The organism is Methylomonas sp. EFPC1 (assembly GCF_016925515.1).
In the GTDB taxonomy this organism is placed as follows: Bacteria; Pseudomonadota; Gammaproteobacteria; order Methylococcales; family Methylomonadaceae; genus Methylomonas; species Methylomonas defluvii.
Map to the genome: position 1 here is coordinate 230,687 of NZ_CP070494.1, position 57,274 is coordinate 287,960.

Annotated in this window: 55 protein-coding genes and 1 pseudogene (2 of these 56 cut by a window edge); 27 read left to right on the plus strand and 29 right to left on the minus strand. The window is 51.5% G+C overall.

From position 1 onward, the window contains the following. The 5 genes and pseudogenes from JWZ98_RS01040 to JWZ98_RS01060 form a co-directional block, all read left to right on the plus strand. Positions 1–523 carry the 3' portion of a GDSL-type esterase/lipase family protein gene (locus tag JWZ98_RS01040; RefSeq protein WP_033156803.1) on the plus strand. The gene continues 86 nt to the left of window position 1, outside the view, so the window shows 523 of its 609 coding nt (coding positions 87–609); its start codon lies off the left edge, out of view; its stop codon occupies positions 521–523. Between the two features lie 71 nt (positions 524–594). Next, positions 595–1,461: an NAD(P)-dependent oxidoreductase gene (locus JWZ98_RS01045; RefSeq protein ID WP_033156802.1), complete on the plus strand. Its 867-nt coding sequence runs from the start codon at positions 595–597 to the stop codon at positions 1,459–1,461. A gap of 16 nt (positions 1,462–1,477) precedes the next feature. Further along, positions 1,478–2,797: a UDP-glucose/GDP-mannose dehydrogenase family protein gene (locus JWZ98_RS01050; RefSeq protein WP_033156801.1), complete on the plus strand. Its 1,320-nt coding sequence runs from the start codon at positions 1,478–1,480 to the stop codon at positions 2,795–2,797. A 1,255-nt stretch (positions 2,798–4,052) separates the two neighbouring features. Then, a pseudogene (locus tag JWZ98_RS01055) lies at positions 4,053–4,589 on the plus strand (transposase). A gap of 85 nt (positions 4,590–4,674) precedes the next feature. Further along, positions 4,675–5,112, plus strand: a complete 438-nt coding sequence (locus JWZ98_RS01060; protein ID WP_225892930.1) for a transposase — start codon at positions 4,675–4,677, stop codon at positions 5,110–5,112. 68 nt (positions 5,113–5,180) lie between these two features. Here JWZ98_RS01060 and JWZ98_RS01065 read toward each other — a convergent pair whose 3' ends face one another. The 3 genes from JWZ98_RS01065 to JWZ98_RS01075 all read right to left on the minus strand — a co-directional run bounded on the left by JWZ98_RS01065 (position 5,181) and on the right by JWZ98_RS01075 (position 8,963). Then, entirely contained in the window at positions 5,181–6,254 is a 1,074-nt protein-coding gene (locus JWZ98_RS01065) for a hypothetical protein (protein WP_205452684.1), read from the minus strand. Positions 6,255–6,796: 542 nt separating this feature from the next. Then, positions 6,797–8,194: an amino acid permease gene (locus JWZ98_RS01070; RefSeq protein ID WP_033156798.1), complete on the minus strand. Its 1,398-nt coding sequence runs from the start codon at positions 8,192–8,194 to the stop codon at positions 6,797–6,799. Positions 8,195–8,207: 13 nt separating this feature from the next. Then, entirely contained in the window at positions 8,208–8,963 is a 756-nt protein-coding gene (locus tag JWZ98_RS01075; RefSeq protein WP_084153291.1) for a pentapeptide repeat-containing protein, read from the minus strand. A 290-nt stretch (positions 8,964–9,253) separates the two neighbouring features. On the opposite strand from JWZ98_RS01075, the gene JWZ98_RS01080 reads away from it, so the two are divergent. From JWZ98_RS01080 to JWZ98_RS01095, 4 genes are read left to right on the plus strand one after another with little or no spacing between them, the layout of a single operon-like run. After that, on the plus strand, positions 9,254–10,693 hold the full coding sequence (locus tag JWZ98_RS01080; protein ID WP_033156797.1) for a UbiA family prenyltransferase: 1,440 nt from the start codon (positions 9,254–9,256) through the stop codon (positions 10,691–10,693). A gap of 3 nt (positions 10,694–10,696) precedes the next feature. Beyond that, entirely contained in the window at positions 10,697–11,062 is a 366-nt protein-coding gene (locus JWZ98_RS01085; protein WP_033156796.1) for a membrane protein, read from the plus strand. A 25-nt stretch (positions 11,063–11,087) separates the two neighbouring features. Then, complete coding sequence (locus JWZ98_RS01090) at positions 11,088–12,731, plus strand: hypothetical protein (RefSeq protein WP_205452686.1); 1,644 nt, start codon at positions 11,088–11,090, stop codon at positions 12,729–12,731. Beyond that, positions 12,728–13,192: a DciA family protein gene (locus tag JWZ98_RS01095; RefSeq protein WP_205452687.1), complete on the plus strand. Its 465-nt coding sequence runs from the start codon at positions 12,728–12,730 to the stop codon at positions 13,190–13,192. Before JWZ98_RS01090 ends, JWZ98_RS01095 begins: the two co-directional genes overlap by 4 nt. A gap of 72 nt (positions 13,193–13,264) precedes the next feature. Here JWZ98_RS01095 and lpxC read toward each other — a convergent pair whose 3' ends face one another. The 21 genes from lpxC to JWZ98_RS01200 form a co-directional block, all read right to left on the minus strand. Continuing rightward, a complete protein-coding gene (lpxC, locus tag JWZ98_RS01100; RefSeq protein ID WP_033156794.1) occupies positions 13,265–14,191 on the minus strand; it encodes a UDP-3-O-acyl-N-acetylglucosamine deacetylase in 927 nt (308 codons plus the stop codon). A gap of 110 nt (positions 14,192–14,301) precedes the next feature. Continuing rightward, positions 14,302–15,462, minus strand: a complete 1,161-nt coding sequence (gene ftsZ / locus JWZ98_RS01105) for a cell division protein FtsZ (protein ID WP_036278068.1) — start codon at positions 15,460–15,462, stop codon at positions 14,302–14,304. A gap of 23 nt (positions 15,463–15,485) precedes the next feature. Continuing rightward, on the minus strand, positions 15,486–16,712 hold the full coding sequence (gene ftsA / locus JWZ98_RS01110) for a cell division protein FtsA (RefSeq protein WP_020483769.1): 1,227 nt from the start codon (positions 16,710–16,712) through the stop codon (positions 15,486–15,488). Positions 16,713–16,732: 20 nt separating this feature from the next. Beyond that, positions 16,733–17,476, minus strand: a complete 744-nt coding sequence (locus JWZ98_RS01115) for a cell division protein FtsQ/DivIB (protein ID WP_205452688.1) — start codon at positions 17,474–17,476, stop codon at positions 16,733–16,735. Then, the gene (locus tag JWZ98_RS01120) at positions 17,463–18,413 is read right to left on the minus strand and encodes a D-alanine--D-alanine ligase (protein ID WP_205452689.1); all 951 of its coding nucleotides are present in this window, start codon (positions 18,411–18,413) and stop codon (positions 17,463–17,465) included. Before JWZ98_RS01120 ends, JWZ98_RS01115 begins: the two co-directional genes overlap by 14 nt. Further along, complete coding sequence (gene murB, locus JWZ98_RS01125) at positions 18,410–19,288, minus strand: UDP-N-acetylmuramate dehydrogenase (RefSeq protein WP_205452690.1); 879 nt, start codon at positions 19,286–19,288, stop codon at positions 18,410–18,412. Before murB ends, JWZ98_RS01120 begins: the two co-directional genes overlap by 4 nt. Then, positions 19,288–20,715, minus strand: a complete 1,428-nt coding sequence (gene murC / locus JWZ98_RS01130) for a UDP-N-acetylmuramate--L-alanine ligase (RefSeq protein WP_205452691.1) — start codon at positions 20,713–20,715, stop codon at positions 19,288–19,290. The genes murB and murC overlap by 1 nt, the downstream gene beginning before the upstream one ends. Further along, positions 20,712–21,776, minus strand: coding sequence for an undecaprenyldiphospho-muramoylpentapeptide beta-N-acetylglucosaminyltransferase (murG, locus tag JWZ98_RS01135; protein WP_205452692.1), 1,065 nt, complete (start codon positions 21,774–21,776; stop codon positions 20,712–20,714). Before murG ends, murC begins: the two co-directional genes overlap by 4 nt. Further along, entirely contained in the window at positions 21,773–22,939 is a 1,167-nt protein-coding gene (gene ftsW / locus JWZ98_RS01140; protein ID WP_205452693.1) for a putative lipid II flippase FtsW, read from the minus strand. The genes murG and ftsW overlap by 4 nt, the downstream gene beginning before the upstream one ends. Beyond that, positions 22,933–24,303 carry a UDP-N-acetylmuramoyl-L-alanine--D-glutamate ligase gene (gene murD / locus JWZ98_RS01145; RefSeq protein WP_205452695.1) on the minus strand — a complete coding sequence of 457 codons (1,371 nt, stop codon included), beginning with the start codon at positions 24,301–24,303 and terminating at the stop codon, positions 22,933–22,935. Before murD ends, ftsW begins: the two co-directional genes overlap by 7 nt. Before the next feature lie 2 nt (positions 24,304–24,305). Then, complete coding sequence (gene mraY / locus JWZ98_RS01150) at positions 24,306–25,388, minus strand: phospho-N-acetylmuramoyl-pentapeptide-transferase (RefSeq protein ID WP_020483761.1); 1,083 nt, start codon at positions 25,386–25,388, stop codon at positions 24,306–24,308. Next, positions 25,388–26,752 (minus strand): UDP-N-acetylmuramoyl-tripeptide--D-alanyl-D-alanine ligase, encoded by a 1,365-nt coding sequence (gene murF, locus JWZ98_RS01155; RefSeq protein ID WP_205452696.1) that lies wholly within the window; start codon positions 26,750–26,752, stop codon positions 25,388–25,390. Before murF ends, mraY begins: the two co-directional genes overlap by 1 nt. Beyond that, on the minus strand, positions 26,749–28,212 hold the full coding sequence (locus JWZ98_RS01160; RefSeq protein WP_205452697.1) for a UDP-N-acetylmuramoyl-L-alanyl-D-glutamate--2,6-diaminopimelate ligase: 1,464 nt from the start codon (positions 28,210–28,212) through the stop codon (positions 26,749–26,751). The genes murF and JWZ98_RS01160 overlap by 4 nt, the downstream gene beginning before the upstream one ends. Continuing rightward, positions 28,209–29,936 carry a penicillin-binding protein 2 gene (locus JWZ98_RS01165; RefSeq protein ID WP_205452699.1) on the minus strand — a complete coding sequence of 576 codons (1,728 nt, stop codon included), beginning with the start codon at positions 29,934–29,936 and terminating at the stop codon, positions 28,209–28,211. The genes JWZ98_RS01160 and JWZ98_RS01165 overlap by 4 nt, the downstream gene beginning before the upstream one ends. Then, complete coding sequence (gene ftsL / locus JWZ98_RS01170) at positions 29,937–30,209, minus strand: cell division protein FtsL (protein WP_020483757.1); 273 nt, start codon at positions 30,207–30,209, stop codon at positions 29,937–29,939. It abuts the gene before it with no gap. Next, positions 30,209–31,138 carry a 16S rRNA (cytosine(1402)-N(4))-methyltransferase RsmH gene (rsmH, locus tag JWZ98_RS01175; protein ID WP_205454366.1) on the minus strand — a complete coding sequence of 310 codons (930 nt, stop codon included), beginning with the start codon at positions 31,136–31,138 and terminating at the stop codon, positions 30,209–30,211. Before rsmH ends, ftsL begins: the two co-directional genes overlap by 1 nt. A gap of 5 nt (positions 31,139–31,143) precedes the next feature. Then, positions 31,144–31,611, minus strand: coding sequence for a division/cell wall cluster transcriptional repressor MraZ (gene mraZ / locus JWZ98_RS01180; RefSeq protein WP_033156987.1), 468 nt, complete (start codon positions 31,609–31,611; stop codon positions 31,144–31,146). Between the two features lie 393 nt (positions 31,612–32,004). Next, on the minus strand, positions 32,005–33,006 hold the full coding sequence (gene gpsA / locus JWZ98_RS01185; RefSeq protein ID WP_205452701.1) for an NAD(P)H-dependent glycerol-3-phosphate dehydrogenase: 1,002 nt from the start codon (positions 33,004–33,006) through the stop codon (positions 32,005–32,007). A 5-nt stretch (positions 33,007–33,011) separates the two neighbouring features. Beyond that, a complete protein-coding gene (secB, locus tag JWZ98_RS01190) occupies positions 33,012–33,485 on the minus strand; it encodes a protein-export chaperone SecB (RefSeq protein ID WP_171697287.1) in 474 nt (157 codons plus the stop codon). A 33-nt stretch (positions 33,486–33,518) separates the two neighbouring features. Next, on the minus strand, positions 33,519–33,809 hold the full coding sequence (locus tag JWZ98_RS01195; RefSeq protein ID WP_319961664.1) for a rhodanese-like domain-containing protein: 291 nt from the start codon (positions 33,807–33,809) through the stop codon (positions 33,519–33,521). Positions 33,810–33,988: 179 nt separating this feature from the next. Continuing rightward, a complete protein-coding gene (locus JWZ98_RS01200; protein WP_033156780.1) occupies positions 33,989–34,300 on the minus strand; it encodes a metalloregulator ArsR/SmtB family transcription factor in 312 nt (103 codons plus the stop codon). A 390-nt stretch (positions 34,301–34,690) separates the two neighbouring features. Between JWZ98_RS01200 and JWZ98_RS01205 the strand changes: the two genes are divergently transcribed. Next, positions 34,691–35,902, plus strand: coding sequence for a peptidoglycan DD-metalloendopeptidase family protein (locus JWZ98_RS01205; protein ID WP_240348166.1), 1,212 nt, complete (start codon positions 34,691–34,693; stop codon positions 35,900–35,902). Positions 35,903–35,939: 37 nt separating this feature from the next. Then, a complete protein-coding gene (locus tag JWZ98_RS01210; protein WP_205452705.1) occupies positions 35,940–37,304 on the plus strand; it encodes a S41 family peptidase in 1,365 nt (454 codons plus the stop codon). Between the two features lie 110 nt (positions 37,305–37,414). On the opposite strand, the gene JWZ98_RS01215 is transcribed toward JWZ98_RS01210, so the two are convergent. Next, positions 37,415–37,870 carry a DUF934 domain-containing protein gene (locus JWZ98_RS01215; RefSeq protein WP_205452707.1) on the minus strand — a complete coding sequence of 152 codons (456 nt, stop codon included), beginning with the start codon at positions 37,868–37,870 and terminating at the stop codon, positions 37,415–37,417. Beyond that, the gene (locus JWZ98_RS01220; protein WP_205452708.1) at positions 37,857–39,509 is read right to left on the minus strand and encodes a nitrite/sulfite reductase; all 1,653 of its coding nucleotides are present in this window, start codon (positions 39,507–39,509) and stop codon (positions 37,857–37,859) included. Before JWZ98_RS01220 ends, JWZ98_RS01215 begins: the two co-directional genes overlap by 14 nt. A gap of 212 nt (positions 39,510–39,721) precedes the next feature. Between JWZ98_RS01220 and nhaD the strand changes: the two genes are divergently transcribed. Further along, complete coding sequence (gene nhaD, locus JWZ98_RS01225) at positions 39,722–41,029, plus strand: sodium:proton antiporter NhaD (RefSeq protein ID WP_225587310.1); 1,308 nt, start codon at positions 39,722–39,724, stop codon at positions 41,027–41,029. On the opposite strand, the gene JWZ98_RS01230 is transcribed toward nhaD, so the two are convergent. After that, positions 41,026–41,235, minus strand: coding sequence for a hypothetical protein (locus JWZ98_RS01230; RefSeq protein WP_205452709.1), 210 nt, complete (start codon positions 41,233–41,235; stop codon positions 41,026–41,028). The two genes, nhaD and JWZ98_RS01230, sit on opposite strands and share 4 nt — an antisense overlap. Positions 41,236–41,363: 128 nt before the next feature. Here JWZ98_RS01230 and JWZ98_RS01235 point away from each other — a divergent pair, with 128 nt between their 5' ends. Then, complete coding sequence (locus JWZ98_RS01235; protein ID WP_240348168.1) at positions 41,364–42,671, plus strand: MFS transporter; 1,308 nt, start codon at positions 41,364–41,366, stop codon at positions 42,669–42,671. A 293-nt stretch (positions 42,672–42,964) separates the two neighbouring features. Next, positions 42,965–43,165, plus strand: coding sequence for a 50S ribosomal protein L31 (gene rpmE / locus JWZ98_RS01240; RefSeq protein ID WP_081607938.1), 201 nt, complete (start codon positions 42,965–42,967; stop codon positions 43,163–43,165). A 71-nt stretch (positions 43,166–43,236) separates the two neighbouring features. Here rpmE and JWZ98_RS01245 read toward each other — a convergent pair whose 3' ends face one another. Continuing rightward, a complete protein-coding gene (locus JWZ98_RS01245) occupies positions 43,237–45,600 on the minus strand; it encodes a penicillin-binding protein 1A (RefSeq protein ID WP_205452711.1) in 2,364 nt (787 codons plus the stop codon). A 210-nt stretch (positions 45,601–45,810) separates the two neighbouring features. Here JWZ98_RS01245 and JWZ98_RS01250 point away from each other — a divergent pair, with 210 nt between their 5' ends. From JWZ98_RS01250 to xerC, 10 genes are all read left to right on the plus strand, one after another. Further along, a complete protein-coding gene (locus JWZ98_RS01250; protein ID WP_020483743.1) occupies positions 45,811–46,872 on the plus strand; it encodes a pilus assembly protein PilM in 1,062 nt (353 codons plus the stop codon). Next, a complete protein-coding gene (locus JWZ98_RS01255) occupies positions 46,872–47,444 on the plus strand; it encodes a PilN domain-containing protein (protein ID WP_205452712.1) in 573 nt (190 codons plus the stop codon). Before JWZ98_RS01250 ends, JWZ98_RS01255 begins: the two co-directional genes overlap by 1 nt. Continuing rightward, a complete protein-coding gene (locus JWZ98_RS01260; RefSeq protein WP_033156771.1) occupies positions 47,441–48,067 on the plus strand; it encodes a type 4a pilus biogenesis protein PilO in 627 nt (208 codons plus the stop codon). Before JWZ98_RS01255 ends, JWZ98_RS01260 begins: the two co-directional genes overlap by 4 nt. After that, positions 48,064–48,621: a pilus assembly protein PilP gene (locus JWZ98_RS01265; RefSeq protein WP_084153287.1), complete on the plus strand. Its 558-nt coding sequence runs from the start codon at positions 48,064–48,066 to the stop codon at positions 48,619–48,621. Before JWZ98_RS01260 ends, JWZ98_RS01265 begins: the two co-directional genes overlap by 4 nt. 2 nt (positions 48,622–48,623) lie before the next feature. Continuing rightward, positions 48,624–50,867 carry a type IV pilus secretin PilQ gene (gene pilQ / locus JWZ98_RS01270; RefSeq protein WP_033156770.1) on the plus strand — a complete coding sequence of 748 codons (2,244 nt, stop codon included), beginning with the start codon at positions 48,624–48,626 and terminating at the stop codon, positions 50,865–50,867. A 141-nt stretch (positions 50,868–51,008) separates the two neighbouring features. Then, positions 51,009–51,134, plus strand: a complete 126-nt coding sequence (locus JWZ98_RS01275; protein ID WP_084153286.1) for a lipoprotein — start codon at positions 51,009–51,011, stop codon at positions 51,132–51,134. Between the two features lie 3 nt (positions 51,135–51,137). Then, positions 51,138–52,388, plus strand: coding sequence for a diaminopimelate decarboxylase (gene lysA, locus JWZ98_RS01280; protein WP_171697296.1), 1,251 nt, complete (start codon positions 51,138–51,140; stop codon positions 52,386–52,388). A 2-nt stretch (positions 52,389–52,390) separates the two neighbouring features. Beyond that, a complete protein-coding gene (dapF, locus tag JWZ98_RS01285; protein WP_346015186.1) occupies positions 52,391–53,221 on the plus strand; it encodes a diaminopimelate epimerase in 831 nt (276 codons plus the stop codon). Then, a complete protein-coding gene (locus tag JWZ98_RS01290) occupies positions 53,218–53,907 on the plus strand; it encodes a DUF484 family protein (protein ID WP_205452714.1) in 690 nt (229 codons plus the stop codon). Before dapF ends, JWZ98_RS01290 begins: the two co-directional genes overlap by 4 nt. A 5-nt stretch (positions 53,908–53,912) precedes the next feature. Beyond that, positions 53,913–54,806, plus strand: a complete 894-nt coding sequence (xerC, locus tag JWZ98_RS01295) for a tyrosine recombinase XerC (protein WP_205452718.1) — start codon at positions 53,913–53,915, stop codon at positions 54,804–54,806. A gap of 44 nt (positions 54,807–54,850) precedes the next feature. Here xerC and JWZ98_RS01300 read toward each other — a convergent pair whose 3' ends face one another. Further along, positions 54,851–56,026, minus strand: a complete 1,176-nt coding sequence (locus JWZ98_RS01300) for an integrase (protein WP_205452720.1) — start codon at positions 56,024–56,026, stop codon at positions 54,851–54,853. 145 nt (positions 56,027–56,171) lie between these two features. Between JWZ98_RS01300 and JWZ98_RS01305 the strand changes: the two genes are divergently transcribed. The 3 genes in view from JWZ98_RS01305 to JWZ98_RS01315 are tightly spaced (at most 6 nt apart) and all read left to right on the plus strand, a layout consistent with a single transcriptional unit that may run on beyond the window. Next, positions 56,172–56,756: a MarR family winged helix-turn-helix transcriptional regulator gene (locus tag JWZ98_RS01305; protein WP_205452721.1), complete on the plus strand. Its 585-nt coding sequence runs from the start codon at positions 56,172–56,174 to the stop codon at positions 56,754–56,756. A 5-nt stretch (positions 56,757–56,761) separates the two neighbouring features. Next, positions 56,762–57,013 (plus strand): accessory factor UbiK family protein, encoded by a 252-nt coding sequence (locus JWZ98_RS01310; RefSeq protein ID WP_033158177.1) that lies wholly within the window; start codon positions 56,762–56,764, stop codon positions 57,011–57,013. Positions 57,014–57,019: 6 nt separating this feature from the next. After that, a protein-coding gene (locus JWZ98_RS01315) for a YifB family Mg chelatase-like AAA ATPase (RefSeq protein WP_205452722.1) crosses the window boundary here: on the plus strand, positions 57,020–57,274 show its 5' end (the start). The gene runs 1,254 nt beyond the window's last position; the window shows 255 of its 1,509 coding nt (coding positions 1–255); it begins with the start codon at positions 57,020–57,022; the stop codon falls past the right edge of the window.

Consider the following 57,274-nt stretch of genomic DNA (forward strand, 5'->3'; position numbering starts at 1 on the left):
TAACGCCGTCATTCTGGCCTTTGGCGATAGCTTGACTTATGGAACCGGTGCTTCGGCCCAGCATGATTACCCCAGCATACTCACGCAACTGACCGGCCGCGAGGTCATTAATGAAGGCGTTCCTGGAGAGATCAGCAGTGCAGGCCGGCAGCGCTTACCGGCATTGCTGGATGAATACAAGCCCGATCTATTAATTTTGATACACGGCGGCAACGATATTCTGCAACAACTCGCCGCCGATCAGACCCGGGACAATCTTAAAGCCATGATAGCCGAAGCCCGGCAACGTAATATTCCGGTCGTAATGTTGGGTGTGCCGGCGTTTGGGATCGTGTTTTTACATAGCGCGAAAATTTATGAAGAGCTGGCTGCATCTGAAGGCGTGCCGAGCGATCTGGATAGTTTGCCTAAGATTCTGGCAAATAACGAGCTTAAGTCGGATACGGTCCATCCTAATGATAGGGGGTATCGGCTTTTGGCGGAAAATGTTGTCGCGTTATTGCAAAAACACGGAGCGTTGTAATCGTCCGCGCGGTCTGTTAGGACCCAACTAAGACGCTATAATGGTCCAGACAATATTACGGGGGATATAACATGCGGGTAGGCTTGATCGGATTGGGGGCAATGGGCCAGGGCATGGCGCGTAATCTTGCCAAGGCCGGCTACTTGACCGCGGTTTACAATCGGACCTTTAGTAAAGCCGAGGCATTGGCGGCGGAATTGCAAATCCAGGCTTGCGAGACTATCGAACAACTGGCCGGTCAAGTCGATGTCGTGTTGATTTGTGTGTCGGCGGATAAAGACGTATTGATGGTGGTGGATGCAGTCGCTAAAACCGTTCGCCCTGGTAGTGTGGTGGTGGATATGTCCACGGTCAGCAGTGAAACAGCGATTGTCGCGGCGCAAAAACTTGCGGAGAAGAATGCCGCATTTCTGGATGCGCCAGTGTCCGGCGGCGTGGAAGGCGCCAACAAAGGCACGTTGGCCATGATGGTCGGCGGCAGCGCGCAAACCTTGGAGCAGGTTCGGCCCGTGTTGGCGGCCATGACCGCACGCATCGAACACCTGGGCGATGTCGGTGCCGGGCAAGCCTGCAAGGCAGTGAACCAGATTATGTGTGCGGGGATTAACCAAGCGGTGACCGAAGCTTTGGCGTTTGCGGAAGCGCAAGGTTTGCCGATGGACAAAGTCATCAAGGTCGTCAGCGGCGGGGCGGCGGGTAACTGGTTTTTACAGCATCGCGGCAAGACCATGACGCAACACCAATTCCCGCCAGGATTTAAACTGGCGCTTCATCATAAAGACTTAAAAATAGCCCAGCATATGGCGCAGCATGCCGGCGTGGGTTGTCCGCTAACCATCGCCACGCTGGCGGATTATGCCAAACTGATGGCCAAGGGTTATGGCGACGAGGATATTTCCGCGTTGTATCGATTAAAACAGAAACGATCTTCCAATTAGTTTACAAGGTGTAACGATGAAAATTACGGTGTTTGGTAGTGGATATGTGGGTTTGGTGACGGGCGCCTGTCTGGCCGAAGTGGGTAATCAAGTGCTGTGCATGGATGTTGACCAGCGCAAAATCGACCAACTCAAACAAGGCATCATTCCGATTTACGAGCCGGGTCTGGACGAGATGGTCAAGGACAACGTTGCCGCAGGACGTTTGAGCTTTACCACCGATGTTAAAGAAGCTGTGGATTTTGGCTTGTTTCAATTCATCGCCGTCGGTACGCCACCGGACGAGGATGGTTCGGCCGACTTGAAATATGTGTTGGCCGTGGCGAAAAGCATCGCCGAACACATGAGCGATTATAAAATCGTCGTCGATAAATCCACCGTACCGGTCGGCACCGCCGACAAGGTTAAACAGGCCATCAAGGACGTATTGGCCGAGCGCAGCCAGGAATTGGAATTTGACGTCGTCTCCAATCCGGAATTTTTGAAAGAAGGCTCGGCACTGGACGATTTCATGAAACCGGACCGCATTATCATCGGTACCGACAACCCCAGAACCGCCGAATTGTTGAAAGCGCTGTACGCGCCGTTCAATCGTAGCCGCGAGCGGGTCATCACCATGGACATTCGTTCCGCCGAATTGACCAAATATGCCGCTAACGCGATGCTGGCCACCAAAATTAGCTTCATGAACGAATTGGCCAATCTGGCGGAAAGACTGGGCGCCGACATCGAGAATGTCCGCCACGGTATTGGTTCCGACAGCCGTATCGGTTATAGCTTTATTTATCCCGGCTGCGGCTATGGTGGTTCCTGCTTCCCGAAAGACGTGAAAGCGCTGGAACGCACCGCCCGCGATTACGGCTATCAAGCCGAATTGCTCAGCGCGGTGGAAAACGTCAACGACCGGCAAAAGCACCGTTTATTCGAGAAAATTTCCACGCATTATCCGAACGGAGTTAAAGGCAAAACCTTTGCGTTGTGGGGCCTGGCGTTTAAACCCAACACCGACGACATGCGCGAAGCACCCAGCCGGGTATTGCTGGAAGCCTTGATTGATGCCGGTGCCACAGTGCGAGCCTACGACCCGGAAGCAATGGAAGAAGCGCACCGTATTTACGGCGATAAAGCCGGATTGGTGTACTGCGCCAAGCAGGCGGATACTCTAAGCGACGTGGATGCGTTGATCATCGTCACCGAATGGAAACAGTTCCGCAGCCCGGATTTCGACGATTTGGGTCGCTTGTTGAAAGACAAGGTGATATTCGATGGGCGGAATATGTATGAGCCGAGGTTGGTTAAACAGTTTGGGTTGCAGTATTACGCGATTGGGCGTTGATTAGTTTGGTATTTGACTCCGTTCGCCCTGAGCTTGTCTAAGGGGTATCGAAGTTGAGGTGTCGCTAGCGCGACGGTTTATTTAATGTCGGTTCGCGGACCGACGACCGCGATACTTTCTTTTGCTTGGCCAAAAGAAAGTATCCAAAGAAAAGGCCACCCGGATGCCGCTTTGATCCTGCGCGCCGAAGCTTTCGCCGGGGGTTGACGAAAGGGGCTTCCTGCCCCTTAGTCAACGTGCGGCATCCCTGCCGCACCCCTTCGGGCTATTCCCGCCGAAAGCTCCTGTGCTCGGCGCGGCATACGGGAGACCCCCGCCCCAAATCGCAGCTTATTGTTTACGAAGTTTTCTCTCGTTTCCACGCGCCGCGTGGGAGTCCAGACTATCCGCGCCAGCGGTAACATCAGTTTTGTAGGGCGCATTAGCGATAGCGTAATGCGCCGAATGATTTAAGGCCGATATACGGCGCAATATGGCTGAGCCTATTGACGCCCTACGAATTGCGCCTTACGGCCTTGCGTTTCACCTAGACTACTTGCATTATGGGATTTTTTATCTTTTTTATCATTCTGATCTCGCCAGTTATATTGGCATTGCTTATACATATATTCCGCGACTTACGCGGAAAGGCTAGAAATATTCGACAGGAATGTTATTCATGCGGAACCCCTGTCTCGATGACGAAATGTCGAGTCATTTGTCACCACAGAGGCGGAAGGTATATTTATTGTGAGCAATGTGCGGATCGTCATGAATTATGGTCTGGCATTGCTATGTCCACCATGGCACTCGGAGTGGCAACGACTCTTATTGTGCTATCTATCTCTGAATTTGACATCAGTCCACAAAAGTCGCTTCTGTTTGCTGGACTAGCTTTAGCGATAGTCGTAATTGTTGTTTTGGTCGCTGCTCGCTACATCTTCAAGAAAACCAAGTAATTAATTCGTCGATTCAAGCACTGAATGACTGTTTTCCGGCTTTCTTCACGTGCATAGGGTGCATGTAGGGCGTCAATAGGCGTAGCCCAGTAGCGTGGGATTTAGTGCCCACGCGGGGTGAAAGCCCAATGGTGGGCAAAATTGCCCACCACACAGGATGGTTTTTCTCCCGTATGCCGCGCCGAGCACCGGAGTTTTTGAGCGGACTAGCCCGAAGGGGTGCGGCAGGGATCACTCGTTCCCACGCGCGGCGTGGGAACGCAGTCTATCCGCGCCAGCGGTAACATGCGACAAAGCAAGCAAACGAGGTCAAACTCATGGGCGGCAGTCGTTACCGTATTCTCCAATCCCAACAGCCGTATTTCTTAACCTGCACTGTACTGAACTGGATACTGTTATTTACCCGACCGGCTACCGTGCAAATCGTTCTGTACGCCTTGTTTTACCGTCAACAACAGCGCAATTGGCTAATATACGGCTACGTCATTCTGGAAAATCATTTGCACCTATTACTACAAGCTGACGATTTACGTGAGCAATTAGCCCACTTCAAGTCATATACGGCGCGTCAGTTGATCAATTATCTGGAATCTATCAATGCCGAACGCTTGTTGCAGCAGTTACGCTGGTTCCGCAAAGCGCACAAAACTGACAGGGAATATCAGTTGTAGGAAGAAGGAAGTCATCCGCAGATGATCGAGAACCCCGAGGTCTTGCGGCAGAAACCGGACTATATCCACCTGAATCCGGTCAAACGCGGTTATGTTGATTTCCCGGAGCATTGGCGTTATTCGAGTGCCCGGAATTATGCAGGGCGGGAAGGGCTGTTGCCGGTTTATCGGGATTGGTTTTAGCTGGCCCGCAGCGCGGCTGGTTTGCATTCCCACGCGGCGCGTGGGAACGAGATAACTGGATACATTATTTTCCCGACTGGCTACCGTGCAAATCGTGCTGGACGCCTTGCTTTACCGTCAACAACAACACAATTGGCGAATATACGGCTACGTCATTCTGGAAAACCATTTGCACCTGCTGGTACAAGCTGACGATTTAACCCATCAATTGGCCCACTTCAAATCTTACACCGCGCGCCAGCTGATCGATTATTTGCAAGCCGTTAATGCCGAGCGCTTATTGAAGCAATTGAACTGGTTCCGCGAAGCGCACAAAACTGACAGGGAATATCAGTTGTGGGAAGAAGGAAGTCATCCGCAGATGATCGATAACCCCGACGTCTTGAGGCAGAAATTGGAGTATATCCACCTGAATCAGGTCAAACGCGATTATGTTGATCTACCGGAGCATTGGCGCTATTCGAGCGCCCGGAATTATGCGGGTCAGGAAGGATTATTGCCGGTTTATCGGGATTGGTTTTAGCTGACCGCAGCGCGGCAGGTTTGCATTCCCACGCGGCGCGTGGGAATGAGATGAGATCGTCGATTCGTTCATGGTTTAACTCCTTGATTGGTATGTAATACATCCATTATGAAATCACGCTTGGAACGGCCTACCACTCTCTGTGGAGGACACGACCAGCCCAGTCCGGTTTTAGCAAATGACCATGGCTGCCGGCCGCCAGCCACACTGCCACCACCTCGATCATGTAAATAGCCGATGCGTTCGCCCAGCAACTCCCCGGTTTGCAGATCGATCACTTTCAGTGAGCTGCCGGCAATCCACATCTTCCGCTCTTCCGGGGTCTCCAGGTCGTCGTAGGTCACGCCATAGCGCGGCGGCGGATCGCCGGCTGGTTCGCGAGTCAGCACTAAGTCGTACCAAGCTCTATCACCGGGTTTGGCCGGCACTAACTGTTCGCGCGGGATGTAGCCAACTTTACGAAGCAGTTCGCTCCATTCCTTGCCTTTAACCTTGTCGTTTCTTTGCCAACTGCCGGTATAGCGGTAACGTTTACCGTCGCCGGGGTCGATAGCCTCGACGTATTTGAACGCGGGCTGCTGCTTGCACCTATTGGTATCGCCAACCCAGCAATCACGCCCGAAACCGCCATCGTTCAAAAACGATTCAATATAGCCATCGAAACTCATATACCGAATAGAGTGGAAAGTTTTATACAGAACCCTGTCGAAATCCCCAAGACTTTCATAAGGACTCTTGGCCGCATTGCTGTACTGGCTAATGTCAGAATTCTCATCGAACTCGAGTTTCATCAAAAACACCCCATCGACATCATCGACGGTACGATAAATCTTCTCACCCGCGCCTTTACACAGTTCGTGATAGCGATCCAAGGCCTTGGTCATGGTGGCGAGCTTGGCGTCCAGCGCTTGTTGTTTCAGGTGGTTTTGATGGAGCTTGTAAGCCACAGGCATCAGAAATATCGCCAACACTAAACCCATGGCTAGATATCTGAGTTTAGGATTATCGATATTGCGCCGGGCGGCGGAAACGCTAAACCACAGCACTACCAGAAAAGTCGCGACAGCGCCTATCGCCACTGCCCAGACGATTAAGCGCAAGGTCCCCGGAGCGATAAACAAATTTAAAAGATCCCAACCCATGTTTTAGTCTCGGCTTTTGGCAAAGCCGTAAGGCGAAAGCAGCAGCGGGCTTTGCACTGTATTCCAGTGAGAATTGTATTTTTCAATTTCATATAACCCCCGGTTATATCCAGGACCGTAGATGTATTGAACGACGTGAAGCGCATTGATCGCGAACGATGCACCTCCTTACGTCAGCAGCATATATCTGATCGTAACTAATTGAATTTCAAATCCCCGGCGGGTTTTCTCCTGTATGCCGCACCGAGCACCGGAGCTTTTGAACGGATTTGCCCGAAGGGGTGCGGCATGGATGCCGCACGTTGCCGAAGGGGCAGGAAGCCCCTTTCGGCGACCCCGTTCAAAAGCGAGGAGCTCAGGGAATAAGCGGCATCCGGGTGGCCTTTTCTTTGGATACTTTCTTTTGGCCACGCAAAAGAAAGTATCGCGGCTGTCGGGCCGAGACCCGACATTAAATTAAACCGTCGTGTTAGCGACACATTAGTAGCCCTTCGACAAATTCAGGGCGAACGGACTAGTTGAAAGCCAGTCAACTTCAAAAGTTAAGAAGACCGAAGCTGACTATGCTTTACCCCATACCCAAAATAAATCAAAAACCCAATCACCAGCCAAACGAATAACCGAATCCACGTATCAATCGGCAAGCCCGCCATCAAACTCAAACACACCAAAATCCCGCCAATCGGCACGTAAGGCACGGCTGGGCATTTGAAGTGGCGTTCCATTTCCGGATGGCTGTTACGTAAAATCCAGACGCCGCCGCAGACCAGTACGAACGCGAACAGGGTGCCGATACTCACTAGCTCGCCAAGCTTCTCGATAGGCATGAAGCCGGCGAGTAAGGAGACTGCGACGCCGACCAGTATGGTCGATAAATGTGGTGTTTGATATTTGGGATGCACCTGCGCGAATAGCGGCGGTAACAATTGATCCTTGGCCATCGAGAAGAAAATCCGGCTCTGCCCCATCAACAGCACCAACATCACCGAAGTCAAACCGGCGATGGCGGCTATTTTAATGATCGGTGACAGCCAGCCCATGCCGACATGATCGACCGCCAGCGCAATGGGTGCCGGGACGTTGAGTTCGGTGTAGGAAATGATGCCGGTCAATACACCTGCCACCAGAATGTATAGCAAGGTGCAGACCGCCAATGAGCCGATGATGCCGATCGGCACGTCGCGTTGCGGGTTGATGGCTTCCTGAGCGGCGGTGGAAACGGCGTCGAAGCCGATATAGGCAAAGAAAATTACCCCGGCCCCGGTCAATACGCCGCCAAACCCGAATGGCATGAAGTTGGACCAATTCTCTCCGGTTTCGATGTGTTGGGAGCCGGCGATGATGAAGACGACGATCACCGAGAGTTTGATCAGTACCATGACGAAATTGAAGATTGCCGATTGGCGGATGCCGATCACCAACAGGCCGGTCAGCAATAAAATAATTGCCACTGCTGGCAGATTGATGAAGCCGGCCGCGGGGTTGGCCAGATAGGCGGTGGTGAGATAGGTGGGTAAATGCACGCCAAAGTTTTCTAGAAAACTGGTGAGGTAGCCGGCCCAGCCTATTGCCACCGTGCTGCTGGCCAGGGCGTATTCCAGGATTAAATCCCAGCCTATGATCCAGGCCATTAATTCGCCCATCGTCGCGTAAGCGTAACTGTAAGCGCTACCGGAAACCGGAATCATCGCCGCCAGTTCGCTGTAACACATGGCCGCCAGGCCGCAGGCGATGCCGGCCAGAATGAACGATACTACGATGGCAGGACCGGCATATTTAGCGGCGGCGATGCCGGTCAACACGAAGATGCCGGCGCCGATCACCGCGCCTATGCCCAGGATGGTCAAGTCTTTGGCCGTCAGTGTTTGCTTTAAGCCGTGCTGAACATCGGTCAAGGCCTCGACGGATTTGCGTTGCAGTAATTGCTTGGGGATTTGCATGAAGTGGTCTCGATTATTTGGAAGAGGTGGGCTTGACGGAATCGGGCAGGTTTTGGGCGCCGTCGAAGCGGGTGCCGGTCGTCACGGCCTCGGTAAAAATCGCGTCGTGCAATTTGGCTTGCGAGAAATTGGCGTTGGTCAGATTGGCACCGGTCAGATTGGCGCCGTCCATTTCGGCGGAATACAGATCGGCGTTTTGTAAGTTGGCGTTATTTAATTTGGCGTGTTTTAACATGGCCCGGCCAAGCTGGGCGTTGCTGAGATTGGCACCGGTCAAATTGGCGCCTTTCAAGCTGGCGCGCATCAAGCCCATGGATTGATTTTTCATGTCCGCCGCCCATTGCACATTGCTGAGATTGGCATGGCTTAAATTGGCGCCGTCCATGATCGCCACCACCCGGCTGCCGCTCATGTCGGCGTTGCTCAGGTCGGCGTGCATCAGGCTGACGCCGAAGATGCTGGTATTGGCTAGATTAGCGGCGCTGAGCTTGATATTGGTCATCACCGTTAAATCCAGCGTCAGGCCTTGCAGATTGCTTTTATTCAGATTGGAGCGTCTTAGATCGGCGCCCCATAAATCGGCATTACGAAAATCCAGATTCGACAAGTCCAGGTCGGTTAGATCCTTACGGCGCAGGTCGGCGGGGTGTTGCTTGTCCGCTTTGGTCAGCATTTGCTCGACTTGGGCGCGGGTGAGATCGGCGGCATGGGCTATGCTTTGACTCGCCAGAAATAGCGCTAGAAATGTTTTGATCGATAAGTTTGTCATTAAAACCTCCGCAATATTGTCATTGTTGATTCGGATAATCCGCTTGGCAGGACCGTATTGTCGTTGATAGTAACAGGGTCACAGACAGACTCAACGAGAAAAATGCTGCCCGGATTGTACTTGGATTTTTCTGAGGATTAAGCGGGACGCGGCCAAGGGTGCTTGTGGGTGGCCGCGCGGCCCCAGTTAAACGTAGCTTGCGGAATTGCTGTTACATTACAATGCCTTCGATGAGCCAGATATTTTCGATTTTTTCAGCGTTGCACCAATCACTCTAAAAGAAACATAACATGACAGAAACTTCGCTAGCCGCGCTTGTCGTTGATTTGGATGGCACGCTGACGCCCACCGACACCTTGGTCGAATCGGTATTACAGGTCTGTAAACGGCAGCCGCACGCTATATTCAAATTACCGTTTTGGTTAGCGAAGGGGCGAGCGGCGTTTAAAGCGCGCGTGGCGCAAGCATCGGCCCTGGATGTCGAGAGTTTGCCTTATCGGACTGATTTGCTGGAGTATTTGCGCGCGGAAAAACGGAAGGGCAGGCAGTTGGTGCTCGCCACCGCAGCACATACCGATATAGCCGATGCGGTTGCCAAACATCTGGATTTGTTCGATAAAGTGTTAGGCAGCGATGAGAACCATAATCTTAAAGGTGTCAACAAGCTGGAGGCCATCCGCGAGGCAGTGGGGCCGAATTTTGTCTATGCGGGTGACAGCAAGGCCGATTTGCCGATTTGGCGAGCCGCACAGGCCGCAATCCTGGTTAATACCTCAAAGCCGGTCGCGAAATTCGTGCGGGAACATACACCGATAGAACAGGAATTTACTGCCAACCTGAACCAAATCCGGTTGTGGTTGCGCGCGCTGCGGGTGCATCAATGGCTGAAAAACCTGTTGATATTCGTGCCGCTGCTAACGGCTTTTTCGTTTGATGATTTGGATAAGTTGGGTACCGTTGTACTGGGCTTCTTCGGGTTTTCCTTGGCCGCGTCCGCCACGTATATGGGTAACGATTTGTGGGACCTGGACAGCGACCGTAATCATCCGCGTAAGAAATTTAGGCCGTTTGCCAGTGCTGAATTGCCCATTTTGAAAGGTCTGGCAGCCGCTTGCGGGCTATTGCTGAGCGGCCTGATGTTAGCGCTCGCCGTGTCGCAGGCCTTTTTGGGCATGTTGCTGTTGTATTTATTCGTCACCACTACGTATACATGGCTATTGAAATCCTATGTATTGATCGATGTAATGGTGCTATCTCTGCTGTATACGCTCAGGATTATTGCCGGTTCCGTGGCCGCGTCGGTAGCGACCAGTTCCTGGCTGTTGGCTTTTTCGGTGTTTATCTTTTTCAGTCTGGCTTTAGTCAAGCGTTGTTCCGAACTGGTTGCTTTGCAACAAAAAGGCCGGGAAACCACGCATGGCCGCGATTACCGGGCGGTGGATCTGGTCGTGCTCTGGCCCTTGGGTGTCAGTTCCGCGTTGTGCGCGGTGGTGGTGTTTGGTTTATTTATTACCTCGGCGGAGACTCAGATACGTTACCTAAATCCGCAGCTGTTATGGTTTGTGGCGATAGGCCTTATTTATTGGTTAGCACGCCTGTGGATTAAAACCGCTCGCGGGGAAATGCACGATGACCCGCTGGTGTTTGCGGTTCGCGACTTCGGTAGCCGGATCACAGTGCTCTTGATGCTGTTCGCCACATTAGCCGCTCATTTTTCACATTGGGAATAAGCCATGCAAATTCTACTGATCGCTATTTTTAGCATCGTCCTGTCTGTTGCCGCGCAGTTTATGCTGAAACTCGGCATGTCCAGTGTGGATGTCAAGCAGGCGATGGCCGGGCCGCTGACACCACGCCTGCCTTGGATCGTATTTACCAACAAATTTGTGTTTGCCGGTTTTACCTTGTACGGCGTGGGTGCGATAGTTTGGTTGAAGGTGTTGGCATCATGGGATGTCAGTAAAGCCTATCCCTTGGTAGGCTTGGGCTTTGCGTTAACCGTGCTGATCGGCATGCTGCTCGGCGAGACGGTCACCGCTTTCCGCGTCTTGGGCATTTTGCTGATTTGCGAGGGCGTTTGGCTCGTGGCCAATTCCTGATTCTGTTCCGAGATAACTAACAAGTATGACTTGGCAACTTAGAGCACTGTTACATCAATTATTCATTCTGTCTGTGATATCGCTACTGGTGATGGTGCATTTTCACTATAGGTCGCCGAGTTTTCCGTTTACGCCTGACAGCGCCAGCTATATCGAACAAGCCAGAAATTTTCTCAATTCAGGCAGCTTGCTGATTACTCCGTATGGCTTGGCGCCGGGAGATCAGGATCAGGTCGAGAATCGTTTGTTTCCCGTGGGTTTTGCTGTCGTTCTGGCGGCCGTTTCCAGTTTCGGTATCGATGCGAAAGATGCCGCGATAGGTTTGGCGCATTTTTCCGCCATTACATTGCCGTGGTTATTATTTTTCAGTTTTCGGCAGAGCCTTGGACCACTTTATGCTTTGCTGCTGGCCGGATTAGCAGCATTATCACCCGGTGTGCTCAAGCATTCGCTGATGGGGCTGACCGATGTATTCGGTTTATGGTTAGCGGTGGTTGTTATAGGGTTGACGCTTAACTCGCGGTCCATCGTCGGCTTTATCTTCGCTGGTTTGCTTGCCGGTATGGCTTACGCAATCAGAAATGCGCATTTAGCGCTGCTGGCTAGTGTTATTTGTTATTTTTGTTATTGCTGGTTAAGCAGTGCCGCTGGGGAACGGCGCGTTGTTTTGCTGCGCGCTGTTGCGGCGATGTTTGGCATGGCCGTGGTCGTAGCGCCGCTGCTGCTCAGAAATATAGTGATGTTTGGGTCGCTGAATCCCTATGTGATGGGGCCAAGCACGATAGGTTTTGTCGAGAATTTACGCACCTATATCGAGGCTTTGCTAAAGGATGCAACGGCTTGTAGCGAATGTGCCCGGTATGTGGCTTGGTCGCTGCCTGGTTTACTGGGATTCGGGGTTTTGATTATCGCCGCTGCCTACGCGGATTATAAATACCGCTGGTCCAATCTACCGACTTTCGGTAAAAAAACCTTGGCTATTTCAACTATTTATCTGGTCATGGGGTCCTGTGTGGTCGTTGCTGCCCGTACCCGCTATCAATGGGGCGAGGTGATTAATCTTCGCCACACCCTGCAATATTCGCCTTTTTTATGGGCTGGAATGTTTGCGCTGTTGGCTGATCATGGCAGGCAGCCCGCTATTATTGCCTGGAAGCAGGCCAAATTGGCGATTTCTGTTTGCTTGGTGTTTTTCCATGCTAGCTATGCGGTCAATTCGGAGAGTTTCCGCAACAGCGATAACGACTACCCGAAATTGGCGCAGGCATTTTCAATTGGAAAAGCCTATTTGTGCGGCAATCAGGCAGATACTTACTTGGTATCGAACTGGGCGCATGTGTTTCGGATAGAGTGCGGCGCACGAGTCCGCCAGATTGAAGCCATTGCCGCAGGGACAAAGGGTGGTGAAATGCGAGCGTTCATGTCCGCAGGTGATGGGTATATGTCAGTGCTCGAAGCTGTCAGTGACATAAAACAGCAAGCCGGCAGCCGACCAATTCGCGTCGGTTTATTTCCGGGCCGATTCGGTGTGGAATCTGAAAATTTGCCTTTGTCAGCCGTTGATGAACGGCAAATAGTGGCAAATGGCTGGCATATTATTAAAAACGATCAACAGGGCCTGATTCTGGAATATCCAAAAGCCGGCTCAGAGCAAATGAATTTGCAATGACTCGTTATCGCAAAAATGTGTTTAAGACCGCGCTGGATTTTGACAACAAGCAGTTGAATCTGTGTATGGCCAAAATTAACGCGCAACAGGCCTTGCTGACCATTGTCAGGACGGCGTTACCGTCTGAGATTGCTCCGCATGCTCAACATTGCGTGGCGTCAGGTGCGCAGATACTCTTGTACTGCGATTCGGCCAGCTGGGCATCGCAAATTCGGTTTTTCAATCGAGCGATTTTAGACAAATTGCATGATGCGGGGCATCCCTATATTGTCCGCTTGCAAGTACGGATTGTGCCGCCGACAGGCGAGCCGATTCGGCCAAAACGCACACCGCGCTTGCCGTCAGCGGAAAATGTCGGTTTGATTGCACAGCAGTTTAAACAGGCGGATGAGCAGGATGTTTTGGCGGCGGCTTTGGCGCGTTTGGGTGCTACGTTGGCGAAACGCTTGCGGGAAGATTAGTAGGTTTTGGCAGGATTGTGGCCGATCAAGTTGACCGGCCACGGCACAGCTTAATGTCTGTGTGATGCGGGATTAGCCTGTCGCGCGTGCTGATGTTTGCGCGGAATGCATAAAGGAAATCGGTGCGTCCTCGGCATTTTCGAAAGTCACCATTTCCCAGGCGTCTTTGTCGTTCATCAGGCTCAGCAGCAACTTGTTGTTCAGCGCGTGGCCGGATTTAAAACCCTGGTATTCGCCAATCAGGCTGTAACCCAACAAATACAAGTCGCCGATGGCGTCGAGAATTTTGTGTTTCACGAATTCGTCGGCATAACGCAGACCGTCTTCGTTCAACACTTTATCGTCGTCCACCACAATGGCGTTATCCAGACTGCCGCCCAGCGCCAGATTGTTCTCGCGTAAAAACTCGATGTCCTTCATAAAGCCGAAAGTACGGGCCCGGCTGACTTCTTTAACGAAGGTCGTCGAAGAGAAATCCATCACCGCGGTTTTCAAATGCTCGGAAAACGCCGGATGTTCGAAATCGATGGTAAAGGTCACTTTAAAACCCTCGAACGGTTCGAACGCGGCCCACTTGTCGCCGTCTTCGACGCGGATTGCGCGTTTGATACGGATATATTGTTTGGGTACGTCCTGCTCGACCACGCCGGCCGATTGCAACAGAAACACAAACGGTCCGGCACTGCCGTCCATGATAGGCACTTCGGCGGCGCTGACATCGACAATCGCATTGTCTATGCCCAAACCGGCCAAAGCTGACAGCAAATGTTCGACGGTGGACACCTTAACGCCGTCGCGGACCAAAGTCGTGGACAGCTTGGTTTCGCCGACATTTTCAGGGCGCGCGGCTATCATCACCGGGGTTTCCAAATCCACGCGGCGAAAACGGATGCCGGTATCGGGCTCGGAGGGGTGCAGGGTCAGATACACTTTATCGCCGGTATGCAAACCAACGCCGGTGGCTCTGATGGTGTTTTTTAAAGTACGCTGTTTAATCATGAAATGCCGACAAATAGGTAAAACAAAGCCGGGGAGTCTATCACAGATTATGCGATAGCTCCCCCCGAACTTGGTTGTGCAGCCTCATAAGGACTCGTCGCAAGCGGACCTCAGTCTGCTTGACGTCTCAAGAAAGCCGGTACATCCAAGTAATCCAAATCGACGTCGTTTCTAGGTTGCGCGCCGAAGCGGGATTCCCGAGTCGATTCCTGTTTTTGCTGGCGGACGATGGTCGGTTTGTCCAATTGATCGTAATTGATCTCGCCGGCCGCGACTTTTTTCACCAGACTGATAGGCGAAGCCGCTTGCTTGGCTTTTTCACCCATACCGGTGGCGACGACGGTGACTTTAATTTCCTGGCCCATGGCTGGATTAACTGCCATACCGATTTTCATGTCGGCGTCTTCGGAAGCGAAGGCGTGCATGATGCTGCCGATTTCGTCGAACTCGTTCAAACCCAAGTCGCCGTTGGAGGTGACGTTCACCAAAATGCCGCGCGCGCCTTGCAGATTGTTGTCGTCCAACAATGGGCAGGCAATGGCTTTTTCCGCCGCTAAACGGGCGCGATTTTCTCCGCTGGCGACGCCGGTGCCCATGATGGCGCTGCCCATATTGGACATCACAGTCTTGACGTCGGCAAAGTCGACGTTCATCAAGCCAGGGTGAGTAATCAGCTCGGTGATACCTTGTACCGCGTCGCGCAACACGTCGTTAGCGGCGCGGAATGCTTCCACCAGCGATTTATTGTTGCCCAAAGTCGGCAGCAATTTTTGGTTTGGAATGATGATCAATGAATCGACCAGTTTTTCCAGTTCGCGCAAGCCCGCATCGGCCACGCCTTTTTTCTTGGAACCTTCAAAATCAAAAGGTTTGGATACGACGGCTACGGTCAGTACGCCCAGTTCTTTGGCGACTTCGGCAAATACCGCGATAGCACCAGTACCGGTACCGCCGCCCATGCCGGCAGTCAGGAATACCATGTCGGCGCCAGCAATTACTTCGCGGATGCGGTCGCGATTTTCTTCGGCAGCTGCTCTGCCTACTTCAGGACGAGTGCCTGCTCCCAGGCCTTTGGTTAGTTCTACACCCAGTTGCACAATGGACTCTACGCTCATTTCCCGCAGGGCTTGGGCATCGGTGTTGGCGCAAATAAATTGCACGCCGTCGATACCATCTTCCACCATGTGGTTAACCGCGTTGCCGCCACCGCCACCGACGCCGATGACCTTGATAACTGCGGTGCCGCTACTATCCAATAATTCATATTTCATTTTCACACCCTCCAGACAAAAAATTAAAAATTTCCTTGAAACCAGCTTTTGATTTTTGACAACAGATCCGCGCCATCATCGTTCATGCCTAACGCCCGGCCGTGATGATCCTTGCCATAAAGCAACAAACCCACCGCGGTCGAATAAATCGGGTTTTCCGCCACATCGGTCAATCCGGATACATGCAGCGGTACACCCATGCGAACCGGCATATGGAAAATTTCCTCTGCCAATTCGACCAATCCTCTTACTTGCGAACTGCCTCCGGTAATTACCATGCCGGCGGCAATTAAATCTTCATACCCACTTCTTCTTAACTCTGCTTGTACCAGCAGCATTAATTCTTCGTAACGCGGCTCGACAATTTCCGCCAGGTTTTGCGCGGAGATCTTGCGCGGCTCACGGTCGCCGATGCTGGGCACCGCGATGGTTTGTTGCGGATCGGCCAATTGCGTCAACGCGCAAGCGTATTGGCGTTTGATTTCCTCCGCGTTTTTGGTCGGCGTCCGCAGCGCCACGGCGATGTCGTTGGTGACTTGATCGCCGGCGATGGGTATCACCGCCGTGTGCTTAATCGCACCTTCCGAGAAAATCGCAATATCGGTGGTGCCGCCGCCGATGTCGATCAGGCATACGCCCAGGTCTTTCTCGTCGTCGGTTAGTACCGCCGCGCACGAAGCCAGTTGTTCCAGCACGATGTCGTCCACGTCCAGCCCGCATTTGCGGATGCATTTAACAATGTTCTGCTCGGCGCTGACGCTGCTGGTGACCATATGCACCTTGGCTTCCAGGCGGATGCCGGACATGCCGATCGGCTCCTTGATGCCTTCCTGTTGGTCGATCACAAACTCCTGCGGCAGAATGTGCAGGATCTTCTGATCGGCCGGAATCGCCACCGCCCGCGCCGAATCGATCACTCTATCGATGTCGTGTTGGGTGACTTCCTTTTCCTTGATCGCCACTATGCCGTGCGAATTCAGGCTTTTGATATGGCTGCCGGCGATACCGGCAAACACCGATTTGATCTGGCAACCCGCCATCAATTCGGCTTCCTCAATCGCCCGTTGGATGGAATGCACGGTCGATTCCAGATTGACCACGATGCCTTTTTTCAGGCCCTTGGACGGTGCGGTGCCGATACCGATCACTTCGATTTCGTCGCCACCCCGGTATTCACCGACGATAGCCGCGACTTTCGACGTGCCTATATCCAGCCCCACTAATAAATTTCGATCTGTCTTTTTGGCCATTGTTTATGCTCGGTAAGCGTTTAAATCAGGTTTTTGTTTTTTTCCACGATTGCTTTCCAATCGATATTGGTGACTTCCGGTTTCCAGGTCACCGCAAAGCCGTTCGGGTAACGGGTATCCACGCTCGCTATCATGGCCAGCTGTTCCTCTCCCAATAAATCCATGGTTCTTAGAAAGCGCTGCATATTTTCCAGCGGCGCTTTTCTGCCCAACTGCATTTCCATGCCGCTGGCTAACTTGATCCGCCAGGCTCGTCGTTCGTTGACGTGAAACTCGGCGAGCTGCATCGATTTATCCTTCAAGACGATGTACACGCCTTTCATGATCTCCAGCAGCTTCTTTTCCTGGCCGTCCGGGCCGGTAATCAGCGGTAAATTTTTAAATTCGTCGATATTGTCCGGCACCAACAAATCGCCTTGCTTGTTCAGCAGCGCCGATTTCCCCCAACGCACCACCGGCTTTTGCTCGGTAATTTTTATATGCACCGCATCCGGCCACACCCGCTTGACATCGACCTTGTCTACCAATGGCAGGGCTTTAATCGCTTGATGAATCGCATCCATGTCGGCCTGGTAATAGCCTTGTTTCATTTGCGGCGCCAACACTTCTTTCAGCCTGTCCTTGCTGGTGTATTGGAACGCGCCTTCAATCTTTACGTAGCGGATCGGCTTGCTGCTCAGTGCGCTGGCGCCGAATTGCTGCCAAGCCCACCAAGCGCCACCGATCAACAGCGCGGAAATCAAGATGAATCTAAACCGGCTCACCTAGACCCGCCATGCTGGTTTCCAAAATGCGCCAGACCAATTCTTCGAAACAAATCCCCACAGCCTTAGCGGCCATCGGCACTAGGCTGTGGTCGGTCATGCCGGGTACCGTATTCACTTCGATCAGTTGCGACCGGTCGTTAGCGTCGATAAATACATCGACACGCGCCCAGCCTTTCACGTCCAATGCCTGACAGGCTTGTACCGCCAAGGCCTGTAATTGTTGTTCGCGCTCCGCACTCAAGCCGCAGGGGCAGTGGTATTTCGTGGTGTTAGCTCGATACTTGGCATCGAAATCGTAAAAGGTATTCGGCGTTTCCAATCTGATTGCCGGCAGCGCTTCGCCGTCCAGCACGCCGACAGTGTATTCCTGACCCTGCACCCACTGCTCGGCATAAACGTCGCATAGATACTGCTTGGCCAATTGCAGTGCGGCGACCAGTTCGTCACGGTTGGTGGCTTTGCTCATGCCGATGCTGGACCCTTCCTGCGCTGGTTTAACGATCACCGGAAATCCCAGTTTGGCGATGCAAGGATCGATGTCAGCGGCACTTTTCAGCACGTACCAAAGCGGCGTGCTCAAACCCAAACCTTGCCAGCACAACTTGGTACGCAATTTGTCCATACTCAATGCCGAAGCCATCACGCCGGAGCCGGTATACGGCAAACCCATTACTTGCAAGACGGCCTGCAACACGCCGTCTTCACCGCCACGACCATGGATTACGTTGAACACTCTGTCGGCTTTGACGCCTGCCAACGCATCGATTGGGCTAGCGGTGACGTCTATCGCGACCGCGTCAACACCTTGCGCCTTCAGGGCCTGATACACGGCGTTGCCGCTGTTCAAGGATATTTCGCGCTCGGCGGCCGAACCCCCCAACAGGACCGCGACTTTGCCGAAATCGGCGGCATTTTTAATGCGTAATGGCTTCATGCTTTATCACCTACCCGGCAGACCTCAGTTTGCAGACTGATGCCGAATTGCGTTTGTACTTGAGTTTGAATATGTTCGATCAAGGTTTCTATATCTTCAGAGCTAGCGTTGCCACGATTCTCGATAAAATTGGCATGCTTTTCCGACACCACCGCGCCGCCGATCGCAAAGCCTTTCAAACCGCAGGCTTCGATCAAGCGGGCCGCGTAATCGCCGGGCGGGTTCTTGAATACCGAGCCGCAAGTCGGCTTATTGGTCGGTTGCGAGGCGTTGCGTTTTTCCAGCAAGGCTTTGATATGTTGCTGGCTGGCTTCGCTGTTGCCTTTGCTTAACTTCAGCTGAGCCGACAAGAACCATTCGTCGGCCAAACCTTTCACCGAACGGTAGGCCACTTCAAATTCGTGATGATCGCGCTGAATCACTTCGCCGCGCGGGTTAATCATTTCCACTTTCTCGACGATGCTCCAGGTCTCGCCGCCAAAGGCGCCGGCATTCATTTTCAAGGCGCCGCCCATCGTGCCGGGGATGCCGGCTAAAAACTCGGCGCCAGTCAGGCCTAAATCCGCGCAAAAACGGGCGACATGGGCGCAAGGCACCCCGGCTTCTACGTAAACCCGTTCGGAGTCGGCCAGATACATTTCCTTCAAGCGGCCGCGGGTATTGATCACCGTGCCGCGAATGCCGCCGTCGCGCACCAGTAAATTGCTGCCCAAGCCCATCCAGTACAGCGGTTCGCCGGCCGGCAGGCTGGCGATAAATTCGATCAGATCGGCCTTGTTTTCCGGGATGTACAGGTGTTGGGCCGGCCCGCCGACCCGCCAGCTGGTGTATTTCGCCAGCGGCTCGTTGTTTAATAAGGTGCCTCTGGTCACCATTACTTTAGGGCCTCGGCCAATTGTTGTGGCAACTCGGCGGCGATCTGACCGACGTTACCGGCACCCATGGTCAATACCACGTCGTCTTTTTCGACGATGCCGGCCAGGATGGTGGCCAAGTCTTCACGATTTTGCACGAATACCGGATCAACCTGGCCGCGCACCCGAATCGAGCGGCTTAAGGCTTTGCCGTCGGCCCCGGTAATCGGTGCTTCGCCAGCCGAGTACACATCCAACAAAATCAATACATCGACGCTGGACAACACTTCGACGAAATCTTCAAACAGGTCGCGGGTGCGGGTATAGCGATGTGGTTGAAACACCACCACCTTGCGCCGGCTCGGCCAGGCTTGGCGCAAGGCTTCCAGCGTGGCGGCTAGTTCGCGTGGGTGGTGACCGTAATCGTCAACCAAGGTTAATTTGCCGCCGTTGAAATCCACGTCGCCGTTGATTTGAAAACGTCTACCTACGCCTTTGAATTCGGCCAGACTTTTGACTATGGCGGCATCGTCTACACCCAATGCGGTGGCGATAGTCGTGGCGGCCAAGGCGTTCAGCATGTTGTGCCAGCCAGGCAGATTTAGCGTTACTTGTAATGGTGGCTGTCCGCCCCAGCGCAGCACGGTGAAATGGGTACGCAAGCCGTCTTGTTTAATGTCGATGGCGCGGACGTCAGCATCTTCGTTAACGCCGTAGGTTTTCACCGGCTTGGAAATGTTTGGCAATATCGCGCAGACGCCGGGGTCGTCGCTGCATAACACGGCCAAGCCATAGAATGGTAATTGGTGCAGAAACTTGATGAAAGTGTCCTTCAAACGGCTGTAGCTGCCGCCGTAGGTTTCCATGTGGTCTTGATCGATGTTGGTGACAATCGCCATCATCGGTTGCAGGTACAAAAACGAGGCATCGCTTTCGTCGGCTTCTGCAACCAGATATTTACCCAAGCCCAATTTAGCGTTGGCGCCAGCGCTGTTCAAGCGACCGCCGATGACAAAAGTTGGGTCCAGGCCGCCCTCTGCCAGCATCATGGTGGTAAGGCTGGTGGTGGTGGTCTTGCCGTGAGTACCGGCGACAGCGATACCAAAGCGAAAACGCATCAACTCGGCTAGCATTTCCGCGCGCGGAATCACCGGAATACGATTTTCGTAAGCGGTGACGATTTCCGGATTGGTTCTATCGACGGCGGTAGACGTGACGACCACATCGACATCGATGACATTGTCGGCGTGGTGGCCGAAGTAGACCTTGACGCCCATGGCTTGCAAACGATCAGTGACCGCCGAGCCTTTAATATCGGAGCCGGAAACGGTATAGCCCAGGTTGGATAGTACTTCGGCAATACCGCTCATGCCGGTGCCGCCGATACCGACAAAATGGATTTTGTCGATGTCGCCCAGCGCCTGGTTTTCGATGTGGGGGCGGTTCATACGGCGGCCTCCGCAACGCAAATATCCGCTACGGTCTGAGTGGCGGCGAGTCTGGCCTTGGCTTTGGCGGCCCGGCTCATGGAAGTTAATGATGTCATGGCTTGTTCTAGGGTTTTACGCAGATTGTCCGCGTTTAATTCGGGTTGCGGCAGCAACAAGGCGGCGCCAGCTTCGGTTAAATATTTGGCGTTGGCGGATTGGTGGTCGTCGATGGCGTGCAGCAAGGGCACAAAAATCGCCGGCAAACCGCAGGCTGCTACTTCGCTGACCGTCATTGCGCCGGCCCGGCAGATGATCAAATCAGCCCATTGATAGGCGCCTGCCATATCCTCGATAAAGGCCAAAGCTTCGGCGTTCAGTCCCAGCATGTGGTAGCGCTCGGCCACTTCAGCTTGCATGGCGCTGCCGGTCTGGTGCTTTACGTCCAGATTGCTCAATCCGGCCAATGCCTCGGGCACAGTGTCGTTTAGGACTTTTGCGCCCTGGCTACCACCCAGGATCAAAACCCTTAAATTGCGTCCGGCTTGCGGGTGCCATTCGGATTTTTCCGGCAGATCAATGAACGCATCCCTTAATGGATTGCCGGTGCAGACGGCGTGTACCGACTTGGCGAAGCTGTCCGGAAACGCTTCCAATACTTTGCGGGCAGCGAGCCTTACCAACAAGCGGTTGGTGGTGCCGGGGACCCGGTTTTGTTCGTGTATTACCAGCGGGATGCCCAGCCATTTCGCCATCAGGCCGCCCGGACCAGCCACAAAGCCGCCCATGCCCAATACCACATTCGGTTGACGCTGTTTCAGTATGCGCCTGGCCTGCAGACAGGCTTGAATCAATTTAAAACCTGCGCCGAGTTTGGACAGCAATCCCTTGCCGCGCATACCCGCTACCGCCAGCCAGTCGATGTCTATGTGGTTGGCTGGCACCACGCGGCTTTCCAGACCTTTTTCGGTACCCAGCCAGCTGACTTGCCAGCCACGCTCGCGCATTTCCTGAGCAACCGCCAGTGCCGGAAACACGTGTCCGCCGGTGCCGCCCGCCATGATCACGATGCGGCCACTCATGCGTGTTTCCCCTTCACATTGCTTTTATTGTGTTCGGTGACTTCGTAATGAATCCTAAACAATACCGCCATCGCGCCGCACATGACGATCATACTGCCGCCGCCGTAGCTCATCAGCGGCAAGGTCAGGCCTTTGGTGGGCAGCATGCCCATGTTCACGCCCATGTTGACGAAGGATTGGAAGCCAAACCAGATACCCAAGCCGTAAGCCGCCAAGGCAGAAAATTTCAGACCAGCTTGTTCGGCTTGTTCGCCAATCGCAAAGGCGCGGACCACTAAGGCGGCGAACAGGCCGATGATCAGCAGCACGCCGAGCAGGCCGAGTTCTTCACCCAGTACCGAGAACAAAAAGTCAGTATGCGCTTCCGGCAGATAAAAAAGTTTTTGCAGACCGTTACCCAAACCAACGCCGAAAAACTCGCCACGACCGAAGGAAATCAAGGCTTGAGTCAGCTGAAATCCGGAATCCCGGGCATCGGCCCAAGGATCCATGAAACTGGTGACCCGCGCCAATCGATACGGCGACTCAATCACCAAAATCACCGCCAAGCTAGCGACCAGGCCCAATAAGATAATGAACTGGGAAATACGGGCACCGCCCAGGAACATCATGCCCATGGCAATGATCAGAATGACCACTGCGGAGCCGAAGTCAGGCTCGAGCAATAACAGTACGCAAGCGACCGAAAACAGCATCAACGGTTTGACCAAGCCGAATGCGGAGCGGCGGACATGTTCCGAGTGGCGGGTGACGTAGCCGGCCATGTAAATCACCGAGATGAATTTCACGACTTCCGATACCTGGATCCGCAAACCCAGAATCGATAGCCAGCGGATACTGCCGTTGACCCGGATGCCTACGCCGGGAATCAATACCACCAATAGCAAAGCCAGGCCGGCGATGAACAGGGTTTGCCCCATTCTTTCCCAGCTTTGCATCGGTATGTTCAAAATGATCGCGGAAAAGCCCAAGCCAAAAGCGATGTGAATCAGCTGTTTGAAGGGGTAGTGCGAAATGTCGTCGGCCATTTTGACGCCCAAATGCAAAGAGGACGAGGTGACCAGCATGAAACCGATGCCCAGCAGGCTGAAGCACGCCAACATCAACACCGGGTCGATGTGCAGGCGGTTTTGCGCGCGGAGCTTGGTGGTGGGTTTCAACATAAAGGCAGGCTCATCACGGCTTCGGCGAATTTGTTGCCGCGGTCAACATAGCTGCGGTATTGATCCAGGCTGGCGCAGGCCGGTGATAGCAGTACGCTGTCGCCTGCGCTGGCCAAACTGGCGGCGATGGTGACCGCTTCTTTCATATTGCCGGCGAAATGGACAGGCACACAGTTATTCAAAGCCTGTGCGATCAATGGCGCATCTTTACCTATCAGAACCACGGCCTTGGTTTTTTCGGTGACGGCAGGCACTAGTTCGCTCATGTCCGCGCCTTTGGTTTCGCCGCCGGCAATTAAAATGACTTTCTGCTCGTAGCCGTTTAACGCGGCGATACACGCACCAATGTTGGTGGCTTTGGAATCGTTAACCCAATTGATGCCGCCTTTTTCCGCGACTTTTTGCATTCGGTGCGGCAAGCCTTTGAATTGTCTGAGCGCATCGCACATTTTGGTGATGCTTAGACCGGCTGCCGTGCCCAGGGCCAGCGCTGCCAACGCATTGGCGATGTTATGGCTACCTTCCAGGCGTAATTTGCTTGCCGCCATTAGGGCTTGTTCGCCTTGCATCAAAGTATCGGTTTCGCCGCGACGCAGATAAAAATCGGCTTGAGTTTGTGTGGAAAAAGTCAATGTTTGTCGGGCGGGATCGCGCATGGCCATGACCATCGGGTCGTCGGCATTCAAGACCATTACGCCGTCGCCCCGGAACACGCGTTGCTTTTCCGCCGCATAGCCCGCCATGCCGTCATGGCGATCCAGATGATCCGGACTGACGTTTAATACCGTGGCGACTTTTGCGTTTAACGCTTTGGTGCGCTCCAGCTGGAAGCTGGAGAGTTCCAATACGTAAAGTTCGGCGTCTTGTTGCAGCAAATCCAGAGCCGGTGTGCCGAGGTTGCCGCCGATCGCGGTTTTGACGCCGGCGGCGTTAGCCATTTCGCCCAGCATGGTGGTAACGGTGCTTTTACCGTTGGAGCCGGTGATGGCGATAACCGGTTTATCAGTGGCGCAAGCGAATAAGTCGATGTCGCTGAGTACGGTAACGCCCGCCTGTACGGCTTTTTGGATGGCCGCTTCGTGTAAAGACACGCCAGGGCTGACCAGCAAGTGAGTGGCGACATCCAGCGCGGATTGGTCGAAACCGCCGGAAAACACCGGCACGTCCGGCATTTGTTCGCGTAGGTTGTCGATCAGCGGCGGGTTTTTTCGGCTGTCGATCACCGCGAATTTAATCGGCGTCTTTTGCAAAAATTGCGCAGCTGAATAGCCGGTAGCGCCCAGACCTACGATCAATAGGCGAGCGCTATCCGGATTTAAGTTGAAATGGGTTTCCAGATTGCTGAGTAGGGCGGTGGTGTTCATGCTTATCTCAGTTTCAACGTGGCCAGACCGATCAACACCAGGATGACCGAGATAATCCAGAAACGGACGATAATGCGCGGCTCCGGCCAACCTTTTAATTCGTAATGATGGTGAATCGGCGCCATCAGAAACACCCGCTTCTTACGGGTTTTGAAAGAGGCGACCTGGATAATTACCGAAATGGTTTCCATCACGAAGATGCCGCCCATGATGACCAGCACGATTTCCTGTCTAACCAGTACTGCGACGATGCCCAGTGCCGCACCCAGAGCCAGCGCGCCGACGTCGCCCATGAACACCATGGCCGGATAGGTGTTAAACCACAAAAAGCCCAGCCCGGAACCGACCAGGGCCGCGCAAAATACCACCAGCTCGCCGGCTTTGGGGATGTGCGGGATAGCCAGATATTGCGAAAAATTAACGTGGCCGGATAAATATGCAAAAATCGCCAAGGCGGCGGCGATCATCACGGTCGGCATGATGGCCAGGCCGTCCAGGCCGTCGGTCAGATTGACCGCGTTACTGGAGCCGACAATGACGAAATAGGTCAACACTACGTAGCCCCAGCCGATGTCCACGGTGACGTTTTTGAAAAACGGCACGATAAACTGGGTTTCCGCGGCGACCTGGGCGGTGTTGTAAAGGTATAAGGCGGCGCTGAGCGCGACCAGCGATTGCCAGAAATATTTGGCGCGGGCGGACAGGCCGTCGCTATTGCCGAGCAGGACTTTTTTATAGTCGTCGATAAAACCAATTACACCGTGGGCCAGTGTCACCAACAACACCACCCAGACATAACGATTGCTCAAATCCGCGCAGAGTAGGGTGCTGATCGCTACCGCGAACAAAATCATCGCACCGCCCATGGTGGGTGTGCCTGATTTGGAAAAATGGCTTTGCGGACCGTCGTCGCGCACGCTTTGGCCGATTTTTTTACGAGTCAATTTTTCGATCATGGCCGGACCGACCATCAGGGAAATACTGAGTGCGGTCAGTACACCCAAAATGGCGCGAAAGGTCAGGTAATGTAGGACCCTGAAGCCGCTATCGATACTAGTTAAAAAATCCGCGAGTAAAAGTAACATTAGGTTGCTCTGAAATTGTTGACCATCGCCGCCACCACGTTTTCCATTTTCTGGGCGCGCGAGCCTTTAACCAATAGGGTTTCCTTTCCTGTGACGGCTGTTGTCAGGGTGTCTATTAATTGTTCCTGATCGTCGAAAAACTGGCCGCCGTCGCCAAAGGCTTCAACGGCATGTTTTGCCAATGCGCCGGTGGCGAACAAACGCTTCACCGATTTTGCTTTGATTAATTCGCCCATTTCCCGGTGTATCGCCGGGCTGTCCGGGCCGAGTTCGCCGAAAGCGCCCAGGGCCACCCATGCTTCGCTGCCGCAATCGCTCAGTACGTCCAACGCGGCTTTCAAGGAGTTCGGGTTAGCGTTATAGGTATCGTCGATGACGATATTGCCCTTACGGCCCGTTAAGGGTTGCATGCGGCCGGTGACCGGCTGGAGTTGTTCCAGGCCTTGTTTAATGTCTGGCAGGCTGATGCCGAATTGCAGTGCTACTGCCGCTGCGGCCAAGGCGTTTTTCACATTGTGGGCGCCGGCCAGATGCAATCGGATTGGTAAAGTGTCGGTCGCCGTTTTTAATTCGAAATAGGTGTTAAAGCCTTGTGCGTCCAAAGCTGTGGCAATATTTAACGCCGTGACGTCGGCTGCGGGGTGCAAGCCGAAGGATACGCTGCGATGGTTGCCGGCCATGGTCAGCAAGAAATCGTAAAAAGCGTCATCGCGATTTAATACCGCCACGCCGCCCTCACCGAGGCTTTTGACGATTTCGCTTTTGGTTTTAGCCACGCCTTCGATGCTGCCGAAACCTTCGATATGGGCGGCGCCAATATTGGTGATGACGCTGACATCGGCTTGCGCATAGCGGCTGGTATAGGCAATTTCACCGGGATGATTGGCGCCCATTTCAATGACAGCGTAGCGATGAGAGTCATCCAGTTTGAGCAGTGTCAGCGGCACGCCGATGTCGTTGTTGAGATTGCCTTGGGTCGATAGGGTGTGGCCTTGGGTGGCGAAAATCGCCGCAATCATTTCCTTGACGGTGGTTTTGCCGTTGCTGCCGGTGACGCCGGCCACTTTGACCGACAACGTTTTGCGCCAGTATCCAGCCAGCTCCGCCAATGCCAAATGCGTATCGGCGACAATGATTTGCGGTAAAGCCGATGGCGCGGTTTGCTCGAGCAGCAGCGCTGCGGCGCCGGCTTGCTCGGCTTTATCGATAAAGCTGTGGCCGTCGAAATTCTTGCCTTTGATGGCGATATACAGCGCGCCGGCTTGTAAGGTGCGGGTATCGATACCAGTGGCGCGAATTTCTCTGTCTTCGCCGATTAGCTTGCCGTTGACGGCTTGGGCTATCTCGCTAAGTTGCAGTTTCATGGTTTGCTCCAAGCCGCCAGTGCTTGCTTGACGACAGCGCTATCGCTGAACGGTTGCTTCACGCCGCCGATTTCTTGGTAGTCCTCGTGGCCCTTGCCGGCTATCACAACGCAATCGTCTGGGTCTGCTTGTCGTATCACTGTGTTTATGGCCGTGGTTCTATCGTTAATTACCGTTATTTTTTGGCTTTGGCAGCCGCTCAAAATGTCTTTAATGATCGCTGCCGATGCTTCGTTGCGCGGATTGTCGTCGGTGACGATAACTTGATCCGCCCAGGTTTCGGCGATCCGGCCCATCTGCGGGCGCTTGCCCTTGTCTCGGTCGCCGCCGCAGCCGAACACGACTCTTAGTCGGTTCGCGCCTTTGACGGCTTTCAGCGCTTTTTCCAGTGCGTCCGGGGTATGCGCATAATCCACAAATATCGTCGGCTTGCCGTGGCCGCCGAATTTCTCCATGCGGCCGGCGATGGCGTTTAATTTGGCCAGTTGCGCGACGGCGGCATCAAATTCGTAGCCGGTCGCCAATAGCACACAAAGCACCGCCAGCACGTTATCCAGGTTAAAGCCGCCAACCAGCGACGTTGTAGCCCGGCATTTTTGCTCACGCCAGACCACCTCGAATTCAATACCGCCAGCGCTGTGTTTTACCTGTTCGGCGCTTACGGCTTCCTTAGCCGTCGTGCCGCGTCTGCCGGTCGCGCTGTAAGTCCAGCTCTGCACTGAGTTCGGCAAGCTTTGCAATACCTCGGCGCTGCTAGTATCGTCGAGATTGACCACGGCAAATTGCAGACCCGGTGTCTTGAACAGCGCTAGTTTGGCTTGCAGGTATTCCGCCATGCTGCCGTGATAATCCAGGTGGTCCCGGCTCAAATTGGTAAATACCGCGCCTTTAAAGCTGACCCCGTTAACCCGGCCCTGGTGCAATCCGTGCGAGGAAACTTCCATGGCCACGTTACGCTTATCCTGCTTTACAAATTCATTCAGCATCTGCTGCACGGCCAACGCATCCGGCGTCGTGTTGGCGGTCGGCTGCAAGTTGCCAACGTCGCCCCAGCCCAGGGTGCCTATCACGCCGCAAGCCGGCAAAGCCTGCGCGATTAACTGGCTACAGGTGGTTTTGCCGTTGGTGCCGGTCACACCGATCACATCCAAAAGTTGCGATGGATTGCCGTAAAATTTTGCGGCGATCTCGCCGAGTTTTTGCGCCAAGTCGGCAATTGCTAGGCTAGGTACTTTCAAGGCACTAACTAGCTGCATATCTGCGCCACTTGGATCGTAAATTACTGCGGTCGCGCCGTTGGCAATTGCCTGTTCCGCATGAGAAATCCCATGCTGGACTGCACCGTTCAACGCAATAAACGCATCGCCGGATTGGATGTTTCGGCTATCCAAACACAAGCCGCTAATCGCTATATCCGCTGGATTTACTGTCAGTCCGTTCAGCAATTCAGCCAGCTTCATTGTTTGCTCAACAATAAATGCATGTTGTCCATGCCGTCAGGCTCAACGCCGTATACGCGCAACGCACCAGCCATCACTTTCGAGAATGCCGGTGCCGCCACCAGTCCGCCGTAATATTGGCCGGTGGTGGGTTCGTCGACCACAATTGCGATAATGAAGCGCGGATTGCTGGCCGGCGCCATGCCCACAAATACCGATAAATATTTATCTTCGCTGTAACCGCCGGCCCCGGCCTTTTTCACGGTACCGGTTTTACCCGCTACCCGGTAACCCTCGACTCTGGCCTGGTATGCCGTACCTTCTTTGCTGATCACGTGCTCCAGCATTTCCCTGACCTTTCTGGCGGTTTCGGGTTTGAAAATCCGTTGGGCGTCAGGATCTTCGTCGCGCTTCAGTAAAGTCACGGAATGAATGATGCCGTCGTCCGCCAAAGCGGTATACGCTCTGGCCAATTGTAAAATCGAGGTGGAAACCCCGTAACCGAACGATAAAATCGCCTGGTCGAATTCGTGCCAGCCCTGATAATCCAGCAAAGAGCCGCTGGCTTCTCCCGGAAAACCAACACCGGCGGAGGTGCCGAACCCCAGCCTGCTGTATACGCCCCAAAAATACTCCGGCGGCATGCTCATCGCGATTTGCGTGACCGCGATATTGCTGGATTTTTGCAGTACGTGGGTCAAATCCATCGTGCCGTAGTTATGCACATCCTTAACCACGTTGCGGCCCAAGTGATAGACACCATGGGTTTCTATCAACACGTTGGGTTTGATATAGCCACCATCCAGCGCCGCCGCTACCACGAAGGGTTTGACCGTCGAGCCGGGTTCGAAGCTATCCACCATGGCCCGATTCCGATAGCGGTTACTGCTCAATTCCTTACGGTTGTTGGGATTGAAAGCCGGTTGGCTGACCGTCGCCAAGACATCGCCGTTTTTGGCATCCAGTACCACCAAGGATGCCGAATGCGCTTTGTTCTGGATCATTGCGTTCTGCAATTCCCGATAAGCCAGGTATTGCAGGCGCTCGTCGATAGTCAACACCAGGTCGCGGCCCGGGATGGCTTCCTCAATATTTTCTACGTCCTTGATGATCTGCCCCTTGCCGTCCTTGATCACGCGCTTTTTGCCGGGCTGGCCGCGTAGAATGTGCTCGTAGCCGTGCTCTATGCCTTCCTGGCCGATGTCGTCGATATTGGTAAAGCCCAATAAATGCCCTGATACCGCACCGGCCGGGTAGTAACGCTTAAACTCCCGTTCGAAGTACACGCCGGTAATTTCCAGGGCTTTGACTTTTTCGGCTATATCCGGGTTAATCTGTCTGCGCAAATAGACGAAACGCTTGTTGGCGTCTTTTTCCTTTTTCAAGAGGGCTCGAAGTTCCTTTTCCGGAAAGCCAAGGATCTTTGCCATCGGTGTCAATTTGTCCTGTTCGGCATCTCGCAGTTGGCGCGGATTGACCCAAATTGACTGCACCGGAGTGCTGATCGCCAGCGGTTCGCCGTTCCTATCCTTAATCTGCCCGCGATAAGCCGAAACCGAAACCACGCCGACGTGCTGCATATCGCCTTTGTCCTGCAGGAATTCTTTATCGAGAATTTGCAGGTATACCGCGCGGCCCACCAAGGCCAACATGGCCAGCAACATCACCGAGAGCAGTAATCTGCGCCGGATCACAAAATCTGTATTGTGGTGCGGTATCGTTCCCGCGCCGGTGGCAATTCGCATTTACGGCTTTATATAAATAATTTTGTCTTGGGCCGGCAAAGTCAGCATCAGCCGCGTCCTTGCTTCGATTTCAACCCGGTTTTCTTCGGTGAGCGTCGTCAATTCCAGTTGTAGCCGACCCCATTCCACTTCGTAATCGTCGAGCTCTTTTTCTTTTTTCTGAATGTCGATAAACAGCAGTCGCGATTGGTATTTACTGTAAATCACGGCAATTCCGGAGATCATCAGCATCGCCACCAGCAATGTCAGCAGGATATTTCTTGCAATCGCCATTAACGTTTCTCCGCAACTCGCATTACCGCGCTACGTGCGCGTGGGTTTTGTTGCAATTCCTGTTGTTGTGCTCGTATCGACTTTCCTATTTTGCGTAACTGGCCTTGTTCGATGTCCTGCTCTTTAATCGGCAGCTTGCCGGGATTGGTTTTCGGGCCGGCTTGGTCGCGAATGAAGCGTTTGACGATGCGGTCTTCCAATGAATGGAAGGCGATCACGACTAAACGTCCGCCCGGTGCCAATACGTCCATGGCTTGTTTCAATCCGTTTTTAATCTGTTCGAGCTCTTGGTTAATTTCTATCCTGATCGCTTGGAAACTGCGGGTTGCAGGATGTTTGTGCTTGTCGCGAAACGGCACACTGTTTTCGATCAGTTTTGCCAACTGTAAGGTTGTCTGCAATGGTTGCTGTTGGCGTTGACTGATAACTGCATTGGCAATTCGTCGGGCAAAACGCTCTTCGCCATATTCAAACAGTACGCGAACCAATTCCTTCTCGTCGACTTGTGCCAAATACTCTGCGGCCGACAGGCCGTGATTGCTATCCATGCGCATGTCCAAAGGACCGTCACGCAAAAAACTGAAGCCACGCTCCGCATTGTCTAGTTGCGGGGACGATACGCCCAGGTCCATCAGAATGCCGTCGACTTTACCCTTATAGCCTTGTTGTTCAATAATGGCTCTGAGTTCCAAAAAACTGGCGTGATGCAAACTAAAACGGCTGTCTTCCAGCAAGCGTTTGGCTTCGTTGCTAGCAATCGCATCCGTGTCTCTGTCAAGCGCCAGCAACCTGCCGGAGCTATTCAGTGCTTTCAGAATGCCGCTGCTGTGTCCGCCACGCCCGAAGGTGCAGTCCAGATAAATACCGTTCGATTTTATGTTGAGCTGCTCTAAGGCCTCTTCGTACAAAACCGTCTGATGGGCGGTCATCTCCGTCAAAACGACAGCGAGCCAAGTTCTTCAAGGCCCTCTGTGTCGTTACCGTCCATCCATTCCTGTTCTTTGGCCTTCCAGGCCGCTTCATTCCATATTTCAAATTTGTTGAGCTGACCAACTAGCATGATGTGTTTTTCCATGCCGGCAAACTCCCGAAGGGTTTCCGGTAGCAGCAGGCGCCCTTGGTTATCCATTTCACATTCCGAGGCATTGCCGATCACAAAACGTCGTAACTTGCCGGCCATTTTGTTTAATGTCGGCAGTTTGCTGATGGTTTGTTCGAGCTTTTCCCATTCCGGTAACGGGTATAGCCATAGGCAACCCGGTTCGCCGACGCATTTGTCGTCAACTGCAACGGTCACAACCATTTGGCGGTCGCAGGACTCCTGTAACTCCTCCCGATAGCGGGTAGGAATTGCAATGCGCCCTTTTGCATCCAAACTGATTGAACTTATGCCTCGAAACAAGATGAACCTCAAAAATTCCAAAAAAATCCATTTTTGACCACTTTACATCACTTTTGCACCACTATAGTTTTCAACGGGTGCTTAGTCAAGAGGCATTTAAATTAAATTCTTTCTTTTTCTACAAGGACTTACGCAGGATTGGTGCGTATTAGGCGGTATATGCGAGGGTTTCGAGTAAAAATGATTTGTATCAAAAAGTTAATGATGGTTTTTGATGTGAATTGCAATTATTAGGTGCTAATTCTCACTTTTTGCACGCGGTTTGCTGTAGCAAGCTGTTTGGACGGTTAGCGGTAAGGCTGGTTTTGCTGAGCAAAAGGTTGGCGACTGTGGTTTGGGATAAATAGTGGTAGAGCCCTTAGATTGATATCGTTGGGCTATTTCAGACGAAATTTACAAACTTTCCGGCTTTTGATCGCGTGTCAGCAGGTTTTGGACGGCTTGTTTGGGGGAGAGTTGTTCGAATAAGACTTTGTAAACTTGTTCGGTGATTGGCATTTCGACACCGTATTTTTGCGATAAACGGTGCGCTTCTCGGGCTGCGGATACGCCTTCGACTTCCTGATTGATTTCGCTTAATGCGTACCTTTGGTCTTTGCCTTGGCCTAATGCCAAGCCAAAGCGGCGGTTTCTGGATTGATTGTCGGTACAAGTCAAAATCAGGTCGCCCAGACCGGCTAGGCCCATAAAAGTGTCGGCTTGGCCGCCAAGCTTGATGCCTAGTCTCATAATTTCCGTTAGACCGCGAGTGATTAGTGCTGCCCGTGTGTTAGCGCCAAAGCCAAGGCCGTCGGCTATGCCTGCCGCGATTGCCAAAACATTTTTGCAGGCTCCGCCTACCTGAACGCCGATAATATCGTTGCTGGTGTAGATCCTAAATCGTTGGTTGTGCAATCGTTCGCTAAGTTGGGTCGCGAAGCCTTCCGAGTTAGAGGCGATGGTGAGTGCGGTTGGTAGGTCGGCGGCTACTTCTTGGGCAAATGTGGGGCCGGAGAGTGCGGCGCATTCGATATCCGCCCCCAGTATTTGCGCCGCCACCTCGCTTAACAAGGCGCCGTTTTGGGAATCGAAACCCTTGGTGGCCCATGCGATGCGGGAGCTTTCACTGAGCGTGGGTTTGATTTGCGCCAATAAGTCCCTAAAGGCGTGGCTGGGGACCGAAATAAGCAATACCGCGCTGAACCCCACGGCTTCCGCAAGATTGTCGGTGAATTGCAGGTTTTCTGGAAAATGGATGCCGGGTAAATAGCGTGCATTTTCGCCGGTTTGCTTTAATGTGGCTATGTGTTTGGGATTATGGCCCCACAACAGGGTATTGCAGCCATTTCTGGCTGCCTGTACCGCTAAAGCTGTTCCCCATGAGCCGGCACCAAGGATACTGATAGATGGTGGCATTCCGCTTAATTTAGCGTTTTAGCTTCAGGTTCCTGTTGGGTTTGCGCTTGTTGCAGGTGCTGCATATACAATGCGTCGAAATTGACCGGAGCCAAGATTAACTGTGGAAAACCGCCTTTATTCACTAGGTCGGAAATGACCTCTCTCGCATAAGGGAACAAGACGTTGGGGCAAAAGCTACCCAACATTGGTCCCATTTCTTGTTCGCTGAAACCGGCTATTGAAAAAATTCCGGATTGATTGACTTCAACTAAATAGGCCGTTGTGTCGGCAATTTTTACGGTGACAGTTAATGTCAGCGATACTTCGTACATCGAGTTTTCGATGGGTTGAACGTGCGTGCCGAGATTAAGATCCAGCGCGGGTTCCCACTTTTGCGTGAATATTTTTGGAGCATTGGGGGTTTCAAAAGAAATGTCTTTGGTATATATCTTTTGAATCGCGAACTGCTTTTCGCTGGATGCGTTGATTTCGGCCATGATGATTACTTGTTAAGGTTGGTTGATTAATCTTTAGTTTTTACTGCTGACTTTGATGGGGAGCTTGTTATCTTCCCAGGATTGCATTCCGCCCGTCATATTGAATACATGCTCAAATCCTGCTTTGGTCAGTGTTTTGCAAGCGGCTACCGAGCGGGCGCCAGTCTGGCAGGTCACGATCATAGGATGATTTTTATGCTTTTCCAGAGAGCCCAGTTGTTCTTCTACTTTGCCTAAGGGAATGTTGATCGCGTTTTCGATGTGGCTTTTGGCGAACTCGTTGGTTTCTCGCACGTCAAGCACAACGACATCGTCACTGTTCATTTTGGTGACTGCAATCAACGGAGAAATGCTTTCGTACTTATTGAATGAGTTCGCGAGCAAATCCTGGATTAGCAAAAAAATAACGCATACCAGCGAGAATGCTAGCAAATAGTGATTGGTGGCAAATTCTATATATTGGTCCATCGCGTGGGTTTATTTTAGTGGTTATTGAATGCTGTTTACGTGCCGCAAAAAACGCTGCGCATCATTTGAATCAGGTGTGTTACACGCTCATCGTCGATAAAATAGTAAACCCGATTGGCTTCTTTTTTGTAATCGAGAATGCCCTTGTCTCGCAGTATTGCCAAGTGCTGGGAAATATTGCTTTGACTCGTGCCAACTTGCTCAACGATCTCTTGTACGCTAATCGAGTTATTGCCGAGTACGCAAAGGATTTTCAGGCGCAACGGATGAGACATCGCTTTCAAGCAGCGCGCGGCCCGATTAATATCGTTGTCGTCGTAGAGGATGGTATCGTTTTTGTCTTCCATTTAATAACGATGATCGTGGCAAAAGTTAAGAGCAGTGAGAGAGCAATGGCACTTTTCGAGCTATGACGACATCCTTGTGCTGGTATAATGTCGCTACGGCGCAAGTGGGTTTAATCGCTTGCGCTAACGCAATAAAAGGTGAGCAAATCTAACAGAGTGGGCTTTATTGTTCAATACCCTCGGCTAGAGGCTTGGGAAAATAGCTCGGAGCTGCTTGGGTTGGCTCGTTTTTTGACTAGGCCAAATTTTATCTGCCTTAACGTCCGCAAAACTAATGTTTGGAGTCCGTAACAAATGGTCAGTCCAGCAAAGCCGTTATTGCTGCTCTCCGCGTCAATGATTGGATGGTTATTGCCGGTTGCCTAATCGATGCATGTTTACCAATATTTTTTGATCGCTTGGATTGCGATTGTCTGCGCAGTGCCGGCTAAGGGCGATCCCGTAAAAGCCCGCAGCTTGGTAGAAGTGCAATCGCAAATCCAGCAAGTTGGCGATGACGTCAAAAGCCTGGGGGTTGAAAAGTCTCGGTTGTTAGAGCAGTTGCAAAAGCTGGAGCGGCAATACGGGGAGCTTGCGAATAGTCTGCGAGCTATCAAAGCTGAAATCAGGCAGCAAGTACAGGCATTGCAGGAAGTGCGTAATAAAAGCGTTGCCACGCAAAAAGACATGCGTAGTCAGGAGAAGGAGCTTGAGGGGCTGATTAAGTCGCTTTATGCGATGGGTGGCGATAAAGAAGGGCTGAAAGTTATTCTTAACCAACGTAATCCGGCGTTATCGAGTCGCATGTTGGTTTACTACGATTACATCAGTAAGGCCCGCTTGCAAAAGCTTCAGGCCATGGCTGAGGATTTCAAGGTTTTGCGGCAGTTGGAAGCTCAAAAAGACACGGAAACTCAGTTATTGCAAGTGTCTCTCGACAAGAAACAACAAGAAACCGAGGCGATGCAGACGCTGAAAAAACAGCGAGAAGCCTTGCTTGCCGACATTCAGCATGATTATGCGTCGAAAAGCGCCCTGCTGGCTGGCTTGATGCGTGACGAGAAAAAATTGCAAGCCTTGGTAGCATCATTGCAGAAAACTGATGATAATGAACCTGCGGTTGCACCGGAGCGCGTGCTTGATAAGCACGAAAAGCCTGTCGAACAACCCGAGCCGCCAAAAAAATCCGAAGTCAATCCTGTTCGCGAACCGACGGGTCTTTCTTTTTCCGAGTTGCAAGGAAAGCTGCCTTGGCCGGTGCAAGGGGCGATAACGGATCGTTTTGGCAGTCGCCGCTACGAAACAACCTGGGACGGCGTGGTGATTAGCGCTCGCGAAGGCGCCGATATTCATGCGGTCAATGCCGGGAGAGTTGTTTACGCCGATTGGTTGCGGGGTTATGGTTTGATGATCATTGTTGATCACGGTAAGGGTTATATGAGTTTGTATGCATTCAATCAAAGTTTGCATAAAAGCGTGGGAGAGCATGTTAGAGCCGGTGAGACATTGGCTTCGGTTGGACGTAGCGGGGGGCGTGCTGATGCGGCATTGTACTTCGGCATCAGGAAACAAGGTCGGCCCATAGATCCCGAGCAATGGTGCCGTAAGCCGGGCAAGGGTTAATCATTTACAGGAACAGGTTGTTGGAGTTTTAAAACACATGCTAAAAAACAGAAATATAGTGATTTTATTGGTCGGGTTTATTTTGGGTGCGACGCTGAGTTTGTGCAGCAGTGTCCTGGCGGAAAAGGAAGCACCTGTTTCGACCAAGGTCGATGATTTACAGGCTTTGCCGTTTGATGAGTTGCGGACATTTACCGAGATATTCGGGCGTATCAAACAGGATTATGTCGAGCCTGTATCCGACAAAAAACTGTTGGAAGATGCGATTCGCGGTATGTTGTCCGGCCTTGATCCGCACTCGGCTTATTTGGCTAGCGAAGAATATAAAGAGTTGCAAGAAGGCACCACTGGTCAGTTCGGCGGTTTGGGAATTGAGGTGGGTATGGAAAATGGCTTTGTTAAAGTCGTTTCGCCGATTGATGATACGCCCGCTCAGCGCGCCGGCATCAAGGCGGGTGATTTGATCGTGCGTCTGGATGACAAGCCGGTTAAAGGCATGACTCTGGCTGACGCAGTGAAAATTATGCGTGGCGAGCCAGGTAGCGACATCGTGTTGACTGTGGTTCGGGAAGGCGAAGAAGCGCCGCTTAAATTTACCTTGACCCGCGACATCATCAAAGTCAAAAGTGTTAAAAACAAACTGCTGGAAAAAAATTACGGTTACTTGAGGATCAGTAGTTTTCAATCCGGTACCGGTCAAGGTTTGTTGGATGCGGTCGACGAGCTGAAAAAAGAAAACGAAGGCCCTCTGAAAGGTATTGTGTTGGATTTGCGTAACAACCCCGGCGGTGTATTGAATGCTGCTGTTGATGTCAGTGATGCGTTTATCGAGTCCGGTTTGATCGTTTACACCGAAGGCAGAATCAAAAACTCAGAAATGCGTTTTAGTGCAACACCGGATGACATTATTAATGGTGCGCCGATTGTGGTGTTGATTAATGGCGGATCGGCATCGGCATCGGAAATTGTTGCTGGTGCGTTGCAAGATCACAAACGAGCCATCATCATGGGTGAAAAATCTTTCGGGAAGGGGTCGGTGCAAACCATTCTGCCGACCAGCAATGGCGCGGCGGTGAAGTTGACCACAGCCCGGTACTTTACGCCTTCCGGTCGCTCAATTCAGGCGCAGGGCATCGAGCCTGATGTGACTTTGGCGAGAGTTAAGCTGGAATCATTGGAAAAAGCCAAGATCGAGTCGATTAAAGAAGCCGATCTGACGCATCACTTGACTAACGGTAACGCGAAGCCGGAGAAAAAATCCGAGGAAGAGGATAAAGATGATGTGAAAGACCCGTCTGAAAAAGATGGCGATAACAACGAATCTTCAGAAGCGGAAATTCGCGACTATCCTCTGCATGAAGCGTTGAATCTGCTGAAAGGTATCAGCATTATGAAAAAGTAGCTCAGATATAGGGCAAAGAAAAACCCGCTTGACGATATTCGTCAAGCGGGTTTTTTATTGTGTGGCTTTTGTTTCTTGTCAGGTACTTAAGACAAGTCGCCGGTTTTGGCTTAGTTTGTCGATGCCTGATAGCGTACTGAGAAATTGTTCATGGCTGCCAGAGCCTCTTGAATATGGTTTGGGTCAGAAAACTCAAACGCATTCACGCCCACCCGCGCCAAATAAAATACCTGATCAGGCAGATAATCGCCGACGGCTCTAATTTCCCCTTGATAGCCGTCGCGGCTCCTTAGTAAGCGTGCTTGCGAAAAAAGCCTGCCATCGCCGAATATCGGAAAATTAAGTTCTATCACGCCAATTTTGCTTAAGTCGTTAGTCAGCGGTTCAATTTGATCGCTGGGAATGAGCCGAACGCCGGTTTGGCTGGAGCGTTTGAGTAGTTGTTCTTTATCTGTCAGCCAACGCTCTAATGTGACTGTAATGTCACCATTTTCTGGTAACGGATTGTCGTCGGCAACAAAAGTCCAGGTGTTTTCTACCAACTGTCGATCTTTAATGATTTGCATAAACTCTTTCTTTGAATGGTTCCAGGCCAACACGCTTGACGGTCTCTAAAAATGCTTCGTCTTCAAGGCGTTGCTTGATGTAAACGTCTAATATCGTTGCGATGGTCGAGGTGATTTGGTCTTTGGGAACTGATGGTCCCAGGCGTTCGCCTATTGCTGCTTCGTTTTCAGAAGAGCCGCCCAAGGTGATTTGATACCACTCCTCACCATGTTTATCGACGCCCAGAATGCCGATATGGCCGACACTTTGATGGGCGCAGCCGTTCATGCAGCCAGACATATTAATTTTGATGTCGCCGATGTCGTGTATGTAATCCAAATCATCCAATGCTTCGTTGAGTTCCTTTGCTACGCCAATAGAGCCGGCATTGGCCAGTGAGCAAAAATCCAGGCCCGGGCAACAGATCATGTCGGTGACGGTGCCGATGTTGGGTGTAGCCAATTTGATGGCGTTTAGTTGCTGCCATACTGTAAACAGGTCGGCTTGTTTCACGTCAGCCAAGACCAAATTTTGTCTATGCGTACTTCTAATTTCGCCAAAGCTGAATTGGTCAGCCAAATCGGCTACCGCTTCAAGCTGTTTATCAGTCATGTCGCCTGGAGGAGAATCCGGGGCTTTTAGTGAAACGTAGACGCCGCGATAGCCGGCCACTTTGTGTTCGACGGTATTATATTTGAACCACTTCGCAAAATCGGCGTTGCCGGCCAACTGCGCCGTCAGGGCGTTGTCATCCGCAGCGCTAGGATCGTAAGCGGGTGGTAAAAACTGCGCTTTGATTTCCTCAATGCGTTCATTGCTCAGGATCATATCTTCCTTAATGCGCAGCCATTCCTTTTCGACCATGGCGGTAAACTTCTCCAATCCGGTTTCTTTGACCAGGATTTTGATGCGCGCTTTATACTTGTTGTCGCGTCTGCCGAATAGGTTGTAGACCCGTAAGATCGCTTCCAAATAAGAAAGCAGATGTTGTTTTTCCAGAAAAGGTCTAACGGTTTGGCCAATGATGGGAGTTCTGCCTAGGCCGCCGCCGGCCAGGATCCTGAAGCCAATTTCGCCAGCATCGTTTTTGACGATGTAGACGCCAATGTCATGAAATTGCACGGCGGCGCGGTCATGCGTCGCACCGCTAACGGCGATCTTGAATTTGCGCGGCAGATAAGCAAATTCCGGATGCAGCGTCGTCCACTGTCTAATGATTTCGCAGTAGGGACGCGGATCTTCAATCTCGTCTTTGCAAATGCCCGCTAAGGGGTCTGAGGTGGTATTTCTCAGGCAGTTGCCGCTGGTTTGAATGGCATGCATTTGCACGGTTGCCAGTTCGGCAAGCAGGTCGGGCACTCGACTAAGTTCCGGCCAGTTGTATTGCACGTTTTGGCGGGTTGTGAAATGACAATATCCCTTGTCGTAGTCTCGTGCGACGGAAGCCAGTTTGCGTAATTGCTTTGATGATAGCAATCCATACGGCACTGCGACACGGAGCATCGGCGCATGGGTTTGCACGTACAAGCCGTTCATCAGCCGCAAGGCTCTAAATTGGTCGGGGCCGAGTTCGCCGCTTAAAAAGCGTTGGGTTTGACCGCGAAACTCATTGACGCGCTCTTCGATAAGTGTTTGATCTTGCTTGTTATATTGATACATTTAAAGGCGATGCTTAGTTTACATACTATTTTGCTAGGTATCTGAATAATATACTGGCCGGGATTAAATGACAAAGAATATTGTATGGTGATAACATGCCCGGTTAGTTTTTTCCGCTTTCAATAATGACTAAAACATAGAGGATAAAGGGGGCTATCTTGTTGCGCTTACTGTTAATTTTGGCCGGCTTGCTGTTTTTGCCGGAAATTGCCATGGCTGAAGAGTTTCACAATCTCGGCTTAACCGGAACGGAGCGGGGCATTTATACCGTTCTGATCTTTTTGGTGGCCTATGGATTTGTGATGGCAGAAGAATTTACGCATTTGCGTAAATCCAAGCCGGTTATCTTTGCCGCTGCTGTCATTTGGGGGCATGTGGCGATATTGGCTCAAGAGGCCGGTGTTTCCGGTGAAGAACTGCATAAAGCTTTCGAACATGATTTGAAAGAGTACGCAGAGTTGATGTTGTTCTTGCTGGTGGCGATGACCTATATCAACACCATGGCGGAACGTAATGTGTTTGAAGCGCTACGCTCCTGGTTGATTCGTAAACAATTTGGCTACAAGCAATTGTTCTGGATCACCGGCATCATTACCTTCTTCCTGTCTTCGGTTGCTGACAACCTGACTTCTGCGCTGTTGGTCGGCGCCGTGGTGATGGCGGTGGGCGCGGATAACGAAAAATTCGTCTCTATCGGTTTCGTCAACTTGGTGATCGCGGCAAATGCCGGTGGCGCGTTTTGCCCATTCGGTGACATCACTACTTTGATGGTGTGGCAAGCCGGTTATGCTGAGTTTTTCGATTTCTTCAAGTTGTTCATTCCCTCTGTCGTCAATTTCGTCGTGCCCGCCTTTTTCATGGCGCAAGCGATTCCAAGTGGTCAGCCAAAAGCAACCAACGAGGCCGCTGTTGAATTGAAGCCCGGTGGTTGGGTGGTTTGTGGTTTGTTCGGCGTTACCATCGGTTTGGCCGTCAGCTTCAAACAATTTCTGCATTTGCCACCGTTCATGGGCATGATGGCAGGGTTGTCCATATTGATGTTATTCATCTACTACATAAAGATGCGCTTCGCCTCAGCTGATGCGGTGCATCTTGATGTATTTGATCGCGTAAAGGAAGCTGAATGGGATACGTTGCTGTTCTTCTTTGGTGTGGTCTTCGCGGTAGGTGGTTTAGGTTATATCGGGTACCTCGAATTGTTGTCCGGCGCGATGTACGACGGCTTGGGTCAAACCACCGCCAACATCCTGGTCGGTATTATTTCAGCAATAGTTGATAACATCCCGGTGATGTTCGCGGTACTGAATATGAATCTGGATATGGATTTGTATCAATGGTTGTTGGTCACGTTGACTGCCGGTGTGGGTGGTTCATTGTTCTCGGTGGGTTCTGCGGCAGGCGTAGCGTTGATGGGGCAATCCAATCACAAATACACCTTCTTCAGTCACTTGAAATGGACGCCGGTTATCGCTGCAGGCTATGCGGCGAGTATCGTTACCCACTATCTGATAAACGGTTAATTCGTCGATTTTTGATAGAACTGCAATAAAGTAAGGGAAGGCGCGTGACAAAGACTATTAATAGTTGGCGTAGCGCTTTCTCTATTTACGCGCAGTGGCGTGTTCTGAGTGTGATATTTCTCGGTTTCAGCCGGACTTCCTTTCTCGTTGGTTTCTTCGCCTGTATCGGTTTGGCTGGTCGATGGACAGGGTTCTCTATCGGTCATAAGCTTTTTCACTCTGGTGGGCGTAGGGCCTTACTCGATTAGAGTACTATTCCTGCATGAGCACACCGACGCACGGCCCTCCTAATTCGGCTGATAAGCCGTCCGCGGCAACCCGATCAACCCCCGTTGTGCGCCGCAAGCGCTCCGCTTTGGAAGTGTTGCATGAACTCAAGCAGCCCAAGGTGGCCGTCATGTTGGCGCTGGGCTTTGCTTCGGGCCTGCCCTTCCTGCTGACGGCCAACACCTTCGGCTACTGGCTGCGGGACGATGGCACGAGCCTGGTTGCCATCGGTTTCATGTCCTGGGTTGGCTTTGCGTACGCCTTTAAGGTGTACTGGTCGCCGCTGGTGGATCATATCGATGTGCCGCTGCTGGGCCGTCTGGGGCGTCGTCGCGGCTGGATGCTGCTGTGCCAGATATTGATCGCCGTCGGGCTGCTGGGCATGGCCACTGTTGGGACGGCAGGCGGGCTGGTGGCTATTGGTGCCTTCGCGTTGTTGACGGCCTTCGCGTCAGCCACGCAGGACATCGCCATCGACGCTTGGCGTATCGAATCCGCGTCCGACGACGCCGACGCGGGGTTGATGACTTCGGCAGCGCAGGTCGGATACCGTATCGCTCTCATTATTACTGACGCCTTAATCATTGCTGCGGCGGCCCGTGTCGGGTGGAGCATGTCGTATGTTGCCATGGCGGTATTGATGGCACTTTGCACCGTAGCAACCCTGTGTGCCTCTGAGCCAGCCCGCGCTGATGTGGTGCGGCGCCAGAAGTCTCCTCTATGGACCTTGCGCGGCCTCGCCGATGCGATCATCGGCCCGTTTATCGACTTTTTCGTCAATCACAAGGTTGCAGGACTCCTTATGCTGCTGATGGTGGCGCTGTATCGCCTGCCTGATTTCGTGATGGGGCCAATGTACAACCCGTATTATCATGATCTCGGGCTTTCCAAGGACACGGTGGCCTGGGTGCGAGGTTCGTTTGGGCTGGTTGCCACCTTTTTTGGTATTGCCTCAGCGGGTCTCAGTGCCGTGCGGTCCGGCCTGTTACCAACGCTGATCGCGGGGCTTGTGTTCGAGGGGTGTGGCACGGCGGCATTCGCCTTGCTCAGCGTCAACGCTGACACAGCGATTTTTGTCGCAGTCATGACGCTCGATGCTTTTGCGCAGTCCTTCGCGGGCGTCGCCTTGGTAATTTATATGTCGAGCCTGACCAGCTTGGGCTACACCGCCACTCAGTACGCCATGCTGTCGTCAACCTATGCTTTGCTTGGCAAATTCCTGAAAGGATTCTCCGGGGTTGCGGTCGAAACGCTCACGCCCATATACGGGTTGTCCGGAGCCTATGCTACTGCGTTTGTAGCTACTGGCCTGACCGCATTACCGCCGCTGCTGCTATTGCTGCTGCTTTGGCGCGTGCAGAACATCAAGCGATAGTTCTTGTGATCAAAGTATTGATAGCGCCTGATTTGATAGCAAATTACACGAAATGTTTAGTAGGTTTTTAAAAGCGCTATCTTGTTCTTAGCGTCTGTTCGTGATGCCGGTTCAATCCGGCACTGCCTGCTGGGGTTTTAATATGTTATTGATGCGGACTGGTGATTAGCGGTGATGGTCTGAGGCGTTGAGTTAGTGTTTAACACTGTTTTTGTGTTGCAGATTGCCTGTCGAGATCGTATCATAAGCAGTTCTCTATCAAGTATGTAGCCCGGAACGGGTATGTGAGCGCTATGAAACCAGAAATACATCCAGAATATAAACAAATTACTGTAACTTGCGGGTGCGGCAATACTTTTCAAACCGGTTCTGTGCTGGCCTCGGATTTACACATTGAGGTGTGTTCTTCTTGCCATCCGTTTTATACCGGTAAACAGCGCGTCGTTGATACGTCGGGTCGTGTTGATAAATTCCGCAAAAAATTCGGGAAATAATAGTTTTCGAGAAGTCTTGCTCGGCCGTCGGTCAACTGGCGGCCAGATTCTTCCCAGTTATGCGAAGTGTTTTAAAATAACGCTTCTTCTGCAAATAATTCATCCTCTTCGGGTTCTTCAGCTTTTGGCGCCGATTTTGCCGTTGGTACGGTTTCTTCGCTGAAATATTCCCAAATGCCTCCCCTCGCTTCTTGATCTAGCAATAACCCGTCTGCTGGGTTGATGTAGGCCTGGACAATCCCAGTTGGTTGCGTTAATGGTTTTTCCGGGAAGTTTTGTTGTACGGCCTTCATGAATTTAATCCACATCGGTAAGGCGGCTTTGCCGCCAGTCTCGCCATGTCCAAGCGGTAATGAATTATCGAAGCCTATCCATGCAGAGGCCACTATATCGGTAGCAAAGCCGTTAAACCAAGCGTCTCTCTGTTCGTTCGTGGTGCCTGTTTTACCCGCCAAATCGTTACGGCCCAATTGTTTGGCCTGAGTTGCCGTGCCGCGCTGTACAACATCTCTCAGCAGGCTGTTTGCCAGGAAATTAATTTTTGCTGAAATAGCGCGCGGCGCGCGGTTTGGTGACGGTGGGTCTTGGTCGGGGCAATCGGCGCATGCCAGGGGTGGGTTGGCCTGGAACAACAGGTTACCTTTGTGATCTTCGATGCGTTCGATGAGGTAGGGTTTTACCAAAAAACCGCCATTGGCAAAGACCGCGTAGGCCGACGCCATACGCAACGGTGATGCATAGCCGCTACCCAAAGCCAGAGACAGTGTGCCGGGTAATTGTTCTTTATCGAAACCAAAGCGCATGGCTGTATCGATTGCCTGAGGTATTCCGATATCCTGCAGCAATCGCACTGAGACCAGATTGATCGATTCCCGGAGCGCAACCCGCAATGATGTCGGCCCCAGAAAGCGGTGGCTATAGTTTTCCGGACGCCAGTCGTTTTCTTGCGAAGGGTCCTCGATTACGATGGGGGCGTCGTTAATGATGCTGGCCGCGGTGAAGCCTTTCTCCAAGGCAGCAGTATAAATAACAGGCTTGAATCCCGAGCCAGGCTGGCGTTTGGACTGCGTAGCCCTGTTATATTTGCTGTGATAAAAATCAAAGCCGCCGCATAAAGCTAAAATCGCGCCATTGTTGGGATTAAGCGCTACAAAAGCAGCTTCAGCACTCGGAATTTGCGTGAGTGCCCATTCGTTATTTTCTAACTGCCTGACCCAGATGATGTCGTTGGGTTTGAGAAAAGCTTTGCCGGTGCCGATATTTTTTTCCGGGTACGGTCTTGCCCATTCAATATTTTTCCAGCTTATGTCGATCTGCGTATGGTCATAGAATGTTGCGACCACACCGGAATCTGTTGCTGCTGTTACCAAGGCTTGCCGGGTATCTCCAATAACAGTGTCCTCAATTTGAATCCCCTTTTTTTGTACATTCTTATGTGGAAAACCGCGATAGCCGTGGCGCTCGTCATATTCATGCAAGGTTTTTTGCAAAGCGTCTTCTGCTGCTAACTGAAATTGACTAGGGACGGTGGTGAAAATTTTCAAACCCAAGGTATAGGCGGTTTCGCCATACTTGGACATGACTTCCTGTCTAACCATTTCCGCGATGTGTGGCGATTGTAGCTCCACATTTATCGGCTGGATCTCCGCATTATCAACTGCTTGCACGGCAATTTCGTAATCGCGCTGGCTTATATAGTTTAAATCCAGCATTCGGCGTAACACGTAATTCCGCCGCTCTATGGCACGCTGAGGATTGGTGATCGGATTGTAAATGGATGGTGCTTTTGGTAAACCGGCAATCATCGCTTGCTGGTGAAGGGCTAGCTCGGAAATATCTTTACCATAATAGGTTTGCGCGGCCGCTGCGACGCCATAGGCGCGTTGGCCCATATAAATTTTGTTCAAATAAAGATCCATAATCTGATCTTTGGAATATTGCCGCTCTATTTTCAGGGCAAGAATGATCTCCTTGAGCTTACGTAAATAGGTTTTTTCGTTACTCAGCAGAAAATTGCGGGCAACTTGCATGGTGATGGTGCTGCCGCCTTGGCGCTTCTTGCCGGTGAGGGCTAATTGGCTTACCGCTCGCAGCAGGCCTTTGAAATCCACGCCGTTGTGTTTGTAAAAGCGGTCGTCTTCCGCAGCGATAAACGCCTTGATCAATAGCGGCGGTACTTGCTCAATGTTGATCGGGATTCGGCGCTTCTCGCCAAACTGAGCTATCAATAGCTTGTCTTGGCTGTAGATGTTCAACGGCATTTGATATTGAACATGTTGTAACTGGTCGATGTCCGGCAGTTCCTTATCGAGTTCGATTAGGAAAAAATAAGTGGCGATCAGAAATGTGCCGATAAAAGCGAAAAAGAAGAAGGCCAGCCACTTAAAAAGTGTCTTGATCAGAGACTTGGGTTTGGGAGCTTTCTTAATGGGCACTGAAATTCAAACGCACTGCTAAAATACAAATTGCCGGTCAAAATAAACCCTTTTGATAATAGGAACAACCTAAAGTTACTTATAAAGTGGTTTATCTAAGAGGATGAAATTAAAAAAACCTACTATACTTCTGACCCATGTGGGTTCTGCACCTCGTCTGAGCATGCTTGAGCCAAATTCAATCATATTCGATCTAAAAAGGGTTCATTCATGAGCTGGTTGAGCAGGAATCCGTCGGCTGTGCTGGGTGTGGATATTAGTACAGCTGCGGTTAAATTGTTGGAATTGAGCCGGGTCGGTGCTCGTTACCGGGTAGAAAGTTACTCAGTGGCGCCCTTACCTCAAGATGCGATAGTCGATAAGAACATCACCAATATAGAGCAAATCGGCGCGGTAATAAAAGCGGCGGTCAAGCAATCCGGCACTCGGGCAAAGCAGGCGAGCGTTGCGGTTGCCGGTTCCTCGGTGATGACCAAAATCATTTCGATGCCCGCCTCCTTGTCAGACAGGGACATGGAGGAGCAGATCATGGTGGAAGCGGATCAGTACATTCCTTATTCGCTGGACGAGGTTAATCTCGATTTCGAAGTCCAGGGCATCACCAAAAATAACCCGGATATGGTTGATGTGTTGCTGGCGGCTTCTCGGCGGGAAAACATTGAAGACAGGGTGGCTGCACTGGCCTATGCCGGCCTTAAGGCTGTCGTCGTCGATGTGGAAGCTTTCGCGATGGAAAATGCGTTTTCGTTGTTGGCGGATCAGTTACCGGAAGGTGCCGGCAATATGACTGTTGCGATCGCCGACATTGGCGCAACCATGACCTCTCTGAACATTTTGCATGAAGGTAAAACTGTTTATACCCGGGAGCAGGGCTTTGGCGGAAAACAGCTAACTGAAGAGATTCAGCGCCGCTATGGCCTGTCGTATGAAGAAGCCGGTTTGGCCAAAAAGCACGGCGGCTTGCCGGACAATTACGTCACGGATGTGCTGGAGCCCTTCAAAAAAGCCATGTTGCAGCAAATCGCCAGATCGTTGCAATTCTTTGTTTCCTCTAGCGCCAATCGCGGCGTCGATGCCTTGGTACTTGCCGGTGGTTGCGCGTCAATCGCGGGTTTGGACAAATTGGTGGAACGCGACCTCGGCATCCCGTCTTACATTGCCAATCCATTTATCAATATGGCGCTTTCTAATCGGGTCAAACCGCAAAGTCTGAGCAACGATACGCCTGCGATGATGATAGCGTGCGGTTTAGCGTTAAGGAGTTTCGATTAATGGCAAGAATTAATTTACTCCCCTGGCGAGAAGAGCTGCGTAAAAAAAAGCAGCAGGATTTTGTGGCGGGTATTGGTGCCGGTATTTTGGTGACAGCACTGATTTTGGTCGTGGTCTTTATGTATATCGAAGGGATCAAAGAGTATCAGACCCGCAGAAACACGCTACTACAAAACGAAATAGCCATCTTGGATAAGCGAATTCAAGAAATCAAAGAAATTGAAGATAAGAAAAACCGGTTATTGACCAAAATTGAAGTCATCCAAAAGTTGCAGGAAAGTCGTCCCGAAGTGGTGCATTTATTCGATGAATTGGCCAAAACCACGCCGGATGGTATTTACCTGACGAAGTTTGCCCAGGCAGGAGCGGTTTTGACGCTGGATGGGAAGGCGGAATCGAATGCGCGGGTGTCCGCTTATATGCGGGCTATCGATAACTCGCCGTGGATGAATACCTCGGTACTGACTGTTATCAAGGGCGAGGGTAAGAAGGATGGGCAGATGAATGACTTCACCCTAACTGCCAAGCAAGGTAAGAAGGCCGATAAGCCTCAACCAGGAGCCGTCAAATGAATTTGTCTGAAATCAATTGGGACATTAATTCGGCGGGCAGCTGGCCAACGCCATTAAAAATCATCGTCATTCTTATGTTTGCGGTATTAACAGCGGCGGCTGGCATTTACTTTGTGACGGTGCCGCAGTTGGATGAATTGGATGTGCTTGAAAAACAAGAAGAGAGTTTGAAAAGTGCGTTTGAAGTTAAGCAAAAAAAGGCTGTCAATCTCCAGGATTACCGCGATCAGCTGGATCAAATCGAAGCGTCGCTAGGTGAGATGCTGAAGCAGATGCCTACCAAAGCTGAAGTTGCCAGCTTGTTGGTTGATATTTCTCAAACCGGATTGGCAAGTGGCCTAGAGTTTAAATTGTTCCAACCCAGTACCGAAATTAACAGAGAGTTTTATTCTGAATTACCAATTGGTATCCATGTCGTCGGGAAGTATGAAGAGCTGGGATTATTTGTCAGCGGTTTAGCTTCCCTACCCCGGATTGTGACGGTGCACGATGTGGTCATGACGCCGATGGGTAAAGAAGGCAAAGATGGTATGAGCATGACGGCAACGATAAAAACCTATAACGAGGGCGAAACAGCGCAAGCCGCTGGCGGACCGGCTGCTAAGAAAAGGAGAGGGCAATGAGGTGCGTCGGTGTGAAAGTTTTTCCGACCCTGCCGATGTTAAGTTTGCTTTTGGTTGGGATGGTCGGATGCGGTGGCGACGATGTCAGCGATTTGACCAAATATATTGAAGAGGTAAAAGCTCGTCCCAAGGCCGCTATCGAACCCTTGCCTGAAATTAAAGTGGTTGAATCGTTTATATTCAAGCCCGATGGATTGAGGGATCCGTTTAGGTCAATTGAAAGAAAAGATGACGATAGCAATGTCGACGTCTCCGGTATCAACGGTATTAGACCTGATATAGAACGCCGGAAGGAAGAGTTGGAAGCCTACCCTCTGGACAGTCTGCGCATGGTTGGAACGCTACGTAACGACAAAGGCTATTGGGGTTTGGTAAGAGCTAGAGATGGGACTATCCACCGCGTACAGGTTGGGCATCACATGGGGCAAAATTACGGCAAGATACTGCGTATTCTTGACGACAAAATAGAGCTAATGGAAATCGTACCTGATAAACCGGGCACTTGGCGCGAACAACAGTCTTCACTAGCATTGGCCGATGAAAAAGGGTTATAGAAATGAGTATTAAACAAAATAAAAACGGATGGAAAGTGGCCGGCTTCGGTTTCTGGTGTTCAGTGTTGCTGAGTTGTTTTGTGCATGTTGCGCTGGTGCACGCCGATGATGGAGCGATAAACAACTTAGAGTTTTCCACCTTGGCCGGAAACCAAGTGCAAGTGCAACTGGAAATGGATGGTCCGATAGTGGAGCCGAAAATCTTCCAGACCGATAACCCTTCCAGAATCGCATTGGACTTTGCCGGCGTAAAAAGTAATCTGGCAAAAAAAAGCTTTCCGATCAATCAAGGTGCTGCAGGCACGGTATATGTGGTTGAGGCTTCGGGGCGGACTCGGGTTATTATCAATTTGGTAGAAAAAGTGCCTTACGAAACCAAAATCGAGGGCAATAAATTTTATGTGGTGTTGAAGTCCAGCGGGACCGTTGCTGCGGTAAACCGAGCCGTACAGCAAGCGCCTGTCGCGAAGGATTCGGTGATTAGTAAATTTTTGCCGGAACAAAACATAAAAAGTATTGATTTTCGACGCGGGCCAAACGGTGAGGGGCGTTTGTTGCTGGGTTTATCAGCGGCAAATACTGTAGTCGACGCTAAACAAAATGCCGGTAAAGTGGTTTTAAGTTTCCTAAACACCAAGTTGCCGGAGTCTTTAGTTAAAAGTTTTGACGTATCCGATTTTGCGACACCTGTACAAAAAATCGAAGCCTCTCCCAGAGGCGATAGCGTCAACATTGTCATAACACCCAACAATGGTAATTACGATTACTCGTCCTATCAGTCCGATAATTTATTGACGGTTGAGTTTCGGCCGTTGACACCGGCGGAAAAAGAAGCGCAGCAAAAAGAAAAATTCCCGTATATCGGCAATAAGTTGTCATTGAATTTTCAAGATATCGAAGTGCGTTCGGTGTTGCAAATTCTGGCCGACTTTACCGAGCTGAATATCATTGCTGCTGATTCGGTGGCGGGCAATGTCACGCTTAGATTAAACGATGTACCTTGGGATCAGGCTTTGGAGTTGATTTTAAAATCCAAAGGCTTGGCAAAAAGACAGAACGGCAATGTGGTGATGGTGGCGCCGGTTGCTGAGATCATGAAAATCGAGCAGGAGGAGCTGGATTCGAAAAAAATATTCGAAGAGTTGGAACCGTTAAAAACCGAAAATATTCAGATCAATTACGCAAAAGCAGGGGAGATTTGCGGTGTATTAATGGGGGTGGGGAATAGCTCGCAAGGTGGTCAGTCCGGTGCAGGTGCAAGCAGTGGCGGAGGTGGTGGTTGCGGCGGTGGTAGCGGGAGTTCCGTCGCGTCGCAACAGGCCGGTTCCGGCCAGAATAGCCAAGGTGGCGGTCCAGCAAGTATGCGATTGCTATCGCCACGCGGTACGGCGATTGTCGATGCAAGAACCAATACGCTGATTGTCAAGGATACGGCAAAGGCTATGGAAGATGTACGCAGAATGATCAAACTATTGGACGTGCCTGTGCGCCAAGTGTTGATCGAATCGCGAATCGTCATAGCGGATACTTCGTTTGCGCAGAACTTGGGTACCAAATTTGGGGTGGCTCATAAAGCCGACGTAAATAGCGGAACGCAATACGGAATGACGGCCAGTGGTGCGGAAACCAGCGAAAATTCGCAAATTCTGTCGGATTTGGGATCTGCATTGGCAGCTTCCAGCGGAGGTGCTTTGGCCTTGACCTTGGCACGCGGAGCGGATTATCTTTTGAACCTTGAGATCAGTGCATTGCAAGACGATGGTAAAGGCGAGTTGGTGTCCAATCCGCGGGTAATGACTAGCGACATGGTGCAAGCTTCAATCAAACAAGGTGTGCAGATTCCGTATCAAACCCAAAGCCAGGCGACTGGTCCGGTGACGGAGCTGGTCGATGCGGTGTTGGAGCTGAATGTCACGCCGCAGATTACGCCAAGCGGCAGTGTTATCATGCTGCTCGACATCAAAAAAGATTCGCCGGGAACACCTTTGGCTACAGGCGGTAACGCAACGGTACCTATCGATACCCGGCAGTTGAAAACCAAAGTTCAAGTTGAAGATGGCGAGACGGTAGTGTTGGGCGGCATCTATGAGTCGACTGTTCAGGAATCTTACAATACTGTGCCTTGGGTGTCGGATTTGCCGGTGATTGGCTGGATGTTCAAGAAAAGTGTAAAAAACGATACCAAAAAAGAGTTGTTGGTGTTTATTACGCCTAAAGTGGTGAAAGAGTCGATGACGATAAAGTGAGTCTTCGTCTGGCCTAGCGACAAAAAGGGGCTTCATGCCCCTTTTTTTGTGGCTTGCCGAGATTGGTTGGCTGTCTTGCGTTCGTTCTTTTAAGCTGTCGGCTATGCTATATTCCGCATTCACCCGATAATCGTTACGAACATGACGACAAACAAAATTTTAACTCTAGTTCTTTGGGCGCTGTTGTTGCAAGCCTGCGGTCAAACCGGGCCCTTATATATGCCGGATAGCCCGCCGCCAATTTACGTACCCAAACAAGATAAATAAGCCATGGATTTTTTTAATTATCGGCAACATGAGTTGTTTGCCGAAAGCATTCCTGTTGACAAAATTGCCGAAAACTACGGTACTCCCTGCTATGTCTATTCGCGCGCGACCTTGGAGAGGCATTGGCAAGCCTTCGATCAAGGCTTTGCCGGGCACCCGCACCTTATTTGTTATGCCGTAAAAGCCAATTCAAATATTGCGATTCTCAACGTGCTGGCGCGACTTGGGTCTGGGTTCGACATCGTGTCGCTTGGCGAAATGCAGCGCGTGCTAGCTGCGGGCGGCAGTCCTGACAAAATTGTGTTTTCCGGTGTCGGTAAACGCGAGGACGAAATCTTAGCGGCGCTGAAAATAGGTATACGCTGTTTTAATGTTGAAGTCAGTGGCGAACTTGATCGGATCAACCGTTTAGCCGGTGAGCTGGGTGTTATTGCTCCAGTGTCTTTCCGGGTCAATCCGGATGTTGATGCTAAGACGCATCCCTATATTTCCACCGGCTTGAAAGAAAATAAATTCGGGATCGATATCAAGCAAGCCATTCATGAATATCGGCGCGCCGCGCAGATGCCGAATATCCAAATAGTCGGTATCGATTGCCATATTGGCTCTCAATTAACTGAAACAGTGCCGTTTTTGGATGCATTGGATAGGGTGTTGGCGTTAGTCGATGAGCTGCAAGAGGAAGGTATTGAATTGCACCATCTCGATTTAGGAGGCGGGCTGGGTATTTGTTATCGCGATGAGCACCCACCGCAACCTTCTGAATATATTTCAGCTCTGCTGCAGCGTTTGGCGGGACGGAGCTTTGAAATTCTATTGGAGCCGGGGCGCGCCATCGTCGGCAATGCGGGAATATTGTTAACCAGAGTGGAGTACCTTAAGCCAACAGACAATAAAAACTTTGCCATTGTCGATGCGGCGATGAATGATCTGGTTAGGCCGGCTTTATACGGGGCGTGGCAGGCAATCATTCCGGCGAATGCCGAAAGCGATCAGGTCGAGTTGGATTGGGACATCGTGGGGCCGGTTTGCGAGACCGGTGACTTTCTGGGCAAGGCGCGGTCGTTAAAATTGAAACAAGGCGACTTATTGGCGGTTCGTTCAGCGGGAGCCTACGGGTTTACGATGAGTTCAAACTATAACTCGAGGCCACGAGCGGCGGAGGTAATGGTGGATGGCGATAAAACGCATCTTATTCGATCCCGAGAAACTCTGGAGCAGCTATGGGTTGGCGAGCAGCTTTTACCTGAGTAGCGATGATGATTAATTTCACCAAAATGCAGGGCTTGGGCAATGATTTTGTCGTGATCGACGCTATAAACCAGCCAATCCAATTGACGACCGAACAGATTCGATTTTTGGCGGATCGCCATTTTGGCGTGGGCTGCGATCAATTGTTATTGGTGGAAAAGCCGGTTAGCGATAACGCCGAGTTTAAATACCGGATTTTCAATGCTGACGGTAGCGAGGTTGCGCAATGTGGAAACGGTGCGCGTTGCTTCGCACGCTTTGTGCGCGACAAAGGATTAAGTAATAAAGACGAAATTATTGTTGATACAGACGCGAGACAACTGACGCTTCGATTCGATGCAGGCGGTTTGATCACCGTTGACATGGGAGTTCCTGCGCTTGAGCCTGAGCAAATACCGCTAAAGGTTTCCGAACAATCCACGTTATATAAAGTGACTTTGGCGGACACAGAAGTTGCATTCGCAGCTATTTCTATGGGGAATCCTCATGCGGTTATCCAGGTCGATGACGTAATGAGTGCGCCCGTTTCATCTATCGGCGCTAGGTTGGAGTGTCATGAGCTGTTTCCGGAACGAGCTAATATTGGTTTCATGCAAATTGTTAATCGTCGACAAATCAAGTTGCGAGTTTACGAGCGTGGCGCAGCCGAAACGCTGGCTTGTGGCAGTGGGGCTTGCGCTGCTGTTGTGGCCGGTATTGAGCAAGGTTTGTTGGAGCAGAATGTTCAGGTTCAACTGCCTGGTGGGGAATTAATCGTTAGCTGGCTTGGTAGTGGTCATCCTGTCATGATGACGGGAGCAGCGACTACGGTATTCGAAGGACAAATAAAGTTATGAGCAGTGAACCAAAAGTCTTATTGACCGAAGCCCTCGTTAAGGCCTATCTGCAAGAACATCCCGAGTTTTTCCAAAATCATTTGGATTTGCTGGAGAAGATGCATATCCCACATCCCAGTGGTAATGCAATATCGCTAATATCCAAGCAACTTGAAATTTTTCGGGCGAAGCATCAGGAGCAAGAAAATCAATTGACCGCGTTGATCGATATTGCCCGGGAAAATGACGCTTCGTTCAATCGCATGCATGAGTTGACTCTGGCCATGTTGGAAGCAAATACCCTGGAGGACGCGGTAGCAAATTTAAGTGAGGTGTTGGCTGAATGTTTTTTCACTGATTTCGTAGCCATTAAAATCATTAAAGAACAACCGCTCTCGCCTATCAGTAATTTATTCGTTGGTGCTGATGATGCTAATTTGAAGCATTTTTCCAATGAATTAACCACAAACCAGCCGAAATGCGGTCGGCCGACCTTAGCGCAAGCGAGGTTTTTGTTTGGCGACGTGGCTGCGGAAGTTCGCTCGTGTGCGATCATTCCTATGGTGTTTACGCGGCTTGATGGGTTGTTGGCGATCGGCAGTCGCGATGAGTCGCGCTTTCACTATAGTATGGGCAGCATATTTCTTACTCAAATGAGTGAGATTATCGGGACTCGTCTTATATCATTGCTACACCAAACGGATTGATTGTCATGCATACCGAAGCAGATGAGGCATTGCTACGGTATTTTCGCTATTTGTTTTCGGAAAAGCGCGTTGCAGATCATACGTCAACAAACTACCAAAGGGATTTAAAACGTTTTCAAAGTTTTTGCTCTGGGCAAGGGCTCATGTATTGGCAGCAAGTTAAGGATCGTGATGTGCGGAATTATATTGCCGGGCGTCATAAAAACGGTATCGGTAGCAAGACGATTCAGCGCGAACTCGCTGCTTTACGCAGTTTTTATCGATTTTTACTCAAAGCCAAGCAAGTGGAGTATAACCCAGCCCAGCATGTGCAAGCGCCCAAAGTTTCAAAAAGGCTGCCACATGTTTTGGATGTCGATCAGGTTGTGGGGATGTTAAATGCGACGCCGGATTCGATTTTGGAAATCCGCGACTTGGCGATGTTTGAATTGTTTTACTCATCTGGGTTGCGACTGAGCGAGTTGGTAATGCTTGATTTGTCTGACATCAATCTTAGCGAAGGCTTTTTGAGGGTGCGGTTTGGTAAAGGCGGCAAGCAAAGGCAATTGCCGGTTGGTAGTAAAGCACTTGATGCGCTTAAGGTTTGGCTGGCAAGTCGGCCTGATGGGGAGTGGCAGGCAGTGTTTGTTTCCCTGAAGGGGCTTCGATTATCTCAAAGAAGCGTGCAACTTAGATTGGATCGTTGGGGCAAAAAAAACGGAATAGCCGAGCACCTTCATCCTCATATGTTGAGGCATTCGTTCGCAAGCCATTTGCTTGAAGCCAGTAAAGATATTAGGGCTGTGCAAGAGTTGTTAGGGCATAGCAATATATCGACTACTCAGATATACACGCACCTGGATTTTCAACATTTAGCGGCTGTTTATGATCAAGCGCATCCGCGCTCGCGCAAGGGTTGAAGGCTGTTGAACGTATTGCCTCATAGAAAAAGGTAACCGAAGTATCAGAGTCGTTGCCTCACATTAGAGGTAACCTGGACTTGTGAAAAAATGAGTTTCAATTGTTGCTCAATGGCGGCCTTAAGAGCAAATGGATTGAGTTTGGCATGATGTTCCTGGAGAGTCTGTTTGGTGGTTTCCGGAATGTCAGGATGATTGATCACCCGTTGGTAAGGGGTTTGCGGGGCATGGTATTTTTTCACGACTTTGGCGCCGTCTCGGTGTTTTTTCCGCAGTTTCAGACTGGGACAGAAATGATTCTGCAAAGGGCACCAAAGCGTGCTGTAGACCGCGTTCATCAACGGCACCAGCGCGGCATTATCCAGCCGGTCGTAGCCGAATAATTGCCTGGCGTGAGTCCAGTTTTTCTGCTCGACGTGGGCATTGTCGTTTTTCTTGTAAGGCCTGGAGCGGGTAAACGCCGGCTTTTGCGGGTGGTCGGTGAAATAGCGAACCAGGTGATGATTGAGAAATTCAGAACCATTGTCGCAATCGAAGCCTTTCAAAGGGAATGGCAACAGGTTCTCGATGGCCTGAATCTGTTCCAGGATACCTTGCGAGCCTTTATTCCAGGTGGCCCGGCATTCGGTCCAGCCGGTGACAATGTCCGTCATCGTCAGGCTCCAGACGAAATCGCCGGCCAGCGAATTGCCACAGTGAGCGACAGTATCGGCTTCGACAAAACCGGGCTGGGTCTCGTCCCAGTGATGAGTGCGGATGGGAATCTGGGTTTTCAACAGAGACCCGGGTTTGGTGCCGGACAAGCCTTTGGGGTGCTGGACGCGCAAGGGTTTGAGCAAGCGATCCAAGGTCGCCGCCGACACCTTGAGCAAGTCGGCGCGCACGCCATCCGCCAAGGGGCCGTATTGATCTTCGTAATGAGGCAGCCAGATCGGTATCGCGGCTTTCAGGCGCTTGCCGCACAGTTGATCGCTAGCAAACCAGATGCGCTTCAATGGCTCCAGCAACACCTCGGCTTGATATTTCCGCTTGGGGCCGGGCCGTTTGCTAGGCGAAGCGGTTGGCTTGGCTTTTCGATTCAGCAAACGAATCGCGTACTTACGGGCGTAGCCGCAGACTTCGCAAAACTCGTTCAGGATCGTTTGTTTCGTGGTCCTATCACTTTGTCGATAACGTTTTTGGATAGCCTGTAAATAGGCTCGTCGTTCGTGTTTTCCCATGGTGGTAACCCGCTTGATTTCGGTTACACACAATGTGAGGCAACGACCCGTTTTTAATGACCCCTTGGGTTACTTTTAATTTGAGGCAATTCGGTCCGGCAGCCGCCACGCTTGGAATTGGCCGGCCTGTGGTAGAATCGGTCCAATGCATGAACTAGACACATTCAAGCTGATCGAGCGGATCAGCGCCTTGCTACGTTCGGAAGAACGCAAAAAATACGCAGCAATCGGTTTGCAACCGGTACATGGTCAGGTGCTGGAGTATCTGGCCAAGTGCAATAAATACAGCAATACCCATGCTGCGGTGGCTGAGTATCTGGGTTTGACCAAGGGCACGGTGTCCCAGACTATCCAGATTCTGGAGCGTAAGCACTATCTGGATAAGACCACGTCCATTTTGGACGGTCGGGTGGTCCATCTGAGCCTGACCGAGGCAGGCAGGCAGTTGATCGAAGAGTTAAAGCCGCTGGATGTTTTTAAGCAGGCCGAATCCAAAGTCAGCCGCCAGGAGTTCGATACCATAGGCCAGGCGCTGCAAACCACGTTGGGCGTGCTGCAAAAAGTCAATGACTCGAAGAGTTTCGGTTTGTGTCGTTCCTGCCATTATTTTTCGGTGGAACAGCATCACTATCAATGCGGCTTAACCGAACAACCCTTGGATCGCGAGGATACTGATAAAATATGTCGTGACCATTTACCCGTTCCCAATTCATTCATAGACCAAGAGTAGCCACCATGTTTGATCCCAAAGCCATAGACAATCTTGCCGAGCGTATCGCCGGCGCAATCCCTCCCGGTTTGACCAATCTGAAAGACGATGTGGAAAAGAATGTCCACGCCTTGCTGCAAAGCGGCCTGTCCAAACTGGATCTGGTCAGCCGCGAAGAATTTGAAGTGCAAAAAGCCGTATTGGCGAAAACTCGCGCCCGTTTGGAAGAACTGGAAAAGCGCGTCGCCGAACTGGAACAACGGATTCCGCAAGCCTAAAAAACCATGTCGCTGGCCGTCGTTTACAGCCGGGGCCGCTCCGGCATAGACGCCCCGCAAGTGACGGTGGAAGTGCATGTCAGTAGCGGCTTGCCGGCTCTAAACATAGTCGGCTTGCCCGAAACGGCGGTAAAAGAAAGCAAGGACAGGGTGCGCGGGGCGATCATTAATTCGCACTTCGAATTTCCATTTCAGCGCATCACTATCAACTTGGCGCCCGCCGATTTGCCAAAGGAAGGCGGCCGCTTTGATTTGGCGATT

Coding starts and splice junctions, on each gene's coding strand:
- JWZ98_RS01045 (WP_033156802.1), top strand. CDS start 595: ATGCGGGTAGGCTTGATCGGATTGGGGGCAATGGGCCAGGGCATGGCG.
- JWZ98_RS01050 (WP_033156801.1), top strand. CDS start 1,478: ATGAAAATTACGGTGTTTGGTAGTGGATATGTGGGTTTGGTGACGGGC.
- JWZ98_RS01065 (WP_205452684.1), bottom strand. CDS start 6,254: ATGGGTTGGGATCTTTTAAATTTGTTTATCGCTCCGGGGACCTTGCGC.
- JWZ98_RS01070 (WP_033156798.1), bottom strand. CDS start 8,194: ATGCAAATCCCCAAGCAATTACTGCAACGCAAATCCGTCGAGGCCTTG.
- JWZ98_RS01075 (WP_084153291.1), bottom strand. CDS start 8,963: ATGACAAACTTATCGATCAAAACATTTCTAGCGCTATTTCTGGCGAGT.
- JWZ98_RS01080 (WP_033156797.1), top strand. CDS start 9,254: ATGACAGAAACTTCGCTAGCCGCGCTTGTCGTTGATTTGGATGGCACG.
- JWZ98_RS01085 (WP_033156796.1), top strand. CDS start 10,697: ATGCAAATTCTACTGATCGCTATTTTTAGCATCGTCCTGTCTGTTGCC.
- JWZ98_RS01090 (WP_205452686.1), top strand. CDS start 11,088: ATGACTTGGCAACTTAGAGCACTGTTACATCAATTATTCATTCTGTCT.
- JWZ98_RS01095 (WP_205452687.1), top strand. CDS start 12,728: ATGACTCGTTATCGCAAAAATGTGTTTAAGACCGCGCTGGATTTTGAC.
- lpxC (WP_033156794.1), bottom strand. CDS start 14,191: ATGATTAAACAGCGTACTTTAAAAAACACCATCAGAGCCACCGGCGTT.
- ftsZ (WP_036278068.1), bottom strand. CDS start 15,462: ATGAAATATGAATTATTGGATAGTAGCGGCACCGCAGTTATCAAGGTC.
- ftsA (WP_020483769.1), bottom strand. CDS start 16,712: ATGGCCAAAAAGACAGATCGAAATTTATTAGTGGGGCTGGATATAGGC.
- JWZ98_RS01120 (WP_205452689.1), bottom strand. CDS start 18,413: ATGAAGCCATTACGCATTAAAAATGCCGCCGATTTCGGCAAAGTCGCG.
- murB (WP_205452690.1), bottom strand. CDS start 19,288: ATGGTGACCAGAGGCACCTTATTAAACAACGAGCCGCTGGCGAAATAC.
- murC (WP_205452691.1), bottom strand. CDS start 20,715: ATGAACCGCCCCCACATCGAAAACCAGGCGCTGGGCGACATCGACAAA.
- murG (WP_205452692.1), bottom strand. CDS start 21,776: ATGAGTGGCCGCATCGTGATCATGGCGGGCGGCACCGGCGGACACGTG.
- ftsW (WP_205452693.1), bottom strand. CDS start 22,939: ATGTTGAAACCCACCACCAAGCTCCGCGCGCAAAACCGCCTGCACATC.
- murD (WP_205452695.1), bottom strand. CDS start 24,303: ATGAACACCACCGCCCTACTCAGCAATCTGGAAACCCATTTCAACTTA.
- mraY (WP_020483761.1), bottom strand. CDS start 25,388: ATGTTACTTTTACTCGCGGATTTTTTAACTAGTATCGATAGCGGCTTC.
- murF (WP_205452696.1), bottom strand. CDS start 26,752: ATGAAACTGCAACTTAGCGAGATAGCCCAAGCCGTCAACGGCAAGCTA.
- JWZ98_RS01160 (WP_205452697.1), bottom strand. CDS start 28,212: ATGAAGCTGGCTGAATTGCTGAACGGACTGACAGTAAATCCAGCGGAT.
- JWZ98_RS01165 (WP_205452699.1), bottom strand. CDS start 29,936: ATGCGAATTGCCACCGGCGCGGGAACGATACCGCACCACAATACAGAT.
- ftsL (WP_020483757.1), bottom strand. CDS start 30,209: ATGGCGATTGCAAGAAATATCCTGCTGACATTGCTGGTGGCGATGCTG.
- rsmH (WP_205454366.1), bottom strand. CDS start 31,138: ATGACCGCCCATCAGACGGTTTTGTACGAAGAGGCCTTAGAGCAGCTC.
- gpsA (WP_205452701.1), bottom strand. CDS start 33,006: ATGCCACCATCTATCAGTATCCTTGGTGCCGGCTCATGGGGAACAGCT.
- secB (WP_171697287.1), bottom strand. CDS start 33,485: ATGGCCGAAATCAACGCATCCAGCGAAAAGCAGTTCGCGATTCAAAAG.
- JWZ98_RS01195 (WP_319961664.1), bottom strand. CDS start 33,809: ATGAACAGTGACGATGTCGTTGTGCTTGACGTGCGAGAAACCAACGAG.
- JWZ98_RS01200 (WP_033156780.1), bottom strand. CDS start 34,300: ATGGAAGACAAAAACGATACCATCCTCTACGACGACAACGATATTAAT.
- JWZ98_RS01210 (WP_205452705.1), top strand. CDS start 35,940: ATGCTAAAAAACAGAAATATAGTGATTTTATTGGTCGGGTTTATTTTG.
- JWZ98_RS01215 (WP_205452707.1), bottom strand. CDS start 37,870: ATGCAAATCATTAAAGATCGACAGTTGGTAGAAAACACCTGGACTTTT.
- JWZ98_RS01220 (WP_205452708.1), bottom strand. CDS start 39,509: ATGTATCAATATAACAAGCAAGATCAAACACTTATCGAAGAGCGCGTC.
- nhaD (WP_225587310.1), top strand. CDS start 39,722: ATGGCTGAAGAGTTTCACAATCTCGGCTTAACCGGAACGGAGCGGGGC.
- JWZ98_RS01230 (WP_205452709.1), bottom strand. CDS start 41,235: ATGACCGATAGAGAACCCTGTCCATCGACCAGCCAAACCGATACAGGC.
- rpmE (WP_081607938.1), top strand. CDS start 42,965: ATGAAACCAGAAATACATCCAGAATATAAACAAATTACTGTAACTTGC.
- JWZ98_RS01250 (WP_020483743.1), top strand. CDS start 45,811: ATGAGCTGGTTGAGCAGGAATCCGTCGGCTGTGCTGGGTGTGGATATT.
- JWZ98_RS01255 (WP_205452712.1), top strand. CDS start 46,872: ATGGCAAGAATTAATTTACTCCCCTGGCGAGAAGAGCTGCGTAAAAAA.
- JWZ98_RS01260 (WP_033156771.1), top strand. CDS start 47,441: ATGAATTTGTCTGAAATCAATTGGGACATTAATTCGGCGGGCAGCTGG.
- JWZ98_RS01265 (WP_084153287.1), top strand. CDS start 48,064: ATGAGGTGCGTCGGTGTGAAAGTTTTTCCGACCCTGCCGATGTTAAGT.
- pilQ (WP_033156770.1), top strand. CDS start 48,624: ATGAGTATTAAACAAAATAAAAACGGATGGAAAGTGGCCGGCTTCGGT.
- JWZ98_RS01275 (WP_084153286.1), top strand. CDS start 51,009: ATGACGACAAACAAAATTTTAACTCTAGTTCTTTGGGCGCTGTTGTTG.
- lysA (WP_171697296.1), top strand. CDS start 51,138: ATGGATTTTTTTAATTATCGGCAACATGAGTTGTTTGCCGAAAGCATT.
- dapF (WP_346015186.1), top strand. CDS start 52,391: ATGATGATTAATTTCACCAAAATGCAGGGCTTGGGCAATGATTTTGTC.
- JWZ98_RS01290 (WP_205452714.1), top strand. CDS start 53,218: ATGAGCAGTGAACCAAAAGTCTTATTGACCGAAGCCCTCGTTAAGGCC.
- xerC (WP_205452718.1), top strand. CDS start 53,913: ATGCATACCGAAGCAGATGAGGCATTGCTACGGTATTTTCGCTATTTG.
- JWZ98_RS01300 (WP_205452720.1), bottom strand. CDS start 56,026: ATGGGAAAACACGAACGACGAGCCTATTTACAGGCTATCCAAAAACGT.
- JWZ98_RS01305 (WP_205452721.1), top strand. CDS start 56,172: ATGCATGAACTAGACACATTCAAGCTGATCGAGCGGATCAGCGCCTTG.
- JWZ98_RS01310 (WP_033158177.1), top strand. CDS start 56,762: ATGTTTGATCCCAAAGCCATAGACAATCTTGCCGAGCGTATCGCCGGC.